The organism is Asanoa hainanensis, assembly GCF_900188485.1.
GTDB lineage: Bacteria > Actinomycetota > Actinomycetes > Mycobacteriales > Micromonosporaceae > Asanoa > Asanoa hainanensis.
Window position 1 is genome coordinate 1 of sequence record NZ_FZPH01000003.1, and the last position, 56109, is coordinate 56109.

54 protein-coding genes (1 of these 54 only partly in view) are annotated in these 56109 nt (G+C 72.5%); 26 read left to right on the forward strand and 28 right to left on the reverse strand.

The features are described 5' to 3' along the window. Positions 1-109 precede the first annotated feature (109 nt). Entirely contained in the window at positions 110-541 is a 432-nt protein-coding gene (locus CHC05_RS07565) for a PH domain-containing protein (RefSeq protein WP_245870700.1), read from the forward strand. Here CHC05_RS07565 and CHC05_RS07570 read toward each other — a convergent pair. Both CHC05_RS07570 and CHC05_RS07575 read right to left on the reverse strand, forming a co-directional pair. Next, the gene (locus CHC05_RS07570) at positions 535-1455 is read right to left on the reverse strand and encodes a 2-hydroxyacid dehydrogenase (RefSeq protein WP_089246214.1); all 921 of its coding nucleotides are present in this window, start codon (positions 1453-1455) and stop codon (positions 535-537) included. The genes CHC05_RS07565 and CHC05_RS07570 overlap by 7 nt on opposite strands. A gap of 15 nt (positions 1456-1470) precedes the next feature. Beyond that, positions 1471-3099: a hypothetical protein gene (locus tag CHC05_RS07575; RefSeq protein WP_245870701.1), complete on the reverse strand. Its 1629-nt coding sequence runs from the start codon at positions 3097-3099 to the stop codon at positions 1471-1473. Positions 3100-3213: 114 nt separating this feature from the next. Here CHC05_RS07575 and CHC05_RS07580 point away from each other — a divergent pair, with 114 nt between their 5' ends. The 5 genes from CHC05_RS07580 to gatB all read left to right on the forward strand — a co-directional run bounded on the left by CHC05_RS07580 (position 3214) and on the right by gatB (position 10194). Then, positions 3214-3627: a PaaI family thioesterase gene (locus CHC05_RS07580; RefSeq protein ID WP_089246216.1), complete on the forward strand. Its 414-nt coding sequence runs from the start codon at positions 3214-3216 to the stop codon at positions 3625-3627. A gap of 166 nt (positions 3628-3793) precedes the next feature. Continuing rightward, positions 3794-6433, forward strand: coding sequence for a putative bifunctional diguanylate cyclase/phosphodiesterase (locus tag CHC05_RS07585; protein WP_245870702.1), 2640 nt, complete (start codon positions 3794-3796; stop codon positions 6431-6433). 472 nt (positions 6434-6905) lie between these two features. Continuing rightward, positions 6906-7205 carry an Asp-tRNA(Asn)/Glu-tRNA(Gln) amidotransferase subunit GatC gene (gene gatC, locus CHC05_RS07590; protein WP_089246218.1) on the forward strand — a complete coding sequence of 100 codons (300 nt, stop codon included), beginning with the start codon at positions 6906-6908 and terminating at the stop codon, positions 7203-7205. A gap of 5 nt (positions 7206-7210) precedes the next feature. Next, the gene (gatA, locus tag CHC05_RS07595) at positions 7211-8695 is read left to right on the forward strand and encodes an Asp-tRNA(Asn)/Glu-tRNA(Gln) amidotransferase subunit GatA (protein WP_089246220.1); all 1485 of its coding nucleotides are present in this window, start codon (positions 7211-7213) and stop codon (positions 8693-8695) included. Then, positions 8695-10194: an Asp-tRNA(Asn)/Glu-tRNA(Gln) amidotransferase subunit GatB gene (gene gatB, locus CHC05_RS07600; protein ID WP_089246222.1), complete on the forward strand. Its 1500-nt coding sequence runs from the start codon at positions 8695-8697 to the stop codon at positions 10192-10194. Before gatA ends, gatB begins: the two co-directional genes overlap by 1 nt. Positions 10195-10319: 125 nt before the next feature. On the opposite strand, the gene CHC05_RS07605 is transcribed toward gatB, so the two are convergent. Both CHC05_RS07605 and CHC05_RS07610 read right to left on the reverse strand, forming a co-directional pair. Beyond that, positions 10320-11048, reverse strand: a complete 729-nt coding sequence (locus CHC05_RS07605; protein ID WP_089246224.1) for a phosphotransferase — start codon at positions 11046-11048, stop codon at positions 10320-10322. Between the two features lie 110 nt (positions 11049-11158). Beyond that, on the reverse strand, positions 11159-11998 hold the full coding sequence (locus tag CHC05_RS07610) for an alpha/beta fold hydrolase (RefSeq protein ID WP_089246226.1): 840 nt from the start codon (positions 11996-11998) through the stop codon (positions 11159-11161). A gap of 131 nt (positions 11999-12129) precedes the next feature. On the opposite strand from CHC05_RS07610, the gene CHC05_RS07615 reads away from it, so the two are divergent. After that, positions 12130-12762, forward strand: a complete 633-nt coding sequence (locus tag CHC05_RS07615) for a TetR/AcrR family transcriptional regulator (protein ID WP_245870703.1) — start codon at positions 12130-12132, stop codon at positions 12760-12762. Here the strand turns inward: CHC05_RS07615 and CHC05_RS07620 are convergent. The 8 genes from CHC05_RS07620 to CHC05_RS07650 are packed head-to-tail and all read right to left on the reverse strand — an operon-like array spanning position 12676 to position 19711. Next, positions 12676-14265, reverse strand: a complete 1590-nt coding sequence (locus CHC05_RS07620) for an alkaline phosphatase family protein (protein ID WP_089246228.1) — start codon at positions 14263-14265, stop codon at positions 12676-12678. The two genes, CHC05_RS07615 and CHC05_RS07620, sit on opposite strands and share 87 nt — an antisense overlap. Beyond that, positions 14262-14894 (reverse strand): GTP cyclohydrolase II, encoded by a 633-nt coding sequence (locus tag CHC05_RS07625; protein ID WP_089246230.1) that lies wholly within the window; start codon positions 14892-14894, stop codon positions 14262-14264. The genes CHC05_RS07620 and CHC05_RS07625 overlap by 4 nt, the downstream gene beginning before the upstream one ends. Positions 14895-14905: 11 nt before the next feature. Then, complete coding sequence (locus CHC05_RS07630; protein WP_089246232.1) at positions 14906-15598, reverse strand: RibD family protein; 693 nt, start codon at positions 15596-15598, stop codon at positions 14906-14908. Further along, complete coding sequence (locus CHC05_RS07635; RefSeq protein ID WP_245870704.1) at positions 15591-16523, reverse strand: lysylphosphatidylglycerol synthase transmembrane domain-containing protein; 933 nt, start codon at positions 16521-16523, stop codon at positions 15591-15593. Before CHC05_RS07635 ends, CHC05_RS07630 begins: the two co-directional genes overlap by 8 nt. Next, positions 16520-17326, reverse strand: coding sequence for a methyltransferase domain-containing protein (locus CHC05_RS42330; protein ID WP_245870705.1), 807 nt, complete (start codon positions 17324-17326; stop codon positions 16520-16522). Before CHC05_RS42330 ends, CHC05_RS07635 begins: the two co-directional genes overlap by 4 nt. Next, positions 17323-18330: a glycosyltransferase family 4 protein gene (locus tag CHC05_RS07640; RefSeq protein ID WP_218824484.1), complete on the reverse strand. Its 1008-nt coding sequence runs from the start codon at positions 18328-18330 to the stop codon at positions 17323-17325. The genes CHC05_RS42330 and CHC05_RS07640 overlap by 4 nt, the downstream gene beginning before the upstream one ends. Further along, entirely contained in the window at positions 18327-18725 is a 399-nt protein-coding gene (locus CHC05_RS07645) for a 6-pyruvoyl trahydropterin synthase family protein (protein ID WP_089246236.1), read from the reverse strand. Before CHC05_RS07645 ends, CHC05_RS07640 begins: the two co-directional genes overlap by 4 nt. A gap of 8 nt (positions 18726-18733) precedes the next feature. Beyond that, positions 18734-19711: a zinc-dependent alcohol dehydrogenase gene (locus CHC05_RS07650; protein ID WP_089246238.1), complete on the reverse strand. Its 978-nt coding sequence runs from the start codon at positions 19709-19711 to the stop codon at positions 18734-18736. 81 nt (positions 19712-19792) lie between these two features. Here CHC05_RS07650 and CHC05_RS07655 point away from each other — a divergent pair, with 81 nt between their 5' ends. The 5 genes from CHC05_RS07655 (at position 19793) to CHC05_RS07675 (ending at position 26319) form a co-directional block, all read left to right on the forward strand. Beyond that, complete coding sequence (locus CHC05_RS07655) at positions 19793-20527, forward strand: CDP-alcohol phosphatidyltransferase family protein (RefSeq protein WP_089246240.1); 735 nt, start codon at positions 19793-19795, stop codon at positions 20525-20527. Further along, complete coding sequence (locus tag CHC05_RS07660) at positions 20472-21512, forward strand: uroporphyrinogen decarboxylase/cobalamine-independent methonine synthase family protein (protein WP_089247416.1); 1041 nt, start codon at positions 20472-20474, stop codon at positions 21510-21512. Before CHC05_RS07655 ends, CHC05_RS07660 begins: the two co-directional genes overlap by 56 nt. An 11-nt stretch (positions 21513-21523) precedes the next feature. Then, on the forward strand, positions 21524-21895 hold the full coding sequence (locus tag CHC05_RS07665; protein ID WP_245870706.1) for a VOC family protein: 372 nt from the start codon (positions 21524-21526) through the stop codon (positions 21893-21895). Positions 21896-21961: 66 nt separating this feature from the next. Continuing rightward, positions 21962-24088 carry an NAD-dependent DNA ligase LigA gene (gene ligA, locus CHC05_RS07670; protein WP_089246242.1) on the forward strand — a complete coding sequence of 709 codons (2127 nt, stop codon included), beginning with the start codon at positions 21962-21964 and terminating at the stop codon, positions 24086-24088. Positions 24089-24249: 161 nt separating this feature from the next. Further along, a complete protein-coding gene (locus CHC05_RS07675) occupies positions 24250-26319 on the forward strand; it encodes a putative bifunctional diguanylate cyclase/phosphodiesterase (protein WP_089246244.1) in 2070 nt (689 codons plus the stop codon). A gap of 60 nt (positions 26320-26379) precedes the next feature. Here CHC05_RS07675 and CHC05_RS07680 read toward each other — a convergent pair whose 3' ends face one another. The 3 genes from CHC05_RS07680 to CHC05_RS07690 all read right to left on the reverse strand — a co-directional run bounded on the left by CHC05_RS07680 (position 26380) and on the right by CHC05_RS07690 (position 28653). Then, positions 26380-26781: a hypothetical protein gene (locus CHC05_RS07680; RefSeq protein ID WP_089246246.1), complete on the reverse strand. Its 402-nt coding sequence runs from the start codon at positions 26779-26781 to the stop codon at positions 26380-26382. A gap of 179 nt (positions 26782-26960) precedes the next feature. Continuing rightward, positions 26961-27800: an SCO6745 family protein gene (locus CHC05_RS07685; protein WP_179266090.1), complete on the reverse strand. Its 840-nt coding sequence runs from the start codon at positions 27798-27800 to the stop codon at positions 26961-26963. Between the two features lie 109 nt (positions 27801-27909). Then, a complete protein-coding gene (locus CHC05_RS07690; protein ID WP_089246248.1) occupies positions 27910-28653 on the reverse strand; it encodes an FkbM family methyltransferase in 744 nt (247 codons plus the stop codon). 78 nt (positions 28654-28731) lie between these two features. Between CHC05_RS07690 and CHC05_RS07695 the strand changes: the two genes are divergently transcribed. Then, the gene (locus CHC05_RS07695) at positions 28732-30087 is read left to right on the forward strand and encodes a ferredoxin reductase family protein (RefSeq protein ID WP_089246250.1); all 1356 of its coding nucleotides are present in this window, start codon (positions 28732-28734) and stop codon (positions 30085-30087) included. Between the two features lie 3 nt (positions 30088-30090). On the opposite strand, the gene mnmA is transcribed toward CHC05_RS07695, so the two are convergent. From mnmA to CHC05_RS07725, 6 genes are all read right to left on the reverse strand, one after another. Next, a complete protein-coding gene (mnmA, locus tag CHC05_RS07700; RefSeq protein ID WP_179266091.1) occupies positions 30091-31161 on the reverse strand; it encodes a tRNA 2-thiouridine(34) synthase MnmA in 1071 nt (356 codons plus the stop codon). A 25-nt stretch (positions 31162-31186) separates the two neighbouring features. Beyond that, a complete protein-coding gene (locus CHC05_RS07705) occupies positions 31187-32353 on the reverse strand; it encodes a cysteine desulfurase family protein (RefSeq protein WP_089246254.1) in 1167 nt (388 codons plus the stop codon). A 78-nt stretch (positions 32354-32431) separates the two neighbouring features. Beyond that, positions 32432-33391 carry an electron transfer flavoprotein subunit alpha/FixB family protein gene (locus tag CHC05_RS07710; protein ID WP_089246256.1) on the reverse strand — a complete coding sequence of 320 codons (960 nt, stop codon included), beginning with the start codon at positions 33389-33391 and terminating at the stop codon, positions 32432-32434. A gap of 17 nt (positions 33392-33408) precedes the next feature. Further along, positions 33409-34185, reverse strand: coding sequence for an electron transfer flavoprotein subunit beta/FixA family protein (locus CHC05_RS07715; RefSeq protein WP_089246258.1), 777 nt, complete (start codon positions 34183-34185; stop codon positions 33409-33411). Between the two features lie 176 nt (positions 34186-34361). Beyond that, positions 34362-34757: a hypothetical protein gene (locus CHC05_RS07720; RefSeq protein ID WP_089247420.1), complete on the reverse strand. Its 396-nt coding sequence runs from the start codon at positions 34755-34757 to the stop codon at positions 34362-34364. Between the two features lie 2 nt (positions 34758-34759). Further along, positions 34760-35557, reverse strand: a complete 798-nt coding sequence (locus CHC05_RS07725; protein ID WP_089246260.1) for a GNAT family N-acetyltransferase — start codon at positions 35555-35557, stop codon at positions 34760-34762. 39 nt (positions 35558-35596) lie between these two features. Here CHC05_RS07725 and CHC05_RS07730 point away from each other — a divergent pair, with 39 nt between their 5' ends. The 4 genes from CHC05_RS07730 to CHC05_RS07745 all read left to right on the forward strand — a co-directional run bounded on the left by CHC05_RS07730 (position 35597) and on the right by CHC05_RS07745 (position 40210). Next, positions 35597-35968 carry a YidH family protein gene (locus tag CHC05_RS07730; RefSeq protein ID WP_089246262.1) on the forward strand — a complete coding sequence of 124 codons (372 nt, stop codon included), beginning with the start codon at positions 35597-35599 and terminating at the stop codon, positions 35966-35968. Further along, complete coding sequence (locus tag CHC05_RS07735; RefSeq protein WP_218824485.1) at positions 35961-36293, forward strand: DUF202 domain-containing protein; 333 nt, start codon at positions 35961-35963, stop codon at positions 36291-36293. The genes CHC05_RS07730 and CHC05_RS07735 overlap by 8 nt, the downstream gene beginning before the upstream one ends. 61 nt (positions 36294-36354) lie before the next feature. Beyond that, the gene (locus tag CHC05_RS07740; RefSeq protein WP_089246264.1) at positions 36355-36753 is read left to right on the forward strand and encodes a PLD nuclease N-terminal domain-containing protein; all 399 of its coding nucleotides are present in this window, start codon (positions 36355-36357) and stop codon (positions 36751-36753) included. Between the two features lie 223 nt (positions 36754-36976). Continuing rightward, positions 36977-40210: an AfsR/SARP family transcriptional regulator gene (locus tag CHC05_RS07745; RefSeq protein ID WP_179266092.1), complete on the forward strand. Its 3234-nt coding sequence runs from the start codon at positions 36977-36979 to the stop codon at positions 40208-40210. 137 nt (positions 40211-40347) lie between these two features. Here the strand turns inward: CHC05_RS07745 and CHC05_RS07750 are convergent, their stop codons facing one another. Further along, on the reverse strand, positions 40348-40821 hold the full coding sequence (locus CHC05_RS07750; protein WP_089247424.1) for a DUF6232 family protein: 474 nt from the start codon (positions 40819-40821) through the stop codon (positions 40348-40350). 22 nt (positions 40822-40843) lie between these two features. Continuing rightward, positions 40844-41305 carry a DUF6232 family protein gene (locus CHC05_RS07755; RefSeq protein WP_089246268.1) on the reverse strand — a complete coding sequence of 154 codons (462 nt, stop codon included), beginning with the start codon at positions 41303-41305 and terminating at the stop codon, positions 40844-40846. Between the two features lie 90 nt (positions 41306-41395). Between CHC05_RS07755 and CHC05_RS07760 the strand changes: the two genes are divergently transcribed. From CHC05_RS07760 to CHC05_RS07775, 4 genes are all read left to right on the forward strand, one after another. Beyond that, positions 41396-42169 carry an enoyl-CoA hydratase/isomerase family protein gene (locus CHC05_RS07760; protein ID WP_089246270.1) on the forward strand — a complete coding sequence of 258 codons (774 nt, stop codon included), beginning with the start codon at positions 41396-41398 and terminating at the stop codon, positions 42167-42169. 58 nt (positions 42170-42227) lie between these two features. Further along, positions 42228-44045 carry an Hsp70 family protein gene (locus tag CHC05_RS07765; protein WP_089246272.1) on the forward strand — a complete coding sequence of 606 codons (1818 nt, stop codon included), beginning with the start codon at positions 42228-42230 and terminating at the stop codon, positions 44043-44045. Positions 44046-44112: 67 nt separating this feature from the next. Next, positions 44113-45735: an acetolactate synthase gene (locus CHC05_RS07770; RefSeq protein ID WP_089246274.1), complete on the forward strand. Its 1623-nt coding sequence runs from the start codon at positions 44113-44115 to the stop codon at positions 45733-45735. A 37-nt stretch (positions 45736-45772) separates the two neighbouring features. Continuing rightward, the gene (locus tag CHC05_RS07775; RefSeq protein WP_089247426.1) at positions 45773-46516 is read left to right on the forward strand and encodes a hypothetical protein; all 744 of its coding nucleotides are present in this window, start codon (positions 45773-45775) and stop codon (positions 46514-46516) included. Here the strand turns inward: CHC05_RS07775 and CHC05_RS07780 are convergent. Beyond that, positions 46488-47399, reverse strand: a complete 912-nt coding sequence (locus CHC05_RS07780; protein WP_089246276.1) for a ribokinase — start codon at positions 47397-47399, stop codon at positions 46488-46490. The two genes, CHC05_RS07775 and CHC05_RS07780, sit on opposite strands and share 29 nt — an antisense overlap. Positions 47400-47438: 39 nt before the next feature. On the opposite strand from CHC05_RS07780, the gene CHC05_RS07785 reads away from it, so the two are divergent. The 5 genes from CHC05_RS07785 (at position 47439) to CHC05_RS07805 (ending at position 52708) form a co-directional block, all read left to right on the forward strand. Further along, the gene (locus CHC05_RS07785; RefSeq protein ID WP_089246278.1) at positions 47439-48410 is read left to right on the forward strand and encodes an LLM class flavin-dependent oxidoreductase; all 972 of its coding nucleotides are present in this window, start codon (positions 47439-47441) and stop codon (positions 48408-48410) included. An 82-nt stretch (positions 48411-48492) separates the two neighbouring features. Then, positions 48493-49281 (forward strand): ABC transporter ATP-binding protein, encoded by a 789-nt coding sequence (locus CHC05_RS07790; RefSeq protein WP_089247428.1) that lies wholly within the window; start codon positions 48493-48495, stop codon positions 49279-49281. A gap of 80 nt (positions 49282-49361) precedes the next feature. Further along, entirely contained in the window at positions 49362-50474 is a 1113-nt protein-coding gene (locus CHC05_RS07795; RefSeq protein WP_089246280.1) for an FAD:protein FMN transferase, read from the forward strand. 42 nt (positions 50475-50516) lie between these two features. Then, the gene (locus CHC05_RS07800; RefSeq protein WP_089247430.1) at positions 50517-51842 is read left to right on the forward strand and encodes a serine hydrolase domain-containing protein; all 1326 of its coding nucleotides are present in this window, start codon (positions 50517-50519) and stop codon (positions 51840-51842) included. Next, entirely contained in the window at positions 51839-52708 is an 870-nt protein-coding gene (locus CHC05_RS07805; protein ID WP_089246282.1) for an EamA family transporter, read from the forward strand. Before CHC05_RS07800 ends, CHC05_RS07805 begins: the two co-directional genes overlap by 4 nt. Before the next feature lie 4 nt (positions 52709-52712). On the opposite strand, the gene CHC05_RS07810 is transcribed toward CHC05_RS07805, so the two are convergent. The 4 genes from CHC05_RS07810 to CHC05_RS07825 all read right to left on the reverse strand — a co-directional run. Then, positions 52713-53531, reverse strand: coding sequence for an ABC transporter permease (locus tag CHC05_RS07810; RefSeq protein ID WP_089246284.1), 819 nt, complete (start codon positions 53529-53531; stop codon positions 52713-52715). After that, positions 53528-54259, reverse strand: coding sequence for an ABC transporter ATP-binding protein (locus CHC05_RS07815; protein ID WP_089246286.1), 732 nt, complete (start codon positions 54257-54259; stop codon positions 53528-53530). Before CHC05_RS07815 ends, CHC05_RS07810 begins: the two co-directional genes overlap by 4 nt. A gap of 42 nt (positions 54260-54301) precedes the next feature. After that, a complete protein-coding gene (locus CHC05_RS07820; protein WP_245870707.1) occupies positions 54302-55081 on the reverse strand; it encodes a TetR family transcriptional regulator in 780 nt (259 codons plus the stop codon). Between the two features lie 91 nt (positions 55082-55172). Beyond that, positions 55173-56109, reverse strand: partial view of a glycoside hydrolase family 3 N-terminal domain-containing protein gene (locus CHC05_RS07825; protein WP_089246288.1) — the 3' portion only. It continues 515 nt past the right edge of the window; 937 of the gene's 1452 nt are visible here — the last part of the coding sequence; its start codon lies beyond the right edge, outside the window; its stop codon occupies positions 55173-55175.

Here is a 56109-nt window from a genome sequence, read left to right on the forward strand (position 1 = left end):
AGGAACAGGCCCTTGCTCGTGCCGATGGTCAGGAGGACGGTCATGGGCAAGAGTATGCGCGCGACCACCGACAGAAATGGGCCGAAGCGAGGGTGGGAAGATGAGCGACATGAACAAGGTACGTTTCCGCCCGCACCAATCGATCTTGATCGCCGCGTTCATCGCGTTCGTCGGCATACTGCCGATCGCGTTCGGGCCGAACCTGCCTTCCGACATCGTGTCGACGGACGAGGGCTCGCCGGTGCGGTGGGTCTTCGTACCCCTGTTGATCATCCCGATCGCGGTTTTTGTCTGGGTTCTTCGCTCCGGCACCGACGCCGACTCCTCCGGCATGCGCGTCCGGGGCCTCTTCGGGACCAAGCGGATCCCCTGGTCGGAGGTACGCGAGCTGGCGACCGACGATCGCGGCCGCGCGGTGGTCCTGCTGCGCGACGGGTACGCCGTCACCCTCGCCTCGGTCCGCCGCGACGACGTCAGCCGGCTCGTCGAGGCCAGCGGCCAGGGCATCGTCTGGCAGAAGAACACCCAGCAGGCTCAGTAGCCCCCGACGACCTCGTTCGCCAGGGGGTCGCCGGCCACGAACCGGCGGAGTTGGTCGCCGACCAGCCGGTACGCCCGCGGGTGCAGGCCCCGGACCGATCCGGCGACGTGCGGGGTGATCAGCACGTTCGGCAGATCCCAGAGCGGATGTCCGGCCGGCAGCGGCTCCGGCTCCGTCACGTCGAGGGCCGCGCCGATCCGGCCGGTCGAGACCGCGTCGACCAGCGCGGCCGTGTCGGCCACCGGCCCGCGGGCCGCGTTGACCAGCAGCGCGCCGTCCTTCATCGCGGCCAGGAACGGCGCCGAGACCAGACCGCGGGTCTCCGCCGTGAGCGGCACGATCACCACGACCACGTCGGCGGCGGGCAGCAGCGACGGCAGTGCCGACACCGGATGCACGCCGTCGCGGGCCGTCCGCGCCACCGACGTCACCGTCACCTCGAACGGCTCCAGGCGGGCCTTGATCGCCGTGCCGATCGAGCCGGCGCCGACGATCAGGACGTGCTTGCCGGCGAGCTCGTCCGTCGGCGCATAAGCCGCATATGACCACTCGTGCCGCGCCTGGGCGCGGGCGAAGCCCGGGAAATCCCGCAGGTACGAGAGGATCGCCGTCAACACCCACTCGGCCGTCGAGGAGTCGTGCACACCCCGGGCGTCGTGCAGGGTGACCTCGGGAGAGAGGTGTCCGGACCAGGCGTCGGCGCCGGCGCTGAGCAGCTGCACCACCCGAAGGGCGGGCATCTGGGCGGCCAGCCGCACCGAGTCGGACAGCGCCAGGAACGGCGGCACCCAGAAGACCAGGTCGTCCGGGGAGGACGGAAGCGCGTCGGGGCTCTCCGCGATCTCCAGCGTCACGGACGCCGGCACCGGGCCCATGAGGTCACGACCGTGCGGGTGCGGGATCCAGACCTTCACGGGCGCCACGGTACGTCAGTCGGGCAGCGGGAGATCGACGCGGGTGGTCGGCTGAAAGATGTCGTACCCGGAGGCTACGTTCTCGGCGTAGGTCAGTTGCCGGCTGTCGAGATAGTCCCGCACCGCCTGGCTCTCCGGAGAGCCGGTCGGCAGGGCGAAGGTCCGCGTGGGCGCCTCGGCGACGGCTTTCTTGTACGGCTGGTATCTGTCGAAGCCCGGCGTCAGGTCGGCGGCGATCACGGCGCACCGCACCCGTTCAGAGGAGATGTAGGCGATGTAGTTACAGGTCCAATATTCCGAATAGACGTACGTGACGCCGCGCCGGTCGAGCTCGGCCAGCAGGCCCACCTGGCGGTCGTCGACGGCGGCGATCCGTGGCAGCTCGTGCACCACCATGCCGGTCGCCACGAGCGAGAAGGCGCAGACCACGGCGAGGCCGGCCGCACCGAGCCAGCGGGTGACCCGGCCGCGCAACGTCCACAGTGGCCACAGCACCGCCGGCGTCGAGATCAGCAGGCAGTGCAGGTAGCGACCGCTCTCGATCGGGGTGTTGCCGGCGGCGTTGCTGCGCGCGTAGACCACCAGGCTGACCAGCGCGGCCGCGACGAGGGCGAGGCGGCCTGCCGCGCGCACGCGATCGGGCGGACTCGCAGCGCGCCCGGCGGGCTCGCCTGCGGACGCCACCCGGTCGGCGCGGGTCCGGAAGGATCGCCAGGCGGCGAAGCCGGCCACGGCGAGCAGGATCAGCCAGGCGGGCGCCCACCAGAGTTGCCAGGGCTCGCAGCGGCCCGGTGCGCACAGGCCCGTGGCCAACGGGATGCCGGTCAGCACGCCGCCGTGCAGGCGGTCGGCCCACGACGCTTCGATGCCACCGCCGTTGAGGCCTAGGAACGTCGGGATCGCGCTGTGTTTCCACGACGAGGTCAGGTCGTGGATCACCAGCGGCGCGGCGCCGAGGACCACTCCGGCCGCCAGTGCGATCCAGGACCGTTTTGCCGCCTTCTTCAGCAGCAGCAGGCACGACGCGGCGGCCAGGTAAGGGAGGACCAGCCAGTCGACCCAGAGCATGAGGCCGGCTATCAGTCCGAAGGCGGCGTACCCGGCGGTGCGCGGTCGCACGGCCAGCCCCACCGCGAGCAGCACGAGCGCGGCTCCGGCCGGGTTGATCTCCGGATAGCCGCCGCCTGAGATGAGTTGGTTCTTCAGGACGCGGTCGGATCCCAGCGCCAGCAGGCCGACGACGAACGTGGCGAACCAGGGCGAGTACAACCGCCGGGTCAACGCCCACATCGCCGCCAAGAAAGCCGCATAAAGCAGCAAATTGGGCATCCGCAGCGCCAACACCGAGCCGTTGGCCAGGGCTACCAGGGGCGCGGCCAGGTACGCCTCCAGCGTGCCCATGTAGTTCTGGCCGTAGAAGTAGACCGGCAGCCCGTTGCCCTGGCCGATGTGCAGGGCCGCGAGGCCCATCGTGCCCTCGTCGCTGTTCGTCGGCGGGGCGTCCGCGAGGAGGACGGCGATCCGGAAGCCGAGGCCGGCCAGCCCGAGCGCGAGAGCGGTGAGCACAGCGGCGCCCGGCCGGCGCCGGCCGGTGGCTGGCGAGACTGCGGGCGTGGAGGTCTGCGCGCCGGTCAGGATCGCCACGCCGGGCAGTCTCTCACGATGCCGCGCTGCGCGTGAGCGCCTGGTACGCCGCTGGATCTTGCCAAGCACGAGCGGCGGCACCGGAAACAGCCCGCAACCCGTACCCTCTGTGACGTGGGATTCACTGTCGAAGACGCCAACGGAGTCCTGGCCGACAACTTCGCGCCGTGGGTGCGGGACCTCGGGCTGGTGGTCGAGCACGTCGAGCCCGGCGTCGCCACGCTGCGGCTGCCGTGGTCCGACCGACTCGCCCGCGAGGGCGGCGCGATGAGCGGCCAGGCGCTGATGGCCGCCGCCGACACCGCCACCGTGATCGCGATCTCCGCGGCCCGGGCCGCCTTCGTGCCCATGACCACCGTGCAGCTCTCGACGACCTTCCAGCGGCCGATCGCCGGCGTCGATGTCCAGGTGCTGGCCAAGGTCACCAAGCTCGGCCGCACCCTGGCCTTCGCCGACATCACCCTGACCCCCGACGGCGCCAGCGCGCCGGCCGCCCAGGCCCAGACCGTCTACGCACTGCTGGGCTGACCAAGCCACCAGGCCAGCCAAAGCCACCAGGCCAGCCAAGCCACCGGGCCGACCAAGGCGAATCAGTCGGCGTAACTTTCCGCGAGGCGTACTCGTTGATGGTGTGAGGCGAGGTATCTTCTCGCCGTCACTCCCCCGGCCCCTCCACCCAAGGGGATGACCACCCGTGTCATCTACGTCCCCACAGCTGCCCCGGTTCGCGCGGATCGTCGCCATCGCCGGGCCGCCCTCGGCGGCCCTGGCGACACTGGTCTGCGCGGCCGCCGGGGTCCTGCCGGCGCTGACCGCGCTCGCGGCCGCGACGGCGCTGACGGCCGCCGTCGGCACCGTCCGGCTGGTCCGGCTCGCGCTGCGCATCCACGCCCGCGTGCACTCGTTCGGTCCGTGCCGCGGCGCCGGCTACCTGGGAATGGGCGCACTCGCCACCGGCCTGTCGGTGGTCCTGCTGCCCTTCGCGCCACCCGGAGCGGCCCGGCCGACCATCGCCGTCGTCGGCCTCGCCTTCGCGTCCGTGCTCTACGTGATCGGCCTGCTGCTCCTGCCCGGTGCCGCCACCAGCACGCACGCCCGGCTCCGCCGCTGCTTCGACGGCCTCAGCCTGGGCATCAGCATCGCGTTCGCGGTCTGGTTGCTGCCGCCGCAGGGCGAGATGCCGGCGGCGGCGCTCGCCGCGGCCCTGCTCGGCTCCTTCGGCCTGGCCACCGCCACGGTGATCGTGCTGCGCGTGGTCGCCTACCGGCGGGCGGCGTGGCTGTGCGGCGGCGGCGCCGGCATCGCGCTCGGCGGCATCGGCGCACTGGCGATCATCCTCGCGTACGGGGGTCCCGACTGGGCGCTGCTGGTCGCGGGGGCGACGATCGCGGTCAGCCCCGGGCTGATCCTCGCCGGCGCCGCGCTCACGGAGGCCGGCGTCGAGCCGCCCACGGTCGGTGAGCCCGAGTCGCACCTGTCCGCGTACCCGTTGCTGACCATCCCCGCCGTCGTCGCCACGCTGGCCGCCGCCTGGCACCTCGTCACCGTCGGCCAGTTCGACAAGACGTCGATCGTGCTCGGCCTCTCGGTGATCCCGACGGTGGTCGCGCGCGAGGTGTTCGCGGTCTCGGACGTACGCCGCTACGCCAAGCGACTATCCACACAGGAGGCTCATTTCCGCTCGCTGGTGTCCGGCGCGGGCGACCTCACCATGGTGGTCGGCGAGGACCTGGTGGTGCGATGGCAGTCGCCGGCCGCGGCCCGGCTCTTCGGACTGTCCGATGCGGACGTCGTCGGTCGCGCCTTTCCCGACCTGATGCATCCCGAGGACGCCGCCGACGTGCTGGCCGTGCTCAACCAGACACTGTCCGACAAGGACGGAGAAGAAGCCCGCCCAGCGCTGGTTCCCGCCCGCCTGCGCGACGGCCACGGGGCCTGGCGCGACACCGAGTCGACGCTCAGCGACCAGCGTGGCATTCCCGAGGTGGCCGGGCTGGTGGTGCACATCCGCGACGTCGGCGAGCGCCGGCACCTGGAGCGCACGCTGCACAAGCTGGCGTTCACCGACCAGCTCACCGGCCTGGCCAACCGGCGCGAGCTGATGCGCACGATCGCCACGCAGCGCTCGGTCGAGGGACACACCGGCGCCCTCCTGGTGATCGACCTGCACGGCATCGCGGGGGTCAACGACGCCCGCGGCCGCGAGGTCGGCGACGCCGTCCTCATCGAGGTGGGCCGCCGACTGCGGTCTACGGTCGGCACCGACGACGTGGCGGCCCGGCTGGCCGGTGACGAGTTCGCGGTGGTCACCGTCGAGGGCCCGGTCGTCGCGTACGCCCTGGGCACCCGGTTGTTGACCGCGCTGACCGAGCCGTACCTGTTGCCCGGCGCTACCGTGCACATCTACGTCAGCGTCGGCCTCGCCGAGCTCGCCGGCGGCGACGGCGTCGACGACGTGCTCCGCCGCGCCGACCTGGCCCGCCGCCGCGCGGGTCAGCTCGGCCGCAACCGGATCGAGTGGTACGACGCGTACCTCGAAGAGCAGTTGGTCCGCCGGATGGACCTCGAGCGCGAGCTGCCGGGCGCGGCCAGCCGAGGCGAGCTCGACCTGGTCTTCCAACCGATCCTCGGCCTGCACGACGGCCAACCGGTCGGTGCGGAGGCGCTGCTGCGCTGGCGCAGCCCGGCCCTCGGCACGGTCCTCCCGAACGAGCTGCTGCCGGTCGCCGAGGACCTCGGGGTGATCGGCGAGATCGGCCAGTGGGTACTCCAGGACGCCTGCCGCCGGATCGCCGGCTGGGACCCACGGCTGTGGCTGTCGGTCAACGTCTCCCCGCTCGAGCTGGCCGCACCGGACTTCGTCAGCCAGGTCGCCGCGACGCTGGTCGCCAGCCGCCTCTCCCCCGAACGCCTGGTGATCGAGATCGCCGAGGGCCGCGTCGGCACGGACACCCCGACGGTCGTGACGCAGCTGGCGGGCCTGCGGGCACTGGGCGTACGCACGGCGCTCGACGACTTCGGCGCCGCCCAGGCGAGCCTGGCCCACCTGCGCCGCCTACCGATCGACATCCTCAAGGTCGACCGGGCCCTGGTCGGCGAGCACGGCACGAGCCGCCAGAGCGGCGGCATGGCCAAACCCCTGATCGACGTCGTGGTCAGCGTTGGCCGCCGCCTCGGCATGGAGATCATCGCGGAAGGTCTGGAGTCCGGCGCCCAGATCGACCAGGCCCGCACCGCCGGCTGCCAACTCGGCCAAGGGTTCGCCCTCGCCCACCCGGCCCCAGCCGAACGCCTCGAAGCCTTCCTAGCCGAACGCCTAACCCAACCCAACTAGCGAGAGATCAAGATCAAGCTTTCCCGGGTGCGCCGGGCGCACGACCGTTGCTCCCGCCGGAGACCGGGCCGGGCCCAAGGGGGCCCGTCCCTGCCAGGTCCGCGACCCAAGCCCACCAAGCGTGTGTTTTGGCCGCTTTGCTCTGCACCGATCGGTGGATGGGCGGCCGAGGGGTTGGGTTTGGGGCGATGCGCGACCAACCGCGGACCTGGCAGCGCAGCGCAGCGGAGCGCTCCCCGGCGGGAGCGACGGTCGCGCCGCCGACGAACCCGGGCAAGGATCACTTTGTTTGTTCGGTTGGTGGCGCTGTTCTCGCGGTAAAGATTGATTGGTTCATGTTTCCGGCTTGAAACGGGCGGAGGGGCCGGCAGAGGCACGTTCGACCTGAGAAATAGAATCGCTCGGGTCGGCGGGCGCGTGTCGCGCTCGGCTGACCTCATACGAATCGCCCACACGACGCAAGGGGGCACTGATGGCTGCCATTTCCCGCGATGAGGTCGCGCATCTCGCGCGGCTGTCGCGGCTCGCCGTGACCGAGCAGGAGCTCGACACGTTCGCCGGCCAGCTGGACGTGATTCTCCAGGCCGTGGCGCGGGTGGGTGAGGTCGCGGCGGCGGACATCCCGCCCACCTCGCACTCCGTGCCGTTGACCAACGTGCTCCGGGAAGACGTCGTGATCAACTGCCTGACCCGGGAAGAGGCCCTCGCGGGCGCGCCGGATGTCGAGGAAGACCGGTTCCGGGTGCCGCGCATCCTGGACGAGGAGGCGTGACAACAGTGTCCGACCTGACCAGGATGACCGCCGCCGAGCTTGCCGGGACGATCGCCAAGGGTGACGCGTCGGCCGAGGAGGTGACCCGGGCCCACCTCGACCGGATCACCGCCGTCGACGGCAAGGTGCACGCCTTCCTGCACGTCGACGCCGACGGTGCCATCGACGCCGCCCGCAAGGTCGACGCCAAGCGGGCCGCGGGTCAGGAGCTCGGCCCGCTCGCCGGCGTTCCCATCGCCGTCAAGGACGTGCTGACCACCCGCGGCGTGCCGACCACGGCCGGCTCCAAGATCCTCGAGGGTTGGCGCCCGCCGTACGACTCGACCGTGGTCGAGCGTCTCCGTGACGCCGGCACCGTGATCCTCGGCAAGACGAACATGGACGAGTTCGCGATGGGCTCGTCGACGGAATACAGCGCCTACGGGCCGACCAACAACCCGTGGGACCTCGGCCGGATCCCCGGCGGTTCCGGCGGTGGCAGCGCCGCGGCGGTCGCCGCCTACGAGGCGCCGCTGGCGATCGGCACCGACACCGGCGGTTCGATCCGCCAGCCCGGCGCGGTCACCGGCACCGTCGGCGCGAAGCCCACCTACGGCGGCACCTCCCGCTACGGGCTGATCGCGTTCTCGTCGAGCCTCGACACCCCCGGCCCGTGCGCCCGCACCGTGCTCGACGCGGCCCTGCTCCACGAGGTGATGGCCGGCCACGACTGGCGCGACTCGACCTCGATCCCCCAGCCTGTGCCGCCGGTGGTCGAGGCCGCCCGGCGCGGCATGTCCGGCGATCTGACCGGCGTGAAGCTGGGCCTGGTCACCGAGTTCGACGCGGGCGAGGGCGCCGAGCCGGGCGTCATGGCCGCCTTCCACGACGCGCTGGCCGCGCTGACCAAGCTCGGCGCCGAGATCGTCGAGGTGTCCGCGCCGCACTTCCAGTACGCGCTGCCCGCCTACTACCTGATCGCGCCGAGCGAGTGCTCCTCGAACCTCGCCCGGTTCGACGGCGTCCGCTTCGGGCTGCGGGTCGGCGACGACGGCAACCGCTCGCTCGAAGAGGTCATGTCGCTGACCCGCGAGGCCGGCTTCGGCGCCGAGGTCAAGCGCCGGATCATGCTCGGCACGTACGCGCTGTCCAGCGGCTACTACGACGCCTACTACGGGCAGGCGCAGAAGGTCCGCACGCTGATCACGCAGGACTTCAACGCCGCCTTCGAGCAGGTCGACGTGCTGGTCTCGCCGACCACCCCGTTCGTGGCGTTCCCGTTCGGGTCGCGCACCTCCGACCCGTACCAGATGTATCTCGCGGACCTCTTCACGATCCCGACCAACCTGTACGGCGGCCCGGGCATCTCGGTGCCCTGTGGCCTGTCCGAAGGGCTGCCGGTCGGCTTCCAGATCATGGCTCCGACCATGGCCGACGACCGCATGTACCGGGTCGCCGCCGCGCTCGAGTCCGCCGTCGGCACGCTGACCCCGCCGTCCCTGGAGGGCTGATGACCACCACGACGCTGCCCACCTACGACGAGGCGATCGCCGGCTTCGAGCCCGTGATCGGCCTGGAGACCCACGTCGAGCTCGGCACCAACACCAAGATGTTCTGCGGCTGCCCGACCGACTTCGGCGGCGAGCCCAACACCCGGGTCTGCCCGGTCTGCCTCGGCCTGCCCGGCTCGCTGCCGGTGGCCAACAAGGCGGCCATCGAGGCGACGATCCGGATCGGCCTGGCGCTGAACTGCTCGATCGCCACCTGGTGCCGGTTCGCCCGGAAGAACTACTTCTACCCGGACATGCCGAAGAACTTCCAGATCAGCCAGTACGACGAGCCGCTGTGCGTCGACGGCTACCTGGACGTGGAGGTCGACGGTAAGACGGTGCGGATCGGCATCGAGCGGGTGCACCTGGAAGAGGACACCGGCAAGACGCTGCACGTCGGCGGCGCCACCGGCCGCATCCACGGCGCGACCGAGTCGCTGGTCGACTACAACCGCGCCGGCATCCCGCTGGTCGAGATCGTCACCAAGCCGGTGCCCGGTGCGGGTGCGCTCGCGCCCGAGGTGGCCCGCGCCTACGTCACCGAGCTCCGCGAGGTCATCCGCGGCCTGGGTGTCTCGGACGTCCGGATGGAAGAGGGCTCGCTGCGCTGCGACGTCAACACGTCGCTCAACCGCCCCGGCGAGGAATGGGGCACCCGCACCGAGACCAAGAACGTCAACTCGCTGCGCTCGGTCGAACGCGCCGTCCGCTCGGAGATCATCCGCCAGTCCGCGGTGCTGGAGAGCGGCGGGCGGATCATCCAGGAGACCCGGCACTTCTCCGAGGAGACCGGCGACACGCGTCCGGGCCGCTCGAAGGAGACGGCGACCGACTACCGCTACTTCCCCGAGCCCGACCTGGTGCCGCTCGCTCCCGACCCGGCCTGGGTCGAGGAGCTCAAGGCGGCCCTGCCCGAGCCGCCGCGCGAGCGTCGCAAGCGCATTCAGGAAGCCTGGGGTCTGTCCGATCTGGACATGCAGTCGGTGGTCAACGCTGGTGCGGTCGAGCTGATCGAGGAGACGGTCGCGGCGGGCGCCACGGCTGCCGCCGCCCGGAAGTGGTGGCTGGGTGAGCTGGCCCGCCGCGCCAACGAGGCCGGCATCGACCTCGCGTCCGTGGGTGCCACGCCCGCACAGGTCGCCGAGCTCCAGACGCTGGTCGATGGCGGCAAGCTCAACGACAAGCTCGCGCGGGTGGTGCTCGAGGGCGTCGTCGCCGGTGAGGGCTCCCCGACAGCCGTGATGGAGGCCCGTGGGCTCGCGGTGGTCTCGGACACCGGTGCGTTGACGGCCGCGGTCGACGAGGCCATCGCCGCCAACCCCGACGTCGCCGCCAAGGTCCGCGACGGCAAGGTGGCCGCGGCCGGCGCCCTCGTCGGCGCCGTCATGAAGACCACCAAGGGACAGGCGGACGCGAAGACGGTTCGCGAGTTGATTCTTGAGCGGCTTGGCGCCGGCTGAAGTCCATCAAGGACCTGAAGACGAAGATCTAGAGCGGTTCCCGGGTTCGCGGGCGGCACGACCGTCGCTCCCGCCGGGGACCGCTCGCTTCGCTTCGCTGCCGGGTCCGCGGTGCACGACCAACATCAGTCGCGCAGGAGGTCGAGCAACCTGCGCGCCTGGTGGCGCGCGAGGTGTTCAGGGTTCCGGCGGCTGGCCGGACCGCCCGGTCGCAACAGCGACAGCCAGAACATCGCCCACAGCCGCCGTGCCGCCCGCAGTCGGCGACGATCGCTCACCGCGTCGGCGAACTGCTTCGGCAGTCCGTCCGCGAACAACTGGCGGGCGGACACGTGCTCGGCGAGGAGAGCGATCTCGGTGGCCGGATCGCTGACGCGGGCGTCTTCGAAGTCGACGATCCGGACCCGGCGGCCGTCCCACAGGTAGTTGGCCAGGTTCGGGTCGCGATGGCCGAGCACGAGGGTGTCCGGACGTTCGCTGAGCAGGTCCGGGTCGGGACCCCACCACCAGCGGGCTGACGCGGCGAGCGCCGCGCCGACCTCGGCCGGCGGGTCGGGCCAGTCGGCATCGCCGAGTCGGCGTGCGAAGTGCAGATCAGGCGCCCAGTCCTCGACCGGTGGGTCGCCGTCGAACGGCACCGACCACAGTGTCCGGACGGCCGTCGCGAGCTTCATGGTCACCGTCGGCGGGTTCGCGTCGAGACTCGCGCGGACCGGCTCCGGCGCCAGCCCGGCCGCGTGCTCACGCAACCGGTGCAACACGGCCCACTCGCGCCGATGCTCGCCACGCCCCCATGAGGTGTAGCGCTTGGTCACCAACCCGTCCGCGAACCGCAGCGCATGCGTCGTGGCCATCCCTCGAGCCTAGGCCGCACAAAGCGATGCGGTGACCGCCCGCCGACCCTTCAACGGTGCGCGAGACGGTCCCGGCAGCAGACTGCTGCCCGCTGCGCGGGCCGCTCGCGTTACCGGGCGGGCTCCCCGGACCGCGGTGCCACGGGTGTCGCGAAGAATTCGGCGAACACCTCGACCAGGTTGTCGGGCGCCCGGTTGATGCCGTCGTGCGCGCTGCCCGGGATCTGCATCGAACGGGCGTTGGGTAGGGCCGCGGCCAAGGCGTCGTCGGCCGTCACGTAGTAGCGCGGACCCCTGCCCCCGCAGGCCAGCAACACTGACGCGGTCACGCCGGCCCAGCGGTCGGCGGGGCCGTCGGCCGCCGCGATCAACGTCGACTCGTCGAGGGTCATTGGCAGCAGGTCGCCCATCATTCGGCCGATCGGCGTGCGCAGGAAGAGCCGGCACATCACCACTCGCACCGCGAGCGGTAGGCGCGCGGCCGCCTGGTGCGTGTTGATGCCGGCCGCGGTGAGCGCCATCGCCAGCGGCAGGTCGCCGGCCGCGGCCGCCGCACGGGCAGCCGGCAGCCACGACGCCGGAAAGCTGCCGTCGATCGAGATCGCCGCGTCGTAGAGCGCCAACCGCTGGATCGGCAGCCGCAGCGCGGCGTCCAACGCGATGAGGCCCCCGGCGCTGTGCCCGACCACGTTGCCGGCGCCGGTGTGGGCGAGCACCGCGGCGAGGTCGGAGACCTCCTGGTCGAACGTGTAGGGCAGCGCCCGCGCGGGCGCGTCACCCCGACCACGGCGGTTGTAGAGATGCACCGTGAACCGGTCGGCCAGCGCCGCCGCGAAGCGCCGGTAGACGTCGATCGTCACCCCGCCGCCGTGCACCACCACGATGCCCGGCCCCGTGCCCGTCGAATGCAGCGCGATCGTCGCGCCGTCGAACGTCGTGACCCGCTCCATGTAGAGACCTCCCTAAACTGCGAACGTCGTTTGCAGTTTACAGTTGGGCGGTGAGCGATGCGCAACCCATCTGGACAAGACCCGAGCGGGGCCGGCGTGGACCCACACCGGGACACAGCCGGAACGAGATCGTGACGGCCGCCATCGCGCTGGCCGACGCCGAAGGCCTGCCGGCGGTCTCGATGCGCGCGGTCGCCTCCGCGTTGGACACCACGGCCGGATCGCTCTACCGCTACCTGTCGTCCCGCGACGACCTGCTCGACCTCATGACCGACCACGCGGTCGGCGAACTGAAGCCCTATCCGCGGCCCGCGGGCGACTGGCTGGACCAACTGCAAGCCCTGGCCACACAACAGCTCGAGCTGCACCGCCGCCACCGCTGGCTGGGCGAGGTGATCCAACGCCCGACCGCCGCCGGCCCGCAGACCCTGTCGTGGTTCGACCACTGCCTCGGCATCCTGCGCGAGGTCCCCGCGCCCACCACCGCCAAGTTCGAGGCGATCGCGTTGATGACCGGCACAGTGGTCCTGTTCAGCCGCGCGCAACCCACCGGGCAACCGTTCGCGGCCCTCGACCCCGCGCGCCACCCACATCTGACCGCCGCGCTGGCAAACCCCGGACCACCACCGAAGGACGACCTCTTCGCCCGCGCGCTGCGGGCTCTGCTGACCGGCCTGCTACTTGGCGAACGCGGCCAGGAAGCGGTCGCGGAAGGCGTCCATGCGCCAGACCGGGCCGTCGGCCACCGGGGCCAGGCCGGGTGACCAGCCCCAGCTCGCGATGCGCGGCAGGATCGTCGGGTCCTTGGCGATCACGGTGATCGGGATGTCCCGGTTCGGGTCGGGGCCCGTGACGACCGGAGACGGCTGGTGGTCGCCGAGCATCACCATGACCGTGTTCGAGTTGCCGAACTTCTCCATATAGGACACCAGGCTGTCGACCGAGTACTCGACCGTACGCCGGTAGTTGTCCCGTACCGTGTTCGCGTCCTCGTTGTTGATCTCGTCCGGGTTCCCGCCCTTGCCGCCGTTGCCCGGGTACGTGGAGCCGTCGCCGAGCTTGTCCCAGTCCATCATCGGCGGCACCGGGGTCCACGGCGCGTGGCTCGACAGCAGGTCGATCTCGGCCATCACCGGCTTGCGCCCGGGAGCGGCCATCTCCGTCCGGTGGAACGAGTGCAGCGTGAACTGGTCCGGGATCGAGGAGAACGCGTAACCCTGACCCTTGTAGCCGAGCGTCCGGTCGTCGTACTCCTTGTCCCAGCCGTAGACCGCGCCCTCGGGCCAGTCGCGGCGGTTCGCCGGCATCACCGCCACCGTGCGCCAGCCGGCCTTGGAGAACGCCGTCGTCAGCGTGTAGCGCGTGCCTTCCGTGAACTTCCCGTACCGCCGCTGGCTGTCGATCCACAGCCCCGACTGGAACGTCGAGTGGGCGAGCCAGCTCCCACCGCCGATGGTCGACGAGGTCAGCCACCCGCTGCTGGACTGGAAGCCGGCCGCCGTCAGCTGCTGAGTACGCGATGCCAGCAGGGCGGCGGTCTGCGGGTAGTTGACGGCGTCACGGCCGTAGCTCTCCACGAACGCGAAGATGACGTCCTTGCCCCGCAACCCCTGCAGGAGCTGCGAGGCGGGTACGTCGCGGTAGGCGTCGGTGGACTCCTCACGGTCGTACGCCGCCTGGTCCCGGATGTCCGCCCGCAGTTGAGCGGCGTGGTCGTAGGCTGCCGCGGCCGTGCTCCGACCGGCCACCGGCACGCCGGGCACCAGGTGCACGCCCAGGATCGCCAGCGCCACCCAGACCACGGCGAGCCCGGCGACGACGCGCAGCGCGAGGTTCCGGCGCACCGACACCACCCGCGACAGCCGCAGGATCGACAGCACCGCCAGCACCGGCAGCGCCAAGGCGAGCAGGATCGCCACGACCACGGCGCCGACCGCACCGGGCTTGCCGAACGACTCGGAGACCCACTCGGAGGCCGCGCGGAACAGCGACCAGTCCGAGAGCGGGTCGAACTGCCGGGACAGCGTGACGCCGAAGCCGAGGTCGAGCAGCTTGAGGATGCTGATCGCGCCCAGCAGGACGCCGGCGACGATGCCGACGATCGTGCGGGCCCGCGGCGGCAGGAACACCACGATCGCGACGCCGACCAGGGCCTCCAACGGGATCGCCAGCAGGGCCAACGGGCTCAGCGCGGCGAAGTCGTCGGGTACGAGCAGGAGCAGCAGGACGAAGAACGCGGCCAGGCCCGTCAGGATCCGGCTTTTCACGACGCCAGCCAGTCCTGTTCCACCGCACGTCGGGCGTATCTCGCCTTGGCCGCCAGATAGCCCGCGTTGGCCGCGGACAGGTGCAGGCGGGTCGGCACCCGCTTCGTGACCGCCACGCCCAGGGAGGTGAGCTGCTCCTCCTTGTCAGGGTTGTTGGAGAGCAACGCGATGCGCGAGACACCGAGGGCGCGCAGCATCTGCGCGGCCGGCGTGTAGTCACGCTCGTCCTCGCCGTGGCCGAGCGCGAGGTTCGCCTCGTACGTGTCCATTCCGGTGTCCTGCAGGGCGTACGCGTCGAGCTTGGCGTAGAGGCCGATGCCGCGACCCTCCTGCCGGAGGTAGAGCAGCAGGCCGCCGGTGTTGCTGATCCGCTCGACCGCCTCGCGCAGCTGCGGGCCGCAGTCGCAGCGCTCGCTGCCGAACACGTCGCCGGTCAGGCACTCGCTGTGGGGCCGCACCAGGGGCGCCTCGTCACGGGCCACGGTGTCGCGCCACTCGCCGAGCCCGAAGGCGATGTGCTCGCGGCCGTCCACGAGGCCGTGGAAGGTGAACACCTCCGCCTTCGTGGCGTATCCGTCGGGGAACCGAAGGGGGACCGATACCTGCGTACGTATCGTCGCGTCGTCCATCAATCTCCTCATCAGACGGTGCCGAACCGGGGCGACAGGGCATAGCGGAGCAGCACCACGTCGCCCACCTGGCGAACCTCGGCCAGGGTCGCCCGGCGCTCCTGACACCACGGGAAGTCGCCGTCGCCGACGAACCGGGGTGCCTTGGAGTCGCCGACGAAGAACGGTGCCACCACGAGGTGCAGCTCGTCGGCGAGCTCCTCGCACAGGAACTGGGTGTGGATGGTGCCGCCGCCCTCGACCATCAACCGGCGGACGCCGCGGGTGTGCAGGTCCTCGGCTACCCGGCGCAGGTTCACCGGCTGCCCGCCGTCGACGACGGTGGCGTACTCCCCCAGCCGTCGCTCGGTCTGACGCACGGTGGAGGTCGCGCAGTAGACGATCTTCTCGGTGTCTTCCGACTGGAAGAAGGCCGCTTCCGCGTCCAGGTCGCCGCCCTCGGTGACGGTCACCTTGCGCGGCGTCGGGTGCTCGCCGCGGGCCACCCGGGCCGCCCGGTGCTCCGGCGACTTGACCACCAGGCGGGGGTTGTCGCGGCGGACCGTCTCGGCGCCGACCAGGATCGCGTCGCAGCCGGCGCGGACCTCGTCGACCCGGTGGAAGTCGGCCTCGTTGGAGAGCATGAGGCGGTCGTCGGCGGTGTCGTTGACATAACCGTCGATCGACATGGCGCAGCTCAGCACGATGTAGGGCCGCTCAGCCATGGCTGTACTCCGGTTGCCGGTGGACAGGCTCATGTTCCAGCATTACCGGTTTCTCCGCAGCGCGCCGGCCGTCCGCCCAACGCACCACCAGCACGACGGCCCCCGGCAGGCTCGCGACCAGCGCCAACACGCCGAACACGACCGCGGTCGAAACGCCCTGCTCGGAGGTCAGGCCGGCGGCGCCGAACGCCCAGGCGGCCACCCCCTCGCGCGGGCCCCAGCCCGCGATGTTGCACGGCAGCGCCATCGCCAGGAGGGCCAGCAGGGTGAGCGGGGCGAGCAGGGTCAGCGGGGCGGTGGCGCCCGCGGTCCGCGCCGCGACCAGGAAGGTGATCAGGTGGCCGGCCAGCACCGCCGCGGTGGTGACCACGACGCCGATGCCGGTGCGGGCCGAGAACAGCCCGGTGCGGATCCGCATCCGGCCCTTCACGAGCCAGGCGACCAGGCCCAGGACGGCCAGCGCGGCCACCGCCATCGGCATGTGCTGGCGGACCGGCGACGGGAACACCGCCAGAGTGATCACCGACAGGGCGATCGTCACGACGAAGCCGGCCATCCGCTCGACCACGACCGCGCGTACGCCCAGCTTGACGTCGCCAATGTCCTTGCCGTGCCGGACCGCCCGGTGCACGTCGCCGACCACGCCGCCGGGCAGCGTGGTGTTGAGGAACTGCGCCCGGTAGTAGGCGCCGACGGCCTCCCGCAGGGGCAGCGTGACGCCGAGCCCGCGGGCCACCAGCGCCCACCGGTAGGCGCAGGCCACGGTGGTCACCACGCCGATCACGAAGGCGGTGGTCAGCGCGGTGGCGTCGACCCCGCGCAGGCCGGTCAGGAACGGGCCGCTGCCCAGCCGCCAGACGAGCACGACCAGCACGGCCCCACCGCCGACGAGGCGGGCCCAACCCCAGAACTGTGCCCTGGTCACGGCGTCGCCAACAGGTCGACGTGCTGGACGGTCGCGGCGAGGCGGCCCTCGGCGATCTCCGCGAGACGGCGGCGGGCGTAGCCGGCGGACGGCTTGCCGAGCGCGGGCACCTGCTCGACGGCCGCGTCCAGCCACTCCTGGAACCAGACCGCGAGCAGGTCCCGGTCGTCGGCGCCGAGCCGCCAGGGGCTGGGCCGCAGCGTGGTCGCCACGCCGTGCCGGGCGAACGCGCCGGACAGCGCCGCGACGGCGTCCGGGCCGAGCAGCCGGCGGCCGCCCACCGCACGCCGCTGGTGCGCGTTGAACGCGGCCGCGACCTCGTCGTCGAACGGGTCCGCCGGATCGAGCTCGACCCGGCCCACCACGGAGAGCATGACCAGCGCGGGTACGCGGGCCCCCGCGCACGCCGCCGCGATGGCGTCGACCTCGTCGATGGTCAGGACGTCGATCAGCGCCGAGGCGGTGACCAGGTCGGCGCCGGACAGGTCGGTGGCGCTCAGCGTGCCGAGGTCGCGCTGCCGGGTCACGGCGGTGATCTGCTCCGGCTTGCCGGCCATGGCCGCGGCCAGCAGGTCGGGGTCGCGGTCCCACATGATCCAGTGCTGCGCGCCCGGCAGCCGGGGCGCCAGCCAGCGGGCCGCCGAGCCGGTGCCGCAGCCGAAGTCGTGGATCACCAGGCGGTCCACCGAGCCCAGCCGCTCACGCACCTCTGTGACCAGCTCTTCGGAGCGTGCGGTCGCGTCAGCGGCTTCACGCAGGCGCAGCCAGTTGGGGCTGGCCTTGGGCATCAGGGCGCTCGTCATCTGCTCGTGCTCTCCCGCATCGCGACCGTGGACAGGACATCGGAGGCCAGCTTCGCGGTGACCGGCCAACCCGTCAGCGTCGTTCTGCGCAGCCGGGCCGACGTGCGCAGCGCGTCACGGGCGGAGGGTTCGGTGAGCCAGCGCCGCAGCGCGGCAGCCAGCGCGCCGGGGTCGCCGGGCGGGACCAACACGCCCGGTCGGCTGCCGTCGGGTGCGCGGCCCAGCGTGTCGGGCAGCCCCTGGGCGGTGGTGGTCAGCACCGGGATGCCCCGGGCCAGGGCCTCGGTGACGACCATGCCGTAGGAGTCGGCGCGGGAGGGCAGCACGAGCAGGTCGGTGTCCGCGTACGCGGCGTCGAGGTCGGCACCCACCAGCGGGCCGGTGAACCGCATGCCGGCCGGCGCGCGCCCGCGCACCTCGGCGGCGAAGTCGGGATCGCGGTCCAGCGAGCCCACGCACCGCATGCTCCAGCCCGCGTCGGGCAGCGCCGCCAGCGCGTCGGCGAGCACGTCCTGGCCCTTGTGCGGCAGGACGGCGGCGACACAGAGCAGCCGGTCACCGGTCGCGCTGGGCGACGCGACGGGTTGGGGCTCGACGCCGGGCGCGGCCGCCGTGGCCACGACACCGTAGGCGTCCGCCAGGTGCCGTCGGCACCACTCGCTGGTGGTCAGCACCGCGTCGGCGGCGGCCAGCACGGCCCGTTCCTCCGGCGCGCCGAACACCATGTGGGCCAGCACCACGAGGCGCAGGCGGCCGACCCGGTCGACCGGCACGCCCGGCGCCAGCAGACCGTCGACCAGGACCAGCTCGCCGTCGGGCAGCGCATCGAACACCGGACCCAGCGGGGCACCGACCGGCACCAGGTGCTCGCGCACCGTCCAGCCCAACCCCACCAGGGCATCGAGGACCCGGCGGTCGTACGCGTTCCCCCCACTGGGGAAGGCCGGGTTGTCGATGTCGTCAGGCACGATGACCTGTACGCCGCCCGGCGGCGAATGGTTCACAGCGATCGCTCGTAGCTCGCCCAGGCGATGTGCGACTCGTGCAGGGTGACGGTGATGCCGGCCAGCTCGGGGCCGCCCGCACCGAGCGCGCCGGAGGTGGCCCGCTCGGCCAGCCGGTCCGCGATCACCTTCGCCAGCACCTCGGTGGTCGTGTTCATCCCGGCCAGCGTCGGGTCCTCGTCGAGGTTGCGCAGGTTGAACTGCCCGACGATGGCCTTGAGCTCCTCGGACGCCAGGGCGATGTCGACGACGATGCCGTCCGCGTCGAGCTCGGCCCGGCGGAACGTGGCGTCGACCAGGAAGGTCGCGCCGTGGAGCTGCTGAGCAGGGCCGAAGACCTCGCCGCGGAAGCTGTGGGCGATCATCATGTGATCGCGCACCGTGACGCTGAACATGTGTTTCTCTACTCTCCGTAGGTGATGACGTGGCACAACCCGGCCAGGCTGCCAGACGAGAGGGCGGGCAGCACGTCGGGTAGTCGCTCGAACGGATGTTCGGCGCTGACCAACGCGTCGAACGTCGGATCGCGGAGCAGGTCGAGGGCGAGCGCGACCCGGTCCGCATAGGACCGGCTCGACCGCCGGGCCGGCGCGACCATGCCGACCTGGCTCGCCCGGATGGCGAGGCGTCCGGAGTGGAACCCGGCACCGAGCGGCACGCTGACCTCGCGGTCGCCGTACCAGCTCAGCTCGACCACCGTGCCCTCCGCGCGGAGCAGAGCCAAACTTCGACGCAGACCCGCCTCCGAGGCGCTGGCGTGGTAGACGAGATCGCGACCGGTCGCGGCGTCATCCGGATGGGCGAACTCGACACCGAGCGCCGCCGCCGTCGCCGCCCGGGCCGGGTCGACGTCGACGAGCTCGACCGCCACGCCCGGGAACCGGGCCAGCAGCCGCGCGACGCTGCAACCGACCATGCCGCCACCGACCACGGTGACGCGGTCGCCGACCAGGGGCGGCGCGTCCCAGAGCGCGTTGACCGCGGTCTCCACGGTCCCGGCCAGCACCGCACGCGACGGCGGCACGTCCTCGGGCACCGGTACGACCGCCGACGCGGGCACCACGTACGCCGTCTGATGTGGATAGAGGCAGAACACCGTGCGCCCGAGCAACTCGGCCGGGCCCTGCTCGACCACGCCCACGTTCAGGTAGCCGTACTTCACCGTTCCGGCGAAGTCACCCTCCTGGAAGGGCGCGCGCATGACCGTATGCTGGCTCGCCGGCACCGCTCCGCGAAACACCAGCGTCTCGGTGCCCCGGCTGACACCGGACCGGATCGTACGGACCAGAACCTCGTCGGGACCGGGTGCGTCCACGGCGGCCGGGCGGATCTCGCCGACGCCGGGTGCGACCACCCAGAATGCACGTTCCGACCGGCTCATTCGTGGCTCTCCGTCATGTTCATGAACCGAACGATCCCATCTCCCGTGTCATCTGGTGCCGCTTCATGACACGGAGGAACGATGCGCCTGGTTCGGTCCGGCCCCCTGGTCGGCATGTTTGCCCAGCTCACAGTGCTTGTTGCGGTGGGGGCCGCGGTCGGCATGGGCGCTGTCGCCTGGTTCACAGGTGTCGCGTTCGCACTCGTCACGATGATCCTTCTCCAACACGGACTGTCATCAACCGGACTCAACGGGTACGGCCCCGCCGACTGGGTGACGGCCGCCCGGACGACCCTGATCGGGGTGGTCACGGCCCTCGTCGTCGACTCGCTCGCGCACGCGCCGGCGGTCGGCTGGATCGTCGGCCTGGTGGTCGTCGCGCTGCTGCTCGACGGCGTCGACGGGCAGGTCGCCCGGCGCACCGGCACGTCGTCGGCGTTCGGCGCGCGGTTCGACATGGAAGCCGACTCGTTCCTGCTGCTCGTGCTCAGCCTCTACGTCGCCGGTTCTGCAGGCTGGTGGGTGCTGGCGATCGGCGGCATGCGGTACGCGTTCCTGCTCGGCATCTGGACCACCGGCTGGATGCGCGGCACGCTGCCGCCCCGCTACTGGCGCAAGGTGGTGGCCGCGACCCAGGGCATCGCGCTGATCACGACCACGGCCGGCGTGCTGCCCTTCCGGGCGAACGTGGTGCTGCTGCTGGTCGCGTTCGCGCTGCTGGTCGAGTCGTTCGGCCGCGACGTGGTGTGGCTCTGGCGTGATGGTCACCCGGCCACCCGTACGCAGGTCATCGGTAGGCTCCTGCCTCGTGAGTGATCGTTGGTTGTGGCCCGCCGGCAGTGCCACGGGTGTCGGCTCGATGCCCGGCACCGACGTCGCCGAGGCGCAGCGCGTGGTGCTGGGCGAGCTGCCCGACCTGCCCCATCTCGCCGAACTGCCAGGCCGCGGCCCGGGTGCGGAGATCATCGGGCGGACGTCGGCGTTCCTGGTCGACATGCCCGTCGAGGTCTACGCCGGACGCTGGCGGATCGCCGCTCGACCCGGTCGCGACCTGCGCCGCGCGCTCGATCTGCTGGACCGCGACCTCGACCAGCTCACCGAGCAGGGCGACGGCTACGCCGGTGTGGTCAAAGTGCAGGCGGCCGGGCCGTACACGCTGGCCGCGAACGTCGACCTGCCGATCGGTGGGCGCGTGCTGCGCGACCCGGGAGCGGTCCGCGACCTGACCGCGTCGCTGGCGGAAGGGCTCCGGGGGTACGTCGAGGACGTGCGGCGCCGGCTGCCGCGGGCGACCGTGCTGCTCCAGATCGACGAGCCGGCGCTGCCGACGGTGCTGGCCGGGCGCGTGCCCACCGAAAGCGGGTTCAGCGCGTACCGGCCGGTCGAGGCCACCACGGCGACCGACGCGCTGCGTGAGCTCGTGGCCCGGGTCGACGCGCCGACGGTGTTCCACTGCTGCGCGCCGGACGTACCCATTCCGCTGCTCGTCTCGGCCGGTGCCACGGCCCTGTCGATCGACCTCTCGCTGGTCACGGCCCTCGACCCGTTGGGTGAAGCTCTGGATGCCGGCGTGGGCCTGCTGGCCGGAGTGGCGCCGACCAGCGGTGCGCGCGCGGCGAGCCACAAGGACTTGGTCGATCGCGTACGGACGGTCTGGCGCCAGCTCGGCTTCAGCGCCGGACTGCTGCCCCGGCAGGTGGTGGTCACGCCGACCTGCGGGCTGGCGCGCGCCTCGCTCAGCTTCGCGAAGGACACGCTGGCGGCCTGCCGCGACGCCGGGCGGCGGCTCGTCGAGGAGTAGCCCGCCGTTGCGTGGGGAATGATGGCGGGCATGATCGGACGCCTCTACAACGTCGTGATCGACTGTCCGGATCCGTCCGCTCTGGCCGGGTTCTACAGCGAGCTGCTCGGCATGCCCCTCACGCACAAGCGCGAAACTGGGTGGTGATCTCCGACGACCGGGTCCGGATCGCCTTCCAGCTCGCGACCGACCTGCGCGAGCCGCACTGGCCCGACCCGGAGCGCCCGCAGCAGTTGCACCTGGACGTGATGGTCGACGACATCGAGTCGGCTACGTCGCAGGCGATCGCGCTGGGTGCGAAGCGGCTCCCAGGGGACGGAGCGGACTTCCGGGTGTTCGAGGATCCCGCTGGGCACCCGTTCTGTCTCGTCTTCGAGGTCTGAGACTTTGTCGTACGGGCGGGCTAGGTTGCTGTTTGTAGGTCCTAGCTCATCCGGAGGTTGCGCGCGGTGTCCGAGGAAGCCCTTCCTGCCCAGCCGGTGACGGCCGCCCAGGCCGCGGCCGCGGGTGCCTCGCCGCCACCTTCCGCCCGCTCGCGGCATGCCGCGCTGGCCGAGGAGATCGACGGCCACACCTACCGCTATTACGTGCTCGACTCGCCTACCGTCTCCGACGCCGACTTCGACGCGCTGATGCGCGAGCTGATCGCACTCGAAGACGAATATCCCGCGTTGCGCACCCCGGAGTCGCCGAGCCAGCGGGTCGGCGGGTTCACCACCGAGTTCACCGCCGTCGAGCACCTGGAGCGGCTGCTCAGCCTCGACAACGTGTTCAGCGCCGAGGGGCTGGCGCAGTGGGCCGAGCGCACGATCCGCGACGCGGGCGGTCCCGTGCGGTTCCTCTGCGAGCTCAAGGTCGACGGCCTGGCGATCAACCTGACCTACGAGCAGGGCCGGCTGGTCCGCGGCGCGACCCGGGGCGACGGACGCACCGGCGAAGACGTGACCCCCAACGTGCGCACGATCGAAGGCATCCCGGAGCGGCTGTCCGGCAAGGGCGTGCCCGAGCTGCTCGAGGTGCGCGGCGAGGTCTACTTCCCGATCTCCGCCTTCGCCGATCTCAACGCCGGCCTGGTCGAGCAGGGCAAGGCGCCGTTCGCCAACCCGCGCAACGCCGCGGCCGGCAGCCTGCGACAGAAAGACCCGCGGGTGACCGCCTCCCGCCCGCTGCGCATGGTGGTGCACGGCATCGGCGCCCGGAAGGGCTTCGCGCCCAGGTCGCAGTCGCACGCCTACGAGTCGCTGCGCCGCTGGGGGCTGCCGACCAGCGAGCGGTGGAAGGTGGTCGACGACCTCGCCGGGGTCGACGACTACATCGCCTACTACGGCGAGCACCGGCACGACGTCGAGCACGAGATCGACGGCGTGGTGGTCAAGGTCGACGAGCTCGCGCTGCAGGGCCGGCTCGGCTCGACCAGCAAGGCACCGCGCTGGGCGATCGCCTTCAAATACCCGCCCGAAGAGGTCAACACCAAGCTGCTCGACATCCAGGTCAACGTCGGCCGCACCGGGCGGGTCACCCCGTTCGCCGTGCTCGAGCCGGTCAAGGTCGCCGGGTCGACGGTCGCGCTGGCCACGCTCCACAACGCCCGCGAGGTCGAGCGCAAGGGCGTGCTGATCGGCGACACGATCGTCCTGCGCAAGGCCGGCGACGTGATCCCCGAGGTGCTCGGTCCCGTCATCGGGTTGCGGCCGGCCGACGCGCGGGCGTTCGAGATGCCCACCCAGTGCCCGAGCTGCGGCACCACGCTGGCGCCGGCCAAGGAGGGCGACGTCGACATCCGGTGCCCCAACGCCCGGTCGTGCCCGGCCCAGCTCCGCGAGCGGGTGTTCGCCCTGGCCGGGCGGGGTGGGCTCGACATCGAGGTGCTCGGCTACAAGGCGGCCACCGCGCTGCTCGAGTGCGGCGCGATCACCGACGAGGGCGACCTGTTCGACATCGACGCGCTGGCGCTGCGCGACTGCCCGTTCTTCGTCAACAAGGACGGCACGCTCGGCAGCAACGCGGTCAAGCTGCTCGACAACCTCGAAGAGGTCAAGACCCGTCCGCTGTGGCGGGTGCTGGTCGCGCTCTCGATCCGGCACGTCGGCCCGACCGCGGCCCAGGCGCTGGCCCGGCATTTCGGCTCCATCGAGCGGATCGACGAGGCCAGCGTCGAGGAGCTGTCCGGGGTCGACGGCGTCGGTCCGACGATCGCCGTGAGCCTCGAGGAGTGGTTCGCGGTCGACTGGCACCGCGAGGTGGTCCGCAAGTGGCGGGCCGCCGGCGTGCGGATGGCCGAGGAGCGCGCCGACGAGGGCCCGCGCCCGCTGGAGGGTCTCACCGTCGTGGTCACCGGCACGCTCAACGAGTTCTCCCGCGACCAGGCGACCGAGGCCATCGCCACCCGTGGCGGCAAGGTCACCGGTTCAGTATCCAAGAAGACCGACTTTGTCGTCGTAGGCGACAATCCCGGCTCCAAGTACGACAAGGCGGTGTCCCTCAAGGTCCCGGTCCTCGACGAGGCTGGCCTGCGGATTCTGCTCTCCGACGGGCCCGACGCGGCGCGCGCGGCTGCGGTGAGTGACGAAGCCTGAGCTGACGGCTATCGGCCAATAGCTGCCCGCTTGCCGTCTATCTCAACTTAATCACGACTCTGTCCCTTTCGCTCGGTTGGCGCATGACAACCATAGGGTGGGATCTTTAGTGCACTGTGGCCGGCGCCGGGGGGCGTTGTGGGGCGAGCGGGGAGGTGGGGATGGACGCTGCCGCGCGTCGTAACTACGTTCCCGCCGAACGGGCGGTGCCGTTCTACAGCTTCGTCGCCGTGGTCGTCGGGGTGGCCGCGATCGTCGCCGCCGGGCCGCTGAGCCGGTTGCCCGAGACACTTCCCGACCTGCCGGCCGCGTTCTGGGTGATGGCCGCGCTGGCTGTCCTTTGTGACTCTCAGCCGTTCGCGCCGCCGGGGCGCCGGCAGAGCTCCGCGGTCTTCCCGTCCATCTGCTTCACCTTCGCGATCCTGCTGGCGTGGGGGCTCGGGCCTGCCGTGCTGGTGCAGGCGGCCGCGGTGGCGGTCTCGTCGTGGCGGCTGCGGCACGCGCCCTGGCGCGCGGTGTTCAACAGCGCGCAGTACACGCTGGCCCTGGGCGCGGCGGAGGCGGTCACCTATCTGCTCAGTGAGACGGCCTTCGCGGAGGGCGTCGGTCCGACCTGGATCGACGTGGCCGCGGTGACGCTGGCGGCGGCGGCCTGGTTCGTGGTCAAGTACGGCACGGTGACCATCGCGGTCCGGCTGCACTCCGGCGGCAACTGGTGGGCCACGTTCCGCCAGGGCGTCGCCTTCGAGTCCGTCTCCATCGGAGCGTTGTTGCTGCTCGCGCCGATCCTGGTCGGTGGGCCCGCCTCACACAGCGTCGCGCTGATCCCGCTGATGCTCGTGCCGCTGTTCGCGGTCTACCGGATGTCGCGGCTGTCGTCCGAACAGGAGCAGCTGGCCCGGCTCGACCCCCTGACCGGCCTGGCCAACCGCAAGGCCCTGCTGGCCGAGGTGCACGAGCAGGCCACCCTGCACTGCGCCCGCGCCGCGACCGGCGCGCCCGACCGGCACTTCGCCCTGCTCCTGCTCGACATCGACCGGTTCAAGCACGTCAACGACGCGCTCGGCCACGCGGTCGGCGACCAGCTGCTGGTCGAGGTGAGCGGGCGCCTGACGCAGGCCGTCGACCGGCACGACGTGGTCGCCCGGCTCGGCGGCGACGAGTTCGCCATCCTGACGCCCCGGCTGCACGACGCCGCCGGCGCCCGGGCCCTGGCCGACCGCGTCGTGGCCGCCCTGGCCGAGCCGGTCGCCCTCGACGGCCTGCCGCTCGACGTCTCCGGGTCGATCGGCATCGCGCTGTTCCCCGAGCACGGCGACGACTTCGCGACGCTGATGCGGCATGCCGACGTCGCGATGTACGACGCGAAGCACCGCAACGACACGGTCGCCGTCTACAAGCCGGAGTCCGACCACAACACGCCCGAGCGGCTGAGCCTGCTCGGCGACCTGCGGCGCGCCCTCGACCCGGACCTGGCGTCTGCCGCCGCAGGCGAGATCAACATGTACTACCAGCCGCAGATCGAGATCCAGACCGGCGAGGTGGTCGGCGTCGAGGCCCTGCTGCGCTGGAAGCACCCGAAGCGCGGCATGGTCGACCCCGAAGAGCTGATCAAGGTGGCCGAACAGAGCGCGGTCATGCGCCTGCTCACCCGCCGGGTCGTCGACGACGTGGTCGAGCAGCTCGCGAAGTGGCAGGCCGCCGGCGTGAAACTGCGGGCGGCGGTCAACGTCAGCATCCGCGACCTGCACACGCTGGAGATCGTCGACCAGATCAGGGAACGGCTGACCCGCTTCGCGGTCACCCCGGACCAACTCCAACTGGAGATCACCGAGGGCGCCCTGATGGCCGACCCGCGGCGCGTCCTGGCGACCATCTCCGAGCTGGCGAAGCTCGGGGTGGCAATCGCCCTGGACGACTTCGGCACGGGCTACTCGTCGATGCAACACCTGCGCCGGCTGCCCCTGACCGAGGTCAAGGTCGACCGCTCGTTCGTCCTGGGCATGGCCACCGACGCCGACGACCACGCCATCGTCCGCACGGTCATCGACCTGGCCGGCGCCCTGGGCCTACGGGTAGTAGCCGAGGGCGTCGAAGACGAACGCACATGGCGCCTGCTCCGCTCGGTCGGCTGCCACGTGGCCCAGGGCTGGTTCTACGCGCGCCCCATGCCGGCCGACGAACTGGTCGAATGGCTGGGCCGCTACCGCCCCCTGAACCCAAACGCCTGACGGGGCAAAGCGAAGGTGGCGGGCACCGGCCCGCCACCTTTCGCGTTCTCAGGTTCTGGTTCAGGCCGCCCGCAGGGGCTCGGCCACTGTCTGGTCGTGCTGCACGACGAGCTCGTGGACCACGCGCTCGGTGGTGACCTCGTGGTTGACCAGGTCGGCCACCGCGAGCAGGGCCAGGAGGCCGGCGTTCGCGAAGACCAGCCAGGTCTGGGTGGCGCCCGTGAAGGTCAGCGCGGCGACCAGCGACCAGAGCGCCGCCACCGCGACGATGCCGTGGCCGATCCTCGTGGCCGGCTGGGTCGCCCGGACGGCGTTGAGCCCGGCCAGCAGCGTTAACCCGGCGCCCGCCGCGAAGGCGAGCCAGCCGGCGGTCCCCGCCGTGAAAGCCATCGCGGCGACGAGCAGGAACGCCCCCGCGGTCAGGTAGACCAGGTCCAGTGCGAAGCGAGAAGAGAGTTTCATGACTGACACCTCCTGGGCGTCACACCCACGTGCGCCCGCAGTTGCGTTGAGGCGGGTCGAGGCGGGTTGACGTACCCGGGACGGCTCGTCGGGTTCCGCGACCTTTCCGCGGTGCCCGACTGGTGAAACCTGACGCCCGGCGGATTCATGCCCGCCGGGGCTGTCTCGCGGCTCACAGGTCAGCCGAGGGCCGGGAGGCCGATCGGGGTTTCGGCCGGCAGGGCCGCGCGGACGCGGACCGCCAGCGGGCGCAGCACCTCACGGAGGCGTTCGGTGCCGGCTTCGCCGAGGTGCACCCAGGGTGCGGCGGCCAAGCGGTCGGTGGTCGCCTCGATCTCGGCGTGGGCGTCCAGGGCAACCGCCGTCGCGGCGCCGGAGTCGTCTAGCCAGCCGCGGTCGCTCAGGCGTTTGACCGCCGCGATCCAGTCGTCGTCGGACCAGCCGCGGGCCGGCTGGAGGTAGTCCCGGCGCTGGTCGATCGAGGCTCGCCACACGCCGGTCTCCGGGCCGTCCAGGCCCGCCACCAGCAGGGCCGCGACGTGGCCGTCGCCGCGGTGCTCGCGCAGGATCGTGGCCGCCTGCCACAGCGTGCCGAGCGGGTCCGCCGGCCACGGCAGCCCGGCGTTCGCGGCGCCCAGCACGCGGCCCACCGTCGGCACCGCCGACGCCGCCTCGCGGAGCAGGGCGGCGGCCTCGTCGACCGGGCCGGCGCCGTCCAGCAACGCGGCCAGCGCGGCGCGGGCCCCGGCCAGGCGGGCGGCCAGCGCCTCGGCCGGCGTGGCGCGCGACCAGACATCCGGCAGAGCCCTCGTCACCATGCTCGGAGCGAAGCCCCAGAACGCCGCGATCACCGGGGCCGCGTCGACCGGGCCGAGTGGCGCCGCCCGGCCGGCGAAGTAGCCGCGCCAGAAGCCGCGCAGGTTGGCCGCCTCGAACGCCTCGCGTGCCTGCGGGGTGAAGTAGGTGACGTCGTGGATCGGCTCGAACAGCGTCCACATGGTGCGCGGCAGCGAGTCCATGGCGCCGACCGTACCGGCGGCTTCGAAATCGGGCCAGGCCTTGACTTTGGAGTGCGCTCCAAGGTTTAGCGTGGTGGTCCTGCGGGCGGGGGCGGGTCGACGGCGCGGTTCACGACGGGCGGAGGCGGGCGTACACGTCGCCGGAGCGGCCCGTCGGGCGGACCTCGCCGAACAGGGCGACCAGCTCCGCCGCCGTCATCCACGACTCGCGTGCCCAGCGCATGGTCTCGACCGGCGAGTAGTTGTACTCGTACGAGCCCAGCGCCTCGACCGCGCCGAGCACCGCCAGCCCGGCGTCGTGCGCCATCGGCAGGTACTCGAAGCTCAGCGCCCGGACCGGGTTCGACAGCCCGGCCAGGACCTCGGCCTCGAAGCCCTCCACGTCGATCTTGCAGAAGGCCGGCTCGCCGTACTCCTTGATCATTTCGTCCAGGGTCGTGACCGGCACCTCGACCGAGCGGTCCCAGCGGACCTTGGCGAAGCTGCGGTCCGCCGAGACCGTGTCGCGCCACGAGGTCGACAACGTCGAGACCGTCGGCGTCGCGGTGGACAACGCCAATCGAGCCGTGCCGGGCGCTGCGCCGACGGCGACCGGCGCGATCACCACCTGGTCGTCACGGCCGAAGAAGGCGCGCAGCACGCGCAGCAGGTCGGGTTGCGGCTCGACCGCGATCACCCGGGCGCCCAGGGACCGCCAGGCCCGGACCCGGCTGCCGACGTGCGCGCCGATGTCGAAGGCGACGTCACCCGGCCCGAGGAACTGCCCGTAGAAGCGCACGAGCCGGCGGTGCCGACCGGGCTGGCCGTGATAGATAATCAACGATCGGGCGATTCCCCACGCGCGGGTCAGCATGCAGGCACCCTAGCTGAACTACTCTCGCCGGAACCCCGTAGTCATAGCGGGAAGCTCGACGGTGACAGGAGACCGCTCATGACAGCGACCGCGCCGACGGCCCAGGCACGCCGCGCCACGACCAACCAGGCGCAGGTGGCCAGGTACGCAGTGTGGGGCGCGCTGGCCGTCAACGTGCTGATCGTCGAGGTCCTGTTCTTCACCGGCGATCCGGCGAAGAACGCGCTGATCGGCATCGCCAAGTTCATCGCGCTGCACGCGGCCCTGCTGATGATGCTCCAGCTCGTGCTGGTGGCCCGGCTGCCGTGGCTGGACACGTGGATCGGCGCCGACAAGCTGACCGCCTGGCACCGCTGGACCGGGTTCGCCCTGTTCTGGGCGGTGGTGCTGCACGCGAGCTTCATCCTGACGGGCTACGCCCAGCTTTCCGACATTTCCGTCTTCGCCCAGATCGACGTGTTTCTCGGCATCTTCCCGACCCTGCTCGGCATGCTGGCCGTGGCGGTGATCGTGGTCGTCGTGGCGCTCTCGGTGCGATTCGCCCGTCGCCGGCTCTCCTACGAGCTCTGGCACACGATCCACCTGCTGCTCTACGCCGCCGTCACGCTGGCCGTGCTGCACCAGCTCTACGAGGGCAGCAGCTTCCGGGCCAACACGCTGACCACGGCGTACTGGTGGGGGCTCTGGGGTCTGGCGATCGTCGCCCTGCTGCACGGGCGGGTGGTCACCCCGCTGCTCCGCAACGCCCGGCACCAGCTGCGGGTGGCCGCCGTGGTGCCCGAGGCCGACAACGTCACCTCGGTCTACGTGACCGGCCGCGACCTGGCCGGGCTCGAGGCGCGGGCCGGGCAGTTCTTCGTCTGGCGGTTCCTGACCAAGGGCCGCTGGTGGCAGGCCAACCCGTTCTCGATCTCGTCGACACCGGACGGCGAGGTGCTCCGGCTGACCGCCCGGGCGGTCGGGAAGACCAGCTCCGGGCTGCGGCACCTGCCGGTCGGCGCGCGGGTCTTCGTCGAGGGCCCGTACGGCGCGTTCACCACGCTCCACCGCACCCGCGAGGCCACGCTGCTGATCGCCGGCGGAGTCGGGATCACCCCGATCCGGTCGCTGCTCGGCGAGCTGACCGGGCCGGTCACCGTGCTCTACCGGGTGCCCAGCGAGGACGACGCGGTGCTGCTGTCGGAGTTGGGCCACTACGTGACCACGCAGGGGGTCACCGTGCACCTGCTGACCGGCCGCACCGGCGCCGGCGACCCGCCCAACCGGCCGTTCGCGCCCGAGAACCTGTCGGCGATGGTGCCGGACATCCGAGAGCGTGACGTGTACGTGTGTGGCCCGCCCGCGATGACCGACGCGGTGCTGAAGTCGCTCAAGGAGATCGGCGTGCCGAAGCGCCAGGTGCACGCGGAAAGGTTCGCGCTGGCGGGCGACTGAGACCTAGCTGATCGTGGCCGAGCCCAGGACGATGTCACCGGCCGGGTCTGGCCGGTAGGCGACCACGGCCTGGCCCGGGGCCACACCGCGGGCCGGCTTGCGCAGCTCGGCGGTCAGCACGCCGTCGACGAGGGTGACCACGGCCGGCACCGGGGTGCCGTGCGCCCGAAGCTGCACCTCGCACTCGACCGGGCCGTCCGGCAGCGCGCCACCGGTCCAGACCGGACGCTCCCCGGCCACGGTGCCGACCTCGAGCGACTCGGCCGGGCCGACGGTCACGGTGTTGGTGACCGGCGTGATGGACAGCACGTAGCGGGGCTTGCCGTCGGGCGCCGGGACGCCGATGTTGAGGCCGCGCCGCTGGCCGACCGTGTAGGCGTAGGCGCCGGCGTGCGAGCCGACCACCGCCCCGGTCAGCGCGTCGACGATGTCGCCGGGCTCCTCGCCCAGGCGCTCGGCCAGGAAGCCGCGGGTGTCGCCGTCGGCGATGAAGCAGATGTCGTGCGAGTCGGGCTTGTCGGCCACGGACAGGCCGCGCGCCGCCGCCTCCTCGCGCACCTGGGCCTTGGTCGTGTCGCCGAGCGGGAACATCGACCGGTCGAGCTGCTCGCGGTTGAGCACGGCCAGCACGTAGGACTGGTCCTTGGGCAGGTCGACGCTGCGCCGCAGCAGGCCGTCGGCGCCGAGCCGGGCGTGGTGCCCGGTGACCACGGCGTCGAAGCCGAGCGCGATCGCCCGGTCGAGCACCGCCGCGAACTTGATCTTCTCGTTGCAGCGCAGGCACGGGTTCGGCGTGCGACCCGCCGCGTACTCCGCGACGAAGTCGTCGACCACGTCCTCGTGGAACCGGTCGGCCATGTCCCACACGTAGAACGGGATGCCGATCACGTCGGCGGCGCGCCGGGCGTCACGGGAGTCTTCGAGCGTGCAGCAGCCCCGCGCCCCCGACCGGTAGGTCTGCGGATTGCGGGACAGCGCCAGGTGCACGCCCGTGACGTCGTGCCCGGCCGCCGCGGCGCGCGCGGCCGCGACGGCGGAGTCGACCCCGCCGGACATCGCTGCTAGAACCCTCACAGCGGCAAGGGTACGCGGTGCCGCGTCACCGGGACGACTTGATCAACCCGGCCCGGCGGGCCCGCTCGACCGCGGCCGGCAGCGCGGCGACCAGCGCGTCGACGTCGGCCTGGGTCGAGGTGTGGCCGAGCGTGAAGCGCAGCGAGGACCGCGCCCGGTCGTCGTCGTTGCCCATCGCGATCAACACGTGCGAGGGCTGCGCGACCCCGGCCGAGCAGGCCGAGCCCGTCGAGCAGGCGACGCCCTGGGCGTCGAGGAGCAGCAGCAGCGCGTCGCCCTCACAGCCGGGGAACGAGAAGTGCGCGTTGCTGGGCAGCCGGTCGACCGGGTCACCGTTGTAGATCACGTCGGGGGCCACCGCGCGTACGCCGTCGACCAGCGCGTCGCGGAGGGCGGAGACGCGGGCGGCGTACTCCCGCTGACTCTTGACACTGCTCTCCACCGCGACCGCGAAGGCGACGATGCCGGGTGCGTCGAGCGTGCCGGAGCGCACGTCGCGTTCCTGGCCTCCGCCGTGCTGCAACGGCGTGGCCGGCACGTCGCGGCCGAGCAGCAGCGCGCCGACGCCGACCGGGCCGCCCAGCTTGTGGCCGGTGACGGTGAGCGCGGCGGCTCCACTGGCGGCGAAGTCGACCGGCACCTGGCCGACCGCCTGCACCGCGTCGGTGTGGAAGGGCACGCGGGCGGCGGCGGCCAGCGCGGCCAGGTCGGCGACCGGTTGGACCGTGCCCACCTCGTTGTTGGCCCACATGGCCGTGACCAGGGCGACGTCGTCGTCGAGCGCCTCGGCCAGGGTGGCCGGGTCGAGCCGCCCGGCCTCGTCGACCGGAAGCCAGGTGGCGACGGCGCCCTCGTGCCGGACCAGCCACTCGACCGAGTCGAGGACGGCGTGGTGCTCGACGGAACTGGCGATCACCCGGACGCGCCCCGGCCGTTCGGCCCGGCGCGCCCAGTAGATGCCCTTGACCGCCAGGTTGTCGGCTTCGGTGCCACCGCCGGTGAAGATCACCTCGGAGGGTCGGGCGCCGAGGGCCGCCGCGATCCGCTCGCGGGACTCCTCGACGTGCCGGCGCGCGCAGCGACCAGCCGCGTGCAGCGAAGAAGGGTTGCCGACCTCCCGTGCCGTAGCGGCGTAGGCCTCGATCGCCTCGTCGAGCATCGGGGTAGTGGCGGCGTGATCCAGGTAAGCCATCACGGTTCAGCGTAGCCCCGTGCGGTCCTTACCACGCGCACCGCCCGGCCACGTTGGCGTGACCGGGCGGTGCGGCGGTCACTTGCGCTTGCGGATCTCCTCCGCGGCCTGCGGAACGACCTTGAAGAGGTCGCCGACGACGCCGTAGTCGGCCAGCTCGAAGATGGGCGCCTCGGCGTCCTTGTTGACCGCCACGATCGTCTTCGAGGTCTGCATGCCGGCGCGGTGCTGGATCGCGCCGGAGATGCCCAGTGCGATGTAGAGCTGCGGCGACACGGTCTTGCCGGTCTGCCCGACCTGGAACTGGTGCGGGTAGAAGCCCGAGTCGACGGCCGCGCGGGACGCGCCGACCGCGCCGCCGAGCAGGTCGGCCAGCTCCTCGACCAGCTTGAAGTTGTCGCCGCTGCCGACGCCGCGGCCGCCGGAGACGACCACGGACGCCTCGGTGAGCTCCGGGCGCGAGCCCTTCTGCTCGACCACCCGGTCGACCACCTTGGCCAGGGTGTCGGCCGGGGTCAACGCGATCTCCAGCGCCTCGACCTGCGGCGACGCCGCCGCCGGGGTCGGGGTCAGCGAGTTCGGGCGGACCGTGGCGATCGGGATGCCCCGGGTCACCTTCGACTTGACGACCACCTGGCCGGCGAACGCCGGCTGGGTCGCGATCCCGTCGGCCGTCAGCTCGACCACGTCGGTGAGCAGGCCGTTGTCGAGCTTGACGGCCAGCCGGCCGGCGATCTCCTTGCCCTCCTGGGTGGACGGCAGCAGCACGGCGGCCGGCTGCACCCGCTTGACCAGGTCAGCCAGCGCGGTCGCCTTCGGGGCCACCAGGTGCCCGTCGATCTCGGCGCCCTCGCCGGCGTAGATCTTCTCCGCGCCGTACTCCCCCAGCTTGTCGGCCAGCGCGGCGGCGGCACCGTCCGCGCCGAACACCACGGCGGACGGGCTGCCCAGGGTGCGGGCCAGCGTGAGCAGTTCGAGGGTGACCTTCTTGACCGCGAAGTCGCGGGTGGCCTCCACCAGGACCAGAACCTCAGCCATGTCGTGCCTCCCCCTGCTCAGACGAACTTCTCGGACGACAGGAACTCGACCAGCGCGACGCCGCCGTTGCCGTCGTCGGCGACCTTCTGGCCACCGGACCGGGCCGGGCGCTTCGCGTGCTCGACGACCTCGGAAGAGGCACCGGCGAAGCCGACCTCACCCGCGTCGACGCCCAGGTCGGCCAGGGCCAGGGTCTGCACCGGCTTCTTCTTGGCGGCCATGATGCCCTTGAACGAGGGGTATCGCGGCTCGTTGATCGTGTCCCAGACCGACACCACGGCGGGCGTGGCGGCGGTGACCACCTCGTAGCCCTCCTCGGTCTGCCGCTCGATGGTCAGCGTGCCGCCGTCGACGGTCAGCTTGCGGGCACCGGTCAGCGCCGCGACGCCGAGCCGCTCCGCGATCATGTGGGGCAGCACCTGCACGCGGCCGTCGGTCGACTCGGCTCCCGCGATGATCAGGTCGGCGTTGAGCGTGCCGAGGGCGGCGGCCAGCACCTTGGAGGTGGCCACCGCGCACGAGCCGTGCAGGGCGTCGTCGAGGACGTGTACGGCCTTGTCCGGGCCCATCGACAGGGCCTTGCGGATCGACTCCGTCGCGCGCTCGGGGCCCATCGTGAGGATCGTGACCTCGCCGCCGTGCGCTTCCTGGATCTTCAACGCCTCCTCGATGGCGTACTCGTCCATCTCGTTGATGACGTTGTTGGCCGACTGACGTTCGACCGTGTTGTCGCCAGCGAGGTTGCGCTCCGAGCCGGAGTCAGGCACCTGCTTGACGAGGACGACGATGTTCATCGCGTTTCGACGACCCTCCTGGTTGGTTAACGCGCACTTAGGCCGCAGCCTGCCGGGCGGTGGAAGGCCGGGTCAATCTGGGGGCGGTGTGGAGTTTCCCACCCGCCACCCAGAGCTAACTTACCCGCCGGTAGCATCGGCTCAGCCGACCTTCAGCGTGACACGGCTCACGCCCGTCAGGCGAGCGCGGCACGCACCTTAGCCAGGACAGCCGCTTCCGAGGGGCGCACGCCGTGTGCCGCCTCCGCGGCCCGCTGCGCCGCCGACAGCACGGCGTCGCGGTAGTTGTCGACCTCGTCGGGCACCTTCGCCCGGAGGATGGCGAGCGACTCCGTCAACGCCGGCAACACCTCGGCCTCGACCTGGCTCGGGTCGCGGCGCGGGAATCTCGGCAGGCTGCCGCTGGTCAGCACGTCACGGGCCAACCCGCGCGCGCCGGTGAAGGCCCCGGACGCCGCGACGCTCTCCCGCAGCATCGCCAGGAAGCCGGGGTCCGCGTTGGAGACCAGGTAGACCACGCCGAAGGCAGCGCGTTTGAGGGTCGCCCGCTCGTGGTCGGTCAGCTCAGTCACGATCACGGATGGTAGACGTACGGCGTCGTGGTGGTGACCGCCACAAAGCCCAGCCGCTCCAGGATCGGCCGGCTGTCGTCGGACGCGTCGACCTGGAGCAGGGTGAATCCGTTGGCCTCCGCGAGGCGCGCCCGGTGCGCGACGAGCGCGCGATAGATCCCGCGGCGCCGGTACGCCGGCAGCGTCGAGCCGCCCCACAGCGTGGCGAACGCCGTGCCCGGCACGAAGCGGACCCAACCGGCGCTGACCACCTCGCCGCTCTCGACGTCTTCGGCCACCGTCACCACGAGGTCGGACGGGTGGGCGGCGAGCTCCTCGCCCAACATGTCGGCGATCCAGCTCCGGTCGTCGCCCCAGACCGTCTCCTCCATGCGGACGATGCGGTCGAGGTCGGCGGGCTGGCTGACGTCGCGCAGCCGGACGCCGGGCGGCAGCACCGGCAGCGCGGCCGCCAGCGGCGCCACCGGGCCGATCACGATGGTCTCCTGCTCCTCGGCCACGAACCCGTGCGCCGTGAGCCGTTCGGCGAGGTCGGCCGGCTCGTCGTGGCCGTGCAGCTTCCACTCGACCTGCTGGCCCCGGTCGCGGAAGTGGTCACGCTGGCGGGCGATCAGCTCGTCGAGCTCGGCGCCGGCCAGGCCGCCGAGGTCCTGGTAGACGAGGTAACCGCCGCCCATCATCCCGGAGGCCCGCTTGAGCGGGCCGTCGAACTCCACGGTGACTCCGGGCAGCTCGGGATCGTACGTGCGGAGCTGGCTGTCGTACGCGTCACGCAAAGCGGTGATGTTCAGTTCGGTCACCGGCTCAGGCTAGGCGACGTGTCGACAGATAATCGGTACGTGATCAAGCGGTGGTTCGACCCCCAGGACGTGGGTGAGACCCCGGACTACAGGTTCTCGCTGGCCAACGAGCGCACGTTCCTGGCCTGGATCCGCACCGCCCTGGCGTTGGTGGCCGGCGGCCTGGCCTCCGCGCAGTTCCTGCCCGTGCTCGGCGTCGCCCACCTGCGCGAGGTGATCGCCGTGGCGCTGCTCGTGCTCGGCGGCTTCGTCGCACTGCGCGCGGTCGACCACTGGGCGCGTGCCGAGCGGGCCATGCGGCAACGTCGCGACCTGCCGCCGTCGCGCTTCCCCGCGCTGCTGTCCATCCTGGTCGCCCTCGGCGCGTTGCTGCTCGTCGCGGCCGTCCTGGTGCAGGCCGCCCGTGGTTGAGCCGCCCCCGGACTTTCGCGTCGTCGACACCGGCGTCGCGTGGATCCGCACCCGGCTGGCCTGGGGCCGCACCGTGTTGACCCTCGCGGTGACCGCCGTGCTCGCGGCCCGGTTCGGTGTCCGGCACGGGACAGCCGGCGTGGTGTTCGCCGCCGTGTCCATCGCCGGTTGGGGCGCGGCCGGGCTCTGGGTGATGGGCCGGTTGCGCCAGCTTTCGGGCCGGTCACGGCCGGTCTCACCAGTGACTCCGCGGATGCTGGTGGTCGCCGCGTTGATCGCTCCCGGGTACGCCGTCCTGGGGCTGTTGATGCTCTTCACCCTGTGACAACCGTTTTGGCAACGCCACGGGGTGGCCGCAACGGGTCCGGACGGTCCATCATGTCCGCATGGTGCGCCTCTACGGACTCCTCTTCGTGGCTCAGCTCGTGCTGGCGGTGGCCGCGCTGATCAGCTGCCTGTCCGCCGACGAGGGCGAGATCAGGGCGCTGCCGCGCATCGCCTGGGTGCTCATCATCCTGTTCTTCCCGCTGGTCGGCGGCGTGGCCTGGTTCCTAGCGGGGCGGCCCGTGCAGCGCTCGGCCGCGGGCCAGTGGCGACCGGGCAGCGGCTTCCCGGAAGCCGAGCGGCCGCGTCAGCAGGCGCCCGACGACGACCCCGAGTTCCTCAAGTCACTCAACCAACGCAGCAAGGAAGACACTGAGCTCTTCGAGCGTTGGGAGGCCGACCTACGTCGGCGCGAGGAAGACCTACGCAAGGAAAAGGAAGACCCGCCCGCGGGCAAGTAGCGGGGCAGGCAAAGCGGGCGACGGGCAGGCAGAGGCCAGGGGAAGACGCGGCCCCCCGTTGGCCGCGTCACCCTCCTAGGCGGCCGGTTGCGCGCTGGGCGGGTGCGGCCGGTGCCTACTGTGCAGGGCCAGTGTTGGATCTGCGTTGGCTGAACCGGCAAGGGCTAGCATTCGTGCGCTAACGTGAGTAACCGTCTTTGCCATGGTAACAACGGGAGATGTCGTGCGATTCGAGGTTCTGGGCCCACTGCGCGTGCTGCGCACTGAGCCTGATGCGCGCACGCAGCGCAGCGATCCAGAGGTGATCGTGCTGGCCGCCCGCCAGCACCGCATAGTGCTCGCCAACCTGTTGGTCGAGGCCAACCGCCCGGTGTCGGTGGCGGTGCTCGCCGAGGCGCTATGGGACAAGGGCGCCGGCGAGGAGACGCGCCGCGGCGCCATCCGGGTGCTCGTCCACCACCTGCGCCGCGCCGTCGGCGACGAGGCGTTGACCCGGTCGCCGGCGGGCTACCTGCTGGCTGTGCCGCCCGGCCAACTCGACGCCGACCTGTTCGACACGCTCGTGGCGCAGGCCGCCCGGCTGCGCGCCGAAGGGCAGGGTGAGGCGGCGCGCCGGGAGCTGCGCCGGGCGCTCGGGCTCTGGCGCGGCGCCACCGCCTACGAGGGCGACGACTACGGCGACCGGGTCCGCGCCGAAGCCGCCCGGCTGCACGAGCTGCGGCTGGCCGCCTACGAGGACTGCTTCGAGCTCGAGCTGGAGCTCGGCCGGCACCGCGAGATCGGCGCCGAGGTGCGTGCGCTGGCCGAGCAACACCCGCTGCGCGAACGCCTCCAGGCCCAGTTGATGAGCGCGCTGGCGCGGGCCGACCGGCGGGGCGAGGCGTTGGCCGCCTACGAGCGCACGCGCCGGCTGCTCGCCGACGAGCTCGGCGTCGACCCGGGCGCCAACCTGCGCGACCTGCACCGGCGGATCCTGCGTGCCGCCACGCACGAACGCACCGCTCCCGCGCAGTTGCCGGCGCCGGCCCGCACCTTCCTGGGCCGCGACGAGCCGCTGCACCGGCTCGACGCGCTGATCGCCGGCGAGGGCACCGGTCCCGTCGTGGTGGTCGTCTCGGGCATGGCCGGGGTCGGCAAGACCACCCTGGCCGTCCACTGGGGGCACCGGGCGCGGCGCCGGTTCCCCGACGGCCAGCTCGCCATCGACCTGCGCGGGTGGGCGCAGACCCGGTCGCTGCGCCCGTCCGAGGTGATCGGCCGCTTCCTGTCCGCGTTCGGCGTGCCGCCGGCCAGCACTCCGGCCGACCTCGACGAGGCCGCCCAGCTCTACCGCACGCTGACCGCCGACAAGCGGCTCCTGGTGCTGCTCGACAACGCCGAGCACGCCGACCAGATCCGGCCCCTGTTGCCCGCCGGAGAGGGCAGCGTGACGCTGGTGACCAGCCGCAACCGGCTCGCCGGTCTGGTCGCGGTCGACGGCGCGGTCGCCCTGCCGCTCGACGTGCTGCCACCGACCACCTCGCACGAGCTGCTCGGCCGGCTGCTCGGCGCCGACCTGGTCACCCGCGAGCCGGCCGCCGCGGCCGAGCTGACCGCGCTGACCGGCCACCTCCCGCTCGCGCTGCGGATCGCGGCCGCGCAGGTCGACACCGCGCTGCCGACCCCGATCGCCGCCTACAACCAGCGGTTGCGCGACGGCGACCGGCTCGCCGGTCTCGGCATCGAGCACGACGCGGCGGCCACCGTCTCGGCGGCCTTCGACCTGAGCTACGCGGCGCTGCCGGAGCCCACGCGACGGCTGTTCCGGCTGCTCGCGTTGGTGCCCGGGCCCGAGTTCGGTGCCGGGCCGGCGGCCGCCGTGGCCGACCTGCCCGACGCGGAGCCGGCGGTCGGCGCCCTGGTCGCGGCCAACCTCGTCAACGAGCGCGACACCGGCCGCTACGGCCTGCACGACCTGGTCGCCGAATACGCGCGCGGCCGGCTCGCCGCCGACGAGCCCGACCACGGCGCGGCCCGCGACCGGCTCTTCGGCTACTACTTCGACCACGTCGACACCGCCAGCCGGCTGGTCTATCCCGAGTTCTCCCGGCTGCCGGCCGCCGCGAGCGCCACCCCGGCGGCGGCCGCCTACCCCGACCCCGCCGACGCCGTCGCGTGGATCACGGCCGAGCTGCCCAACCTGGTCCCCGCGGTGACCTCCGCCGCGCAGCACGGCCCGCGCCAGGCCGCGGTGCGGTTGGCCGACGCGTTGCGCCCGTTCCTGTGGTCGGCCGGCAGCCCGACCGAGTGGCGGGCGATCGCCGAGGCGGCACTCGCGGCGGCCACCGCCGACGACGACGCGATGGGCACCGCCGCGGCCGAGATCAGCCTCGGCGACCTGCACGCGCAGCGCAACGACCTGCCGGCCGCGGAGCCGCACTACCGGCGCGCCCTGGAGCTGGCCCGGTCGAGCGGCTGGCAGACCGGCGAGGGCGGGGTGATGGGCAACCTCGCGCTGCTCTACTGGCGCAACGGCCGGCTCCACGACGCCGTCGCGCTGTTCGAGGGCAGCATCGAGGTGGCGCAGCGCAACGAGAACAGCACCGCCGAGGCGACCGTGCTGGGCAACCTGTCCGGCCTCTACTGGGCGCTCGGCCGGCTCGAAGAGTCCGCCAAGGTGCTCCAGCGCGGGCTCCGGCTGCACCGGGCCGCCGGCTGGCCGCAGTCGTCCGCGATCGCCTTCCTCGGCCTCGGGCTGATCCGCGCCGACCAGGGCCGCTACCGCCAGGCCCGGCGCACGCTCAACGGCGCGCTGCGGATGGCGGTGCGCAACGCCAACCGCCGCACCGAGGGCGACATCCTCTGCGCGATCGCCCAGGTGCACGCGGCCTGCGGCGAGGGCGCCGACGCGCTGCGCACCGCCCGGCGCGCGGTCGAGATCGGCGTCGAGACCGAACGGCCGCGGCTGCTCGCCGACGCGCAGAAGGCCCTCGGGGTCGCCCATTACGGCAACGGAGACATCGGCCTGGCCACGGAGGCGCTCGAGGAGGCGATCCGGCTGTCCCGGCAGGCCGCGTACCCGCACACCGAGATCAGCGCTTCGCTCACGCTGGCCGACCTGCGTCGCCAGCAGGGCCGACCCGACGCCGCCGAGGAGCTCGCCGAGACCGCACTCGACCAGGCACGGGCGGCCGGCTACCGCATCCTCGAGGGCCGGGCGCTGTGGGTGCTGGCCGGCTGCGCGCACGACCTGGGTCGCCCACCGGCGGCGATCCGCGACGTCCGCAGCGCGTTGCTGATCCTCCGGGAGACCGGCCACCGCCCGGGCATAGCCGACGCGCTCCTGCTGCTGGGCGACGTGCTGGTCGAGTGGGGAGACGTCGACGCGGGCACCGAGATGTGGCTCAAGGCGCGCAACCTCTACGCCGACCTCTCGTCGCCCAAACTCGTCACGGCCCAGGACCGCCTGGCCGCCTAGTCCGCACCCAACCGGCCGCCACGGCCGACGCGGCGTCAACGCCGCCAACCCGAGCGAAGCCGCTAGCCGGCCTGGCCGGTCAGCCTTCGCGCGCGGGCCCCACACCAGCGCCGGACAAGCCCACGCCGCAACGCGGTCTAGCCGTGTTGTTCGACCGCGCGTTGGACCGCGCGGTAGATCTGGCCGAAGCGCAGTGCGTCCGAGGTGCGTAGGAGAAGTCTGTCCTCGCCCGCGTAGCGGACCCATAGCTCGTTGACCGCGTTGCCGCGGTCGTAGGAGCGGTCCAGCCAGCCCAGCGGCACCTCGGCCAGCGGGGCCAGCGCCAGCGCCCCGATCACGCCGACCCCGAGCACGCCGGCGGCCAAACCCCAGGCCGCCCGGTCGCTCGCGGAATAGACCAGGGAGATGGCGCAGACGATCGCCGCCAGCGGGAGGATCGAGATGATCAGGATGAGTACGCCCCGGCCGAGGCGCCGGGACCGGGTGCGGGTCGTGCCGCTGCCGCGGTGGTGCCAGACGAGCTCCAGCGCCGTCACCGGATAGCTGACCCCGTCGACCCGCACCGCGTCGGACGTCACTTGGACGTGCTGGTCGCGGTAATAGACGGTCACCACTTCAGCAAAGCTGCCGGCGTCAATACCTCGGCGCGGCCTCGAGCGCGCGTTGCAGCGCCCGGTAGATCTGGCCGAACGTGAGGGCGTCGCCGGTGCGGACCAGCAGGGTGGGCCGGCCACCGACCTCGGCCCAGATCTCCAGCGCGCGGGCGCCCTTGGAATAGGACAGGTCGAGGCGGCCGAGCAGGAAGTCGGCCAGTGGCGCGGCGGCCAGGCCGACCAGCACCGAACAGCCGACGATCAGCACCGTCGTGGCCATCGTGGTGTGCAGCCGCAGCGCGAGCGCGATGCCCAGCCCGGCGGCCACCAGCGGCACGATCAGCGCCACGCCGATCGCGCTCCGGCCGGCGACGGTGCCCCACGAGCGCTCGCCGCGCCGGTGCCAGACCCGCGACAGCGTCGCCAGCGGGTAACTGCGACCGGCGACCCGGATCGCCTGCGAGGTGACCTGCACCGCGCGGTCGTTGTAGTAAGTGATCATCACCTGCCACCTGATAGGACCCACATCAACGTTACCCAGTGCGGGACCCCGTAATGTGTCTCGAACGCGATAAGCACATGGAGGTGTGACGTGGGCGAGCTTGTCCGGTTGGAGAAGCACGACGGAATCGGCACGATCCGGTTGGACCGGCCGCCGATGAACGCGCTCAACACCCAGGTGCAGGAGGAGATCCGGGCCGCGGCCGAAGAGGCGACGACGGACGACAGCGTCCGCGCGGTCGTCGTCTACGGCGGCGAGAAGGTCTTCGCCGCCGGCGCCGACATCAAGGAAATGCAGCAGATGTCGTACGTGGACATGGCGGCCCGGGCGGCGAACCTCTCCGCGGCACTGGGCGCCGTGGCCCGGATCCCGAAGCCGGTGGTCGCGGCCATCACCGGGTACGCCCTCGGCGGCGGCTGCGAGCTCGCGCTGGCCTGCGACTGGCGGGTCGTGGCCGACGACGCCAAGCTCGGCCAGCCGGAGATCAAGCTCGGCATCATCCCGGGCGCCGGCGGGACCCAGCGGCTGGCTCGCCTGGTCGGCCCGGCACGGGCCAAGGACATCGTGCTGTCGGGCCGGATGGTCGACGCGCAGGAGGCGCTGCGGATCGGGCTCGCCGACCGGGTGGTGCCCGCCGCCGACGTCTACGCGGAGGCGATCTCACTGGTCCGGCCGTACGCGAACGGCCCCGCCCAGGCCATCCGCGCGGCCAAGGCGGCCATCGACGGCGGCCTGGACATGGACCTGAACTCGGGTCTCGCGTGGGAGAGCCAGCTCTTCGCGGCCCTGTTCGCCACCGACGACCGCGGCGAGGGCATGGCCGCGTTCGTCGAGAAGCGCAAGCCGGACTTCACCGGCCGCTGACCTGCCGTTACCGTTCCGTCACGGTCTGGAACGGGTGCCTTCCCGGTAGGCTCGGCGCATGTCGCCGGGGGCCGCGCTAGGGGTCGATTTCGGGACCTCGCACACGGTGGCCGTGGTGCGCTGGCCCGACGGGCGAGCGCGCCCGCTGCTCGTCGACGGCTCTCCCCTGCTCCCGTCGGCGGTCTATGCCCCACCGGGCGACGCGCCATTGGTCGCCGGCCGCGACGCGGTGCACAGCGCCCGGCTCGACCCGGCCCGGTTCGAGCCCAACCCGAAGCGCCGCGTCGACGACGGCAGCGTGCTGCTCGGCGAGCGGGACATCCCGGTCGCCGAGCTCGTCACGGCGGTGCTCGCCCGCCTCGCCGAGGAGTGGCGCCGCACGGTCGGCGACCTGACCACCGGCGAGGTCACCGCCGACACCCCACCCACCCTGACCCTGACCTGCCCGGCGACCTGGGGTGCCACCCGGCGGGCCCTGCTCTCCGGCGCGGCCGCCGAGGCGGGCCTGGGCGCGGGCCGGCTGGTCGCCGAACCGGTCGCCGCGGCCACCTACTTCGCCGAGGTGCTCGGGCGCGACGTGCCGATCGGCTCGGCGGTGGTGGTGCACGACTTCGGCGCCGGCACGTTCGACGCGAGCGTCGTGGTCCGCCGCGCGACGGGCTTCGAGGTGCTGGCGGTCGACGGCCGCGGCGACCTCGGCGGGCTCGACGTCGACGCGGCGCTCGTCGAGCACCTGGCCGAGACGTACGCGCCGGCTCATCCGGAGGCCTGGGAGCGGCTGCGCTCGCCCGTGACCGTCGAGGACCGGCGGGCCAAGCGGCAGCTCTGGGACGACGTGCGGGTGGCCAAGGAGCGGCTGTCCCGCTCGCCCTCGGCCGACCTGGTGATCCCGATCTGCGACGTCGAGGCCCACCTGACCCGCACCGAGCTGGAGAAGGTGGCGACGCCGATCCTGGCCCAGACCGTGCAGGTGACCAAGGCGGTGATCGAGGCCGCGGCCCTGCCCGAGGGCAACCGGGCCGGCGTCTTCCTGGTCGGCGGCTCGAGCCGGATCCCGCTGCTGGCGACGCTGCTGCACCGCGAGCTGGGCGAGCCGCCGGTGGTGATCGAGCAGCCCGAGCTCGTCGTGGCCGAGGGCGCCGTGCTGGCGGCCACCGCGGTGCTGGCCAGCGCTCCCGCCTCCGTGCCGGTGACGGGCGAGTTCCCGAGGATCGTCGAGCCGGCCAACGGCGCTCTCGCCACCCCCGCGGTGGTCGCCCCGGTCTCCCCCGCCGCACCCGACAAGCCGACCTCGCCCGCCGGACCGACCTCGCCCGCCGGGCCGACCTCGTCCGCCGCGCCGGTCAAGCCGATCTCGCCGGCCGCACCTGCCAAGCCGACGCCGCCCGCGCCGTCCGTGGTCGCCAGCGCATCCGTCTCGCCGACCCGCAACGGCAGCGGTACCCGGCGCGAGCCGGCGCCCGACCCGTTGCCGGCCGCGCCCGCGTTCCCGCCGGGTCGTGCCGCCGTACCGGTGAAGACGCCGCGAAGTGCCAACCGGCCGAGCCGCTTCGGCCGCGACACCCTGGCCGAGCCGGCCCTGGTCGCCGACCTGCGCGCGCTGTCCGGCCACGACGAGCCCCGCGTCTATCCCGAGCCGGCGCCCGCGCGCCGCGATACCAGCAAGCCCGTCTGGGACGAGCCCCGCCCCGCGCCGGCTAGGCCGAAACCCAAGCGGCGCGGCGGATTCGGCCGGTTCCTGCGCGGTCTGCTGATGTTCGCCCTGCTGGTGGCGACCCCGGTCGTCGCGGCCGTGGTGGCGTTCCACTACGCCACGGGCGACTCGTACACGGACATCATCGACAGCATCCGACGTTGGCTCGACGAGCTTAGGTGAGTCGTCTTCACGTTTGCTCGCTACCGGCTAGTAAGGTGCTCGCAGCGAACCGACGACGGGAGTGGCGATGAGCGAGCGGATCGAGGGTCACGGCGGCGAACTCGCCCTCGCGGCATTGCGCGCGGCCGGCGTGCGGGAGATGTTCACGCTGTCGGGTGGCCACGTCTTCCCGCTCTACGACGCGGCGCACAAGACCGGTTTCCCGATCTACGACGTGCGCCACGAGCAGTCCGCGGTGTTCGCCGCCGAGGCCGTGGCCAAGCTGCGCCGCAGCCCGGGCCTCGCGGTGCTGACCGCCGGGCCCGGCGTCACCAACGGCATCTCGGGCCTGACCAGCGCGCTCTTCAACGCGTCGCCGGTGATGGTGATCGGCGGCCGGGCGCCGGCGATGCGCTGGGGATCCGGCAGCCTCCAGGAGCTCGACCACGTGCCGCTGGTCGCCCCGGTCACCAAGCACGCGTCGACGGTGTTCAACACCGGCGAGATCCCGAACGCGGTCCGCGCCGCCCTGACCGCGGCGCTGACCCCGCACCGCGGCCCGGTCTTCCTCGACCTCCCGCTGGAGATCGTCTTCTCGTCCGACGAGGCCGACGCGCCGACCGCGCCCGACGTCCCCGTGATCGAGCCGGACCCGGACGACGTCGCCCGCGCCGCCCAGCTCATCGCCGAGGCGCAGCACCCGGTGATCATCGCCGGGTCCGATGTGTACGCCTCCGACGCCGTCGCCGCGCTGCGCGAGGCGGCCGAGACGCTGCGCGTGCCGGTGATCGCCAACGGGATGGGCCGCGGCGCGCTGCCGCCGACCCACCCACTCGCGTTCGCCAAGGCCCGCCGGGCCGCCCTCCGCGGCGCCGACGTGGTCGTGGTCATCGGCACCCCGCTCGACTTCCGGCTCGGCTTCGGCGACTTCGGCGCGGCCCAGGTCGTGCACATCGTCGACGCACCGAGCCAGCGCGCCACGCACGTGCAGCCGGTCGTCTCCCCCGCCGGCGACCTGCGCCTGATCCTCTCGGCGCTGGCCGACTACACCGGCGTGCGCGCCGACCACGAGGACTGGATCGCCGACCTGCGCACGGCCGAGGATGCTGGCAAGGCGCGCGACGCGCAGGAGATGGCCGCCGACACCGACCCGATCAAGCCCGCCCGGGTGTACGGCGAACTGCGCCGCGTGCTCGCCCCGGACGCGGTGACCATCGGCGACGGTGGCGACTTCGTCTCGTACGCCGGCCGCTATCTGGAGCCCTCGGTGCCGGGCAGCTGGCTCGACCCGGGCCCGTACGGCTGCCTCGGCACCGGCATGGGCTACGCGATGGGCGCCCGCGTCACCTACCCCGACCGGCAGATCTGCGTGCTGATGGGCGACGGCGCCGCCGGCTTCTCGCTGATGGACGTCGAGTCCCTGGTCCGCCAGCAGCTGCCGGTCGTGATCGTGGTCGGCAACAACGGCATCTGGGGCCTGGAGAAGCACCCCATGCAGGCGATGTACGGCTACGACGTGGCCGCCGACCTGCAGCCCGGCCTGCGCTACGACGACGTGGTCCGGGCGATGGGCGGCGCCGGCGAGACGGTCAGCAAGGCGGCCGACCTCGGCGAGGCGCTGGAGCGCGCGTTCTCGGCCGGCGTGCCCTATCTGGTCAACGTGCTCACCGACCCGGCCGACGCTTACCCCCGCTCGTCGAACCTCGCCTGACCTGCCGGGGTGGCCCCGGCAGGTAAGAATGGTCGGCATGGCCCTGCCCATCCCGACCCCGGGTGACCTGATCGGTCTGACCCGCACCGCCGTGACCGTGCCGGCCCGTGCGCTGCGCGTCATCGACGACATCGAGGCGTTGGTCGCCCGCGTCGGCCGGATCGCCGACCGGGCCGAGGCCTTCCTCGACCGCGTCGACGGCCTGGCCGACCGGGCCAGTGCGCTGATCGACGGCGTCGACGCCGCGGTCACCGACGCCGAGTCGGTGCTCGAGCGCGCCCGCGCGGTCAGCGCCGCCGCCACCACCCAGGTCGAGAAGGTGACCCGGGTCGTCACGGCGGCCGCGATCCTGGTGGCCGAGACCGAGCGGCTGACCACGGAGGCGGGCACGGCCGTGACCGAGGCGCGCGCCGTCATCGGCGAGGCGGAGACGGTCGCGGTCAAGGCCAACGGCCTGGTCGACAAGGCCGAGGTCACCGCGGGCACGGCCGACGAGCTGCTCGGGGTCTACGCGCCCACGCTGCGCCGGGGCGCGCCGATGGCGCACCGGTTCGTGGAGCAGCTCTCCGACGAGGAGGTCGACGCGGCGATCAAGCTGATCGACGAGCTGCCCAAGTTCACCAAGCACATGGACGAGGACATCCTGCCGATCCTGGCCACCCTCGACCGGGTCGGTCCCGACATCCACGAGCTGCTGGACGTCACCCGCGAGCTGCGGCTCGCCGTCAAGGGCATCCCCGGCCTGCGCATGCTCACGAAGCGCGGCCAGGACCTCGACTGACCGACCAGAGCTCGTCGATCTCGGACCGGGTCGGCAGCGCGGTCGACGCGCCCAGCTTCCGGGCGCACGCCGCGCCGGCGGCGCAGGCCCAGCCGACCGCCTCGACGAGGTCGCGGCCCTCGGCCCAGGCCACGGCCAGCGCACCCGTGAACGCGTCGCCGGCGGCCGTCGAGTCGACCGTCTCCACGCGTACGCCGGGGATCTGGACCGAGGCGCCGTCCCGGTCGACGTACCAGGCACCCCGTGCGCCCAGGGTCAGCACGACCCGCGGCACCGACGCGAGCAACGGCTCGGGCCGCCGCTCCCCGCTGATCGCGACCGCCTCGGTCTCGTTGACCACCAGCAGGTCCACGGCGTCGAGCAGTTCGGCCGGCAGGGCCCGGGCCGGCGCCGCGTTGAGCACCACCCGGGTGCCGGCTTGGCGCGCGGCGAGCGCGGCGGCGGTGACCGTCTCCACCGGAATCTCCAACTGGGCGAGCAGCACGTCGGCCTCGGCCAGCGCCGCCCGCTCCCGCTCGTCGAGGTCCGTGAACGTGCCGTTGGCGCCGGGCGAGACCACGATGGTGTTCTCACCGGCCGCGTCGACGGTGATCAGCGCGACCCCCGACGCGCCGTAGACCACCCGCAACAGTCCGGTGTCGACACCGGCCGCGTCGATCCGGGCCTTGAGCGTCACGCCGAACGCGTCGGAGCCGATCGCGCCGAGCAGCCGGGTGGCGGCGCCCGCGCGTACCGCCGCGATCGCCTGGTTGGCGCCCTTGCCACCCGCGACCGTGACGAACTCGCCGCCCAGCACGGTCTCGCCCGGGCGCGGCAACACGGCCGCCTTCGCGACCAGGTCCATGTTGGCGCTGCCGACGACCACCACGCGCGCCTGATTCATAGTCGGCGAGTCTATGTGTCTTCTGGCAGGCTGCTTCCCATGGACAATCCACCGATCGGGGTCATGTTCCGCTGCGACAGCCCGCCGGAGAACCTCCCCGCGTACGCCCAGCTCGCCGAGCGCCTCGGCTATGACGAGCTGTGGGTGGTCGAGGACTGCTTCTTCACCGGCGCGGTGTCGGCGGCCGCGGTGGCCGCGGCGAGCACCGAGTCGCTGAAGATCGGCATCGGCATCCTGCCCGCGGCGTTCCGCAACCCCGCCCTCGCCGCGATGGAGCTGTCCAACCTGAGCCGGCTGTTCCCGGGCCGGATCCTGCCGGGCTTCGGCCACGGCGTGCCCACGTGGGTCCGGCAGGTCGGCGCGCACCACCCGTCGCCGCTGGCCGTGCTGGAGGAGACCATCGCCGCCGTGCGCGCGCTGCTGCACGGCGAGACGGTCACCACGCATGGGCGCCACGTCGACCTCGATGCGGTGAGACTGGCGTTCCCGCCCGCCGAGCCTCCGCTGCTGTCGGCCGGCGTACGCAACGAGAAGTCCCTGCGGCTCTCCGGGCGCGTCGCCGACGGGACGATCCTGGCCGAGGGCGCGGCGCCCGCCTACATCGCCTGGGCGCGGGAGCGGATCGACGAGGGCCGGGCCGAGGCGGGGCGCACGGACCCGCACCGGGTCACCGTCTACGCCCACCTCGACTTCGACGACGCGGCGCGCAGCGCCCGCACAGAGCTGGCGTGGCAGTTCAACTCGCCGGTGCAGCCCTCCGACCCGGCCGACGCCGACGTGCTCGCCCGCCTGGTCGCCGACGCCAAGGGTGACGTCGAGTCGCTCGCCGCGAGCCTGCCCGACGAGATCGTCGACCGGTACGCGATCGTCGGCGACGCCGACAGTTGCGGCAAGGCCGTCTCCCGGGTCGCGGCCGCCGGCGCCGACGCAGTCGTCTTCGTGCCGCCGCGCGACGCGGACCTCTCCGTCGCGCACCTGACCCTGGCCGCCGAGGCGTTGTTGGGCGGATGAGCATGTGCTCCCGGTCGCCGGGCCGCGGGGCGCACCTTCCGCCGCGCGGGCTGCGTGATTTGATGACCGCGTGCCGACCAACATGATCGACGACGCGGTGCTCTCCTTCGACGGGATCGGTGTCACGCGCAACCGCAACGAGCTGTTGCGCGACGTCGCCTGGACGGTCTACCCCGACGAGCGCTGGGTGGTGCTCGGCCCCAACGGCGCCGGCAAGACCACCCTGCTGTCGATCGCCGCCGGTCAGCTCCACCCGACGACCGGCAGCGCCGTCGTGCTGGGCGAGAAGATCGGCCGCACCGACGTCTGGGAGCTGCGCACCCGGATCGGCATCACCACCGCCAAGCTCGCCGAGCGGGTGCCGGGCGAGGAGCGGGTGCTCGACGTGGTGGTCACCGCTGCCTGGTCGGTGGTCGGCCGCTGGCGCGAGCAGTACGACCCGCTGGACGAGGCCCGCGCCCGCACGCTGCTCGACCAGCTCGGTGTCGCCGCGCTGGCCGACCGGACGTACGGCACCCTGTCGGAAGGCGAGCGCAAGCGGGTACAGATCGCCCGCGCGCTGATGACCGACCCGGAGCTGCTGCTCCTCGACGAGCCCGCCGCCGGCCTGGACCTGGGCGGCCGCGAGGACCTGCTCAAGCGGCTCACCGCGCTGGCCGACGACCCGGCCGCGCCGGCGTTGGTGCTGGTCACGCACCACGTCGAGGAGATTCCGCCAGGTTTCACCCACGCCATGCTGTTGCGCGGGGGCGAGGTCGTCGCGCAGGGCCCCGTCGAGCACACGATCACCGCGGAGCACCTGTCGAACACCTTCGGTCAGCCGCTGATCGTCGCGCGGAACGCCGGCCGCTACACCGCACGGGCCGCATAAGTTCCCTCCCGTACCGGGCTCTCAGGCAACGTACAGAAAGCCGCGCTAAGCCTGAGAGATCCGTCACGCGGGGGGCAGCGATGGTGTTGACACGAGTGCTTCTGGTGGCCCTTGTGGCCAGCGTCTTTGGAAACTCCGGCCGGCGCCAGGTGCCCGCGTCGGGGTCCGCGCGCGGTTCCGGGCAGGGCCCCCCGCCCGGGGCCGCGCCACCGGAAGCCGCACCGCCGCCACCGCCCGCGTTCACCCAGTGGCCGATGCTGTCGGTGGCCGGGGATGACCCGGCCACGGTCGACACGGCCGAGTGGACCCTCTGGGACGAGCCCGTCCGGGTCTCCGTCACCGAGGCCGCCAAGCTCGATCGCGCGGCCGAGCTCGTCGGTGGCGAGCTGGACGCGATCGACGTGGCCGCGAGCCGGCTGCGGCCCGACTCCGAGCTCGCCTCGGCCGGCGACGGCAGCGAGGTCAGCCCGCTGCTGGCCGAGCTCGTCGCCGTGGCCCTGTCCGCCGCCCGGGAGACCGACGGCGACGTCGACCCGACGGTCGGCGCGATGCTCGGCAGCCTCGGCCACGACCCGGACTTCGGCGCACTGGTGACCACCCGCCCGACCCGGCACGTCCAGGTCGGTCAGCTGGCCGTCTATCGCCCGCCGACCTGGGAAGAGGTGCGCCTCGACGACCGCCGGCTGACCATCCCGGAAGGCGTCACGCTCGACCTGTCCGACACGATGCGGGCGCGGGCGGTCGACCGCTGCGCCGCACTGGTCGCCGCGACGCTCGACACCGGTGTGCTGGTCTCGGTCGGCGGCGACATCGCGACCGCGGGTCCGGCACCGCGGGCGGGCTGGCCGCTGCTGGTCCGCGACGGTCCGGTCGACCCGGCGGCCCGGGTGTCGCTGCCCGGCGGCGCGGCCGTGTCCACCGCGAGCAGCCATCACCGACACTGGGACACCGCCGAGGAGCTGCTCCAGCAGATCGTCGACCCGGAGACCGGCCATGCGGCCCGACCCATCTGGCGCACCGCGACCGTGGCCGCGTTCTCCGCGCTGCGTGCGACCGCCGTCGCGAACGCCAGCCTGGCGCGCGGCGTGCTGGCACCGTCGTGGCTCGAGGCGCTCGCCGCACCGGCCCGGCTGGTCGGCAACGACCGCTCGCTGCGCTTCTTCGGCACGTGGCCGACCGCCGCAGAGACCTGACGGGGTAGCACGGCACCCGGGTCGCGTGTGACGATCTTCGGCATGCCTATCTCCAGACGCTTGGTGCTGACGGGTGGTCTGGTGGCCGCCGTCGGCGCCGCTACCGCGGCATGTGCCGAGCCGGCAGCCCGGTGGACGGCGGGCGGCGGTCCCGCCAACGCGCCCGCGCCGGCCGCGTCCGGAGGCGGCCTCGCGCCGCAGGCGGCGGCCCGCCGCACTCCCGGCGCACCGCCGCAGTCCGCTCCGGCCCAGCCGACGAAGCTGACCGCCGCGCTCAGTCGCTACCTCAAGCCGACCTCGGAGAATCCCAAGCATCCGACGTACGCCGGTGCGGTGGCCCTGGTCCGGATCGCCGACAAGGTGAGCACGCAGGTGGCGGTCGGTGACGCGCTGCGCTACCGATCCGGCCCGGTCGAGCTGCCCGCGGCCCAACGGGTGGCGATGCGCACCGACTCCGTCTTCGACCTGGCCTCGCTGACCAAGGTGTACACCGCGATCCTCACCCTCCAGCAGGTCGACCAGGGTCGACTCGACCTGGCCGCGCCCGTGGCGGAATATCTGCCCGGGTTCACCGGCAAGCCCGCGGTGACGGTGGAGATGCTGTTGACCCACACCAGCGGGTTGCCGGTCGGCGCGAAGGTGACCGGCCTGCCGTCGGCCGCCGCCCGCCGCGCCGCCGTGCTGGCCACGCCGCTGGTCAGCGGGGCGGTCCCCGGCAAGACGTTCCGCTACTCGAGCGTCGGCCTGATGGTGGCCGCGTTCCTCGTCGAGCAGCTCACCGGCGAGCCGCTGGACCGGGCGTTGAAGACCGGCATCACCGGCCCGCTCGGTCTGCGCGACACCGGTTTCAAGCCGCTGACCTGGCTGAGCAAGGACGCCCAGGCGAAGCGGCTCGTCGCCACCGACGCCCGCACCTCCCGCGGCCTGCTGCGCGGCACGGTGCACGACGACGTCGCCAACATCATGGGCGGCGTCGCCGGGTCCGCGGGGGTGTTCAGCACCGCGGCCGACGTCGCGGTGATCGGCGAAATGCTGCTCAACGGTGGTACATACCGCGGCAAGCGGATCCTCTCCGCCGCGACCGTCAAGCGGATGCTGACCAACGCCAACAAGGGCAAGCCGGCGGTCGACCCGGAGCGGCCCCACCGCACCGCGGACCACGGCCTGGGCGTCGTGCTCGACCAGCCCTGGTTCATGGGCAAGCTGGCCGGGCCACGCACGTTCGGGCACACCGGCTTCACCGGCACCTCGCTGGTCGTCAACCCCGACCGGCGGCTGGTCTTCGTGCTGCTCACCAACCGGGCGCACCCCAACTGGAGCTGGGCCGACCCTGATCCCGCCCGGGTGGCGGCGGCGAACGCGATATGAGCCCGTGGGCCGGTCCCGCGGCGGTGGTCGCGGTGCTGGCCGCCGCCGTGCTGCACGCGACCTGGAACGCGGTGGTCAAGGGCAGCGGCGACCAGATCGGCATCATGGCCCGCTCCAGCTTGGTCGGGGCGGCGGCCAGCCTGGTCGCGGTGTGGTTCATCGAGCCGCCGGCCCGGGCCTCCTGGGGTTTTCTGATCGCCTCCGTCGTGATCCACGTCTTCTACAACCTCGGCCTGCTGGCCGCCTACCGGCTCGGTGACTTCAACCAGACGTACCCGCTGGCCCGTGGTCTGGGTCCCGTGGTGGTGGCGGTGTTCGCGGCGCTGGTGCTGCACGAGCCCCTCGCCCCGCTGCCGGCGGTCGGGGTCCTGGTGATCGCCGCCGCGATCGGCGTGCTCGGGCTGACGCCCTGGCGGCGTGTGCGAGCCAACCGCCCGGCCGTGCTGGCCGCGGTCTTCACCGGGTTGACCATCGCGACGTACACGCTGGTCGACGGGGTCGGCGTGCGCCGCAGCGAGGGCGCCGCCGGCTACACCCTGTGGCTGTGCGGCCTGGAGTTCGCGGTGACGGCGCTGGTCGCGTTCGCCCTGCGCAAGCGCGTCACGACCCCTCTCTTGGCTGCGAGCGGTCGCGCCTGGCTGGCCGCGGCCGCCGTCACCGTGCTGGCGACGGCGGCCTACGGCCTGGTGCTCTGGGCACAGACCCGCGGTGCGTTGGCCGCGGTGGCCGCGCTCCGCGAGAGCAGCGTGGTGGTCGCGGCCGTGATCGGGATGATCGCTTTCAAGGAACCCATGGGCCGGGTACGCGTCGCGGCAAGCGTGGCCGTGGCTCTCGGCGTCGCGCTGCTCGCCCTGCCCGCGGCCTGACCGTTCACTCGCCGAACTTGCTCAGGCGGCCCGTGCGCCGGGCGTGCCGCAACGCGTGCGCGATGAAGGCCAACGCGCCCGCGACCAGGATCAGGTCGAGCAGCGCGGCCATGGCGACGCCCGACCAGTCGATGCCTCGCCCGTCGAGCACGCCACGCAGCCCCTCGAAGACGTAGCTCGCCGGGACGGCGTGCGCGATCGCCTGCGCCACCGGCGGCAGCACCCCGACCGGGTAGAACACCGCCGCGAACGGCTGGAACGCGGCCGAGAGCACCCAGGCGACCGACTGCGTGCTCTCGCCGAACCGGATCACGACCGCGATCGAGACGACGCCGAGGCCCCAGCCCATCACGACGAGCAGCGTCAGGTAGGGCACGAGCGCCGGCCCGATCGTCGTGATGCCGAAGCCGTAGAGCAGCAGGGCCAGCCCGGACATGACGCCCGTGCTGAGCGCGATCAGGCCCGCGCCGAAGATGACGTGGCCGGTCAGGAACTCGGCCAGCGACGTCGGGCTGACGAACACGTTGAGCAGGTTGCGGCTCCACACGTCGTGCAGGAACATCGCGGCCAGCTCACCCTGGGCCCGGCCGACCACCTGCCACAGCAGCACGGCGCCGAGCAGCATCGAAACGGCGATCGGCACGTTGTTGGCGCGCAGGAACACCGAGACGAAGCCCCAGATCACCAACTCCAGCACCGGCCAGAAGAAGATCTCCAGCAGGCGACCGCCGTTGCCGCGCAGGGCGTAGAAGTCGCGCCGCACGATGCCGACCACCCGGCTCCGGCGGGCGGCGCCGCTGGTCACGTCGTACGCGATGGTCATGTCGGCACACCTCCTCTCGCCACTGCCAGGAACACCGCTTCGAGGTCGTCGACCCCGTACGCGCCGGCCAGCTCGTCGGCGCTGCCGGTCGCGACGATCCGGCCGCCGGACACGAAGTGCACCCGGTGGCACATCCGCTCGACCTCGCGCATGTTGTGCGAGGTGATCAGCATCGCCCGCCCGGACGTGGCGGCCTGCTCGACCAGCAGCCCGCGGATGCGGTCGGCGATGTCCGGGTCGAGGTTGGCGGTCGGCTCGTCGAGCACCAGCAGCCCGGGGTCGTTGAGCAGCGCCTTGGCCAGCAGCACCCGGGTCTGTTGACCGGACGACAGCCGCGAGAACGGCTGCCGGCGCAGCGGACCGAGCTCCAGCAGCTCCAGCATCTCGGCCACCCGAGCCGCCGGCCGACGCAGCGCGTAGAGCTGCGCGTACACGGTCAGGATCTCGCCGACCCGCAGCATGTGCGGCAGGTGCAGGTAGCTCGCCGCGAAGTTGGCGCGGGCCAACGCCCGTGACCGCTCGTGGGCCATGTCGTGGCCGAACATCTCGACCGTGCCCGAGTCGGGCGTGGTCAGGCCGAACACCATGTGCAGGGTGGTGGTCTTGCCGGCGCCGTTAGGCCCGAGCAGGCCGACGACCTCGCCCGCGCCGACGCTGAAGCTGACCCCGTCGACGGCCACGACAGAGCCGAACCGCTTCCGCAGACCGGTGACGGTCAATACGTTCATGTCCTCGATGGTCGGCCGCGACCGCCACGCTCAGCAAAGCATTTACTGACGGAGCGTACGGATCAGCCCCAGCACGTCCCGGGTCACCGGGCGCAGAACCCGCAGGCGGGACAGCCCGACCAGGCGGTCGATCAGTGGCACGGCTCCGTTGATCAGCGCACGGGTTTTCGTCTGATCGGGCGAGCGGTCGTAGACCCAGTAGAGGATGACTCCCATGTACGCCAGCCAGAGCAGCTCGGGCAGTTCGTCGCGGAGCTCGGGGTCCACTTTGGCGGTCGAGCCCGTCAGCGCCTCGCGGAACAGCGCGATGGACGCGTCTCGGGTGGGCGACGACTCGGTCGAGAAGGGGCTCAGCGGTGAGGTCGGCTCGGCCGCGGTCTTGAAGAAGCTGGCGGCGAACTCGTGTGACGGCGTCATGGTGTCGACGCCGGCGTGCAGCACGCCGCGCAGCCGTTCGGCGAACCCGGTCTCGGTCGCCAGCACCCGCGCGGCCCGGGTGCGGTGCTCGACCAACGTCTCCGCGTAGAACTCCTGGATCAGGTGTTCCTTGGAGCCGAAGTAGTAGTAGGCGTTGCCGACCGCGACCCCGGCCTCCTTGGCGACTGCGCGCATCGTGGTCTGCGCGTAGCCGCGCTCGCGGAACAGCCGCATCGCCGTGTCCAGGATGAGCTTGCGGGTCTGCTCACCGCGGGCGGTTGCTGGCTCGGCGCCCGCGGCCTCCCCGCGGGCGGTTGCTGGCTCGGCGCCGGCGGCGCCACCGACCCCCGTTTGCTCGGCGGCACCGCCGGCGTCGGCGGGTGGCGGAACGGATCGGTCGGTCATTTCTCCGACCGTACCGACTCGACTCCGCCGTGTCGAACACGTTCAACTTCCCGTTGCGATTCATCGTACGGGGATAGTTGAACGCGTTCAATCAGCGCAGCCCGAGCACCGCCGCGGCCGCCCGTCCGTTGGCGTGGCTGGCGCCGAAGGTGGTCACGAACGCCCGCACCCCCGCCGGCCGCCAGCTCGACGGCCAGCCCATCTCCACGACGGTGACGGGGTGGCGCGCGGCCAGCGCCTCGATCAGCTCCGTCGCGTTGGCCAGCCGGTGCGCGTGCCGCGCGACCACCACGATCGGCCGGCCGGCCGCCCGCGCCAGCAGCTCGTCGGCACCGGTCGTCGCGGCCACCGCCCGGATCTGCTCCGCGCCGTCGACGTGCCCGCCCAGGCCCCACGGGACCCGCCCCTCGGCGATGGTCGAGGTCGCGGCGAGCTCGATCACCAGCGGCTCCGAGCCGACCAGGGGGTCGCCCTCGACCCGCACGGCGCGGCGGGCGGCGTCGTAGCCGAGGCTCTCGGGGGTTTCCGTCCTTGTCGTCGCGGCCTGGTCGGTCCACGCCGCCAGGTCCGCCGTGCGCTCGGCCGCCTCCTCGACCCGGGCCGCGGCGAGCCGGCCGTCCTGGATCGCGGCGACGATCTCGGCGGCGGTCTCCTCCACCAGCGGGGCGTCGATGTCGGCCCCGATGCAGAGCAGGTCGGCGCCGGCGGCCAGGGCCAGCGGCGCGGCCTGCGCGGTGCCGCCCGCGACCACGGCCGCGCCCTTCATCTCCAGCGCGTCGGTGATCAGCGCGCCGGTGAAGCCGAGCTCGCCACGCAGCAGGTCGTGCAGGGCGGCCCGGCTGAAGGTGGCCGGCGCGTCACCGGTCAGCTCGGGCACCCGGATGTGCGCGGTCATCACGCTCCGGGTGCCGGCCGCCACCGCCGCCGCGAACGGCGGCAGGTCGCGCTCGCGGAACACGGCCAGCGGAACGTCCACCGTGGGCAGTTCGAGGTGCGAGTCGGCGACGGTGGCCCCGTGCCCCGGGAAG

Excerpts from the sequence above, each read along its gene's own strand:
- CHC05_RS07655 (WP_089246240.1), top strand. The coding sequence starts at position 19,793 with ATGCGCCTGGTTCGGTCCGGCCCCCTGGTCGGCATGTTTGCCCAGCTC.
- CHC05_RS07780 (WP_089246276.1), bottom strand. The coding sequence starts at position 47,399 with ATGAATCAGGCGCGCGTGGTGGTCGTCGGCAGCGCCAACATGGACCTG.
- CHC05_RS07810 (WP_089246284.1), bottom strand. The coding sequence starts at position 53,531 with ATGACCATCGCGTACGACGTGACCAGCGGCGCCGCCCGCCGGAGCCGG.
- CHC05_RS07710 (WP_089246256.1), bottom strand. The coding sequence starts at position 33,391 with ATGGCTGAGGTTCTGGTCCTGGTGGAGGCCACCCGCGACTTCGCGGTC.
- CHC05_RS07765 (WP_089246272.1), top strand. The coding sequence starts at position 42,228 with ATGTCGCCGGGGGCCGCGCTAGGGGTCGATTTCGGGACCTCGCACACG.
- CHC05_RS07565 (WP_245870700.1), top strand. The coding sequence starts at position 110 with ATGAACAAGGTACGTTTCCGCCCGCACCAATCGATCTTGATCGCCGCG.
- CHC05_RS07605 (WP_089246224.1), bottom strand. The coding sequence starts at position 11,048 with ATGGCCACGACGCATGCGCTGCGGTTCGCGGACGGGTTGGTGACCAAG.
- CHC05_RS07800 (WP_089247430.1), top strand. The coding sequence starts at position 50,517 with ATGCCTATCTCCAGACGCTTGGTGCTGACGGGTGGTCTGGTGGCCGCC.
- CHC05_RS07775 (WP_089247426.1), top strand. The coding sequence starts at position 45,773 with ATGGCCCTGCCCATCCCGACCCCGGGTGACCTGATCGGTCTGACCCGC.
- CHC05_RS07630 (WP_089246232.1), bottom strand. The coding sequence starts at position 15,598 with ATGGCTGAGCGGCCCTACATCGTGCTGAGCTGCGCCATGTCGATCGAC.
- CHC05_RS07815 (WP_089246286.1), bottom strand. The coding sequence starts at position 54,259 with ATGAACGTATTGACCGTCACCGGTCTGCGGAAGCGGTTCGGCTCTGTC.
- CHC05_RS42330 (WP_245870705.1), bottom strand. The coding sequence starts at position 17,326 with ATGACGAGCGCCCTGATGCCCAAGGCCAGCCCCAACTGGCTGCGCCTG.
- gatC (WP_089246218.1), top strand. The coding sequence starts at position 6,906 with ATGGCTGCCATTTCCCGCGATGAGGTCGCGCATCTCGCGCGGCTGTCG.
- CHC05_RS07805 (WP_089246282.1), top strand. The coding sequence starts at position 51,839 with ATGAGCCCGTGGGCCGGTCCCGCGGCGGTGGTCGCGGTGCTGGCCGCC.
- CHC05_RS07610 (WP_089246226.1), bottom strand. The coding sequence starts at position 11,998 with ATGGAGCGGGTCACGACGTTCGACGGCGCGACGATCGCGCTGCATTCG.
- CHC05_RS07785 (WP_089246278.1), top strand. The coding sequence starts at position 47,439 with ATGGACAATCCACCGATCGGGGTCATGTTCCGCTGCGACAGCCCGCCG.
- CHC05_RS07705 (WP_089246254.1), bottom strand. The coding sequence starts at position 32,353 with ATGGCTTACCTGGATCACGCCGCCACTACCCCGATGCTCGACGAGGCG.
- CHC05_RS07695 (WP_089246250.1), top strand. The coding sequence starts at position 28,732 with ATGACAGCGACCGCGCCGACGGCCCAGGCACGCCGCGCCACGACCAAC.
- CHC05_RS07660 (WP_089247416.1), top strand. The coding sequence starts at position 20,472 with ATGGTCACCCGGCCACCCGTACGCAGGTCATCGGTAGGCTCCTGCCTC.
- CHC05_RS07685 (WP_179266090.1), bottom strand. The coding sequence starts at position 27,800 with ATGGACTCGCTGCCGCGCACCATGTGGACGCTGTTCGAGCCGATCCAC.
- CHC05_RS07715 (WP_089246258.1), bottom strand. The coding sequence starts at position 34,185 with ATGAACATCGTCGTCCTCGTCAAGCAGGTGCCTGACTCCGGCTCGGAG.
- CHC05_RS07820 (WP_245870707.1), bottom strand. The coding sequence starts at position 55,081 with ATGACCGACCGATCCGTTCCGCCACCCGCCGACGCCGGCGGTGCCGCC.
- gatB (WP_089246222.1), top strand. The coding sequence starts at position 8,695 with ATGACCACCACGACGCTGCCCACCTACGACGAGGCGATCGCCGGCTTC.
- CHC05_RS07770 (WP_089246274.1), top strand. The coding sequence starts at position 44,113 with ATGAGCGAGCGGATCGAGGGTCACGGCGGCGAACTCGCCCTCGCGGCA.
- CHC05_RS07625 (WP_089246230.1), bottom strand. The coding sequence starts at position 14,894 with ATGGACGACGCGACGATACGTACGCAGGTATCGGTCCCCCTTCGGTTC.
- CHC05_RS07690 (WP_089246248.1), bottom strand. The coding sequence starts at position 28,653 with ATGCTGACCCGCGCGTGGGGAATCGCCCGATCGTTGATTATCTATCAC.
- CHC05_RS07645 (WP_089246236.1), bottom strand. The coding sequence starts at position 18,725 with ATGTTCAGCGTCACGGTGCGCGATCACATGATGATCGCCCACAGCTTC.
- CHC05_RS07680 (WP_089246246.1), bottom strand. The coding sequence starts at position 26,781 with ATGAAACTCTCTTCTCGCTTCGCACTGGACCTGGTCTACCTGACCGCG.
- CHC05_RS07650 (WP_089246238.1), bottom strand. The coding sequence starts at position 19,711 with ATGAGCCGGTCGGAACGTGCATTCTGGGTGGTCGCACCCGGCGTCGGC.
- CHC05_RS07795 (WP_089246280.1), top strand. The coding sequence starts at position 49,362 with ATGGTGTTGACACGAGTGCTTCTGGTGGCCCTTGTGGCCAGCGTCTTT.
- CHC05_RS07675 (WP_089246244.1), top strand. The coding sequence starts at position 24,250 with ATGGACGCTGCCGCGCGTCGTAACTACGTTCCCGCCGAACGGGCGGTG.
- CHC05_RS07790 (WP_089247428.1), top strand. The coding sequence starts at position 48,493 with ATGATCGACGACGCGGTGCTCTCCTTCGACGGGATCGGTGTCACGCGC.
- CHC05_RS07755 (WP_089246268.1), bottom strand. The coding sequence starts at position 41,305 with ATGATCACTTACTACAACGACCGCGCGGTGCAGGTCACCTCGCAGGCG.
- CHC05_RS07740 (WP_089246264.1), top strand. The coding sequence starts at position 36,355 with ATGGTGCGCCTCTACGGACTCCTCTTCGTGGCTCAGCTCGTGCTGGCG.